The 55638-nt window shown below is 65.5% G+C and carries 55 protein-coding genes, 1 tRNA gene and 1 pseudogene (2 of these 57 running past the window's edge); 29 read left to right on the top strand and 28 right to left on the bottom strand.

The features are described 5' to 3' along the window. Both MUG98_RS06585 and MUG98_RS06580 read left to right on the top strand, forming a co-directional pair. On the top strand, positions 1-296 hold the 3' portion of the coding sequence (locus tag MUG98_RS06585) for an Htur_1727 family rSAM-partnered candidate RiPP (protein WP_265111345.1). 52 nt of this gene lie to the left of the window's left edge; the window shows 296 of its 348 coding nt (coding positions 53-348); its start codon lies beyond the left edge, outside the window; the stop codon is at positions 294-296. Then, entirely contained in the window at positions 293-1510 is a 1218-nt protein-coding gene (locus MUG98_RS06580) for a TIGR04347 family pseudo-SAM/SPASM protein (RefSeq protein WP_265111344.1), read from the top strand. Before MUG98_RS06585 ends, MUG98_RS06580 begins: the two co-directional genes overlap by 4 nt. A gap of 100 nt (positions 1511-1610) precedes the next feature. Here MUG98_RS06580 and MUG98_RS06575 read toward each other — a convergent pair whose 3' ends face one another. The 4 genes from MUG98_RS06575 to MUG98_RS06560 all read right to left on the bottom strand — a co-directional run bounded on the left by MUG98_RS06575 (position 1611) and on the right by MUG98_RS06560 (position 4170). After that, complete coding sequence (locus tag MUG98_RS06575) at positions 1611-2408, bottom strand: DUF2182 domain-containing protein (protein ID WP_265111343.1); 798 nt, start codon at positions 2406-2408, stop codon at positions 1611-1613. Positions 2409-2440: 32 nt separating this feature from the next. Continuing rightward, positions 2441-2977 carry a DUF1326 domain-containing protein gene (locus MUG98_RS06570; protein ID WP_345779795.1) on the bottom strand — a complete coding sequence of 179 codons (537 nt, stop codon included), beginning with the start codon at positions 2975-2977 and terminating at the stop codon, positions 2441-2443. Between the two features lie 416 nt (positions 2978-3393). Next, positions 3394-3699, bottom strand: coding sequence for a CGCGG family putative rSAM-modified RiPP protein (locus tag MUG98_RS06565; RefSeq protein ID WP_265111341.1), 306 nt, complete (start codon positions 3697-3699; stop codon positions 3394-3396). A gap of 66 nt (positions 3700-3765) precedes the next feature. Beyond that, complete coding sequence (locus tag MUG98_RS06560; protein ID WP_265111340.1) at positions 3766-4170, bottom strand: MoaD/ThiS family protein; 405 nt, start codon at positions 4168-4170, stop codon at positions 3766-3768. Between the two features lie 88 nt (positions 4171-4258). Here MUG98_RS06560 and MUG98_RS06555 point away from each other — a divergent pair, with 88 nt between their 5' ends. After that, entirely contained in the window at positions 4259-5641 is a 1383-nt protein-coding gene (locus MUG98_RS06555) for a hypothetical protein (protein ID WP_265111339.1), read from the top strand. 39 nt (positions 5642-5680) lie between these two features. Here the strand turns inward: MUG98_RS06555 and MUG98_RS06550 are convergent, their stop codons facing one another. Further along, entirely contained in the window at positions 5681-6280 is a 600-nt protein-coding gene (locus MUG98_RS06550; RefSeq protein ID WP_265111338.1) for a DUF8159 domain-containing protein, read from the bottom strand. Between the two features lie 94 nt (positions 6281-6374). Between MUG98_RS06550 and MUG98_RS06545 the strand changes: the two genes are divergently transcribed. Next, the gene (locus MUG98_RS06545; RefSeq protein WP_265111337.1) at positions 6375-7637 is read left to right on the top strand and encodes a cation:proton antiporter; all 1263 of its coding nucleotides are present in this window, start codon (positions 6375-6377) and stop codon (positions 7635-7637) included. Between the two features lie 18 nt (positions 7638-7655). On the opposite strand, the gene MUG98_RS06540 is transcribed toward MUG98_RS06545, so the two are convergent. After that, positions 7656-8861 carry a hypothetical protein gene (locus MUG98_RS06540; RefSeq protein ID WP_265111336.1) on the bottom strand — a complete coding sequence of 402 codons (1206 nt, stop codon included), beginning with the start codon at positions 8859-8861 and terminating at the stop codon, positions 7656-7658. A 6-nt stretch (positions 8862-8867) separates the two neighbouring features. After that, positions 8868-9476, bottom strand: coding sequence for a DUF7998 family protein (locus tag MUG98_RS06535; protein ID WP_265111335.1), 609 nt, complete (start codon positions 9474-9476; stop codon positions 8868-8870). Positions 9477-9595: 119 nt separating this feature from the next. Between MUG98_RS06535 and MUG98_RS06530 the strand changes: the two genes are divergently transcribed. Beyond that, entirely contained in the window at positions 9596-9874 is a 279-nt protein-coding gene (locus MUG98_RS06530; protein ID WP_265111334.1) for a hypothetical protein, read from the top strand. Positions 9875-9950: 76 nt separating this feature from the next. On the opposite strand, the gene MUG98_RS06525 is transcribed toward MUG98_RS06530, so the two are convergent. Continuing rightward, the gene (locus MUG98_RS06525) at positions 9951-10571 is read right to left on the bottom strand and encodes a universal stress protein (protein ID WP_265111333.1); all 621 of its coding nucleotides are present in this window, start codon (positions 10569-10571) and stop codon (positions 9951-9953) included. Between the two features lie 210 nt (positions 10572-10781). Between MUG98_RS06525 and MUG98_RS06520 the strand changes: the two genes are divergently transcribed. Continuing rightward, positions 10782-12362: a long-chain-fatty-acid--CoA ligase gene (locus MUG98_RS06520; RefSeq protein WP_265111332.1), complete on the top strand. Its 1581-nt coding sequence runs from the start codon at positions 10782-10784 to the stop codon at positions 12360-12362. Further along, the gene (locus MUG98_RS06515) at positions 12362-13162 is read left to right on the top strand and encodes an enoyl-CoA hydratase-related protein (protein WP_265111331.1); all 801 of its coding nucleotides are present in this window, start codon (positions 12362-12364) and stop codon (positions 13160-13162) included. The genes MUG98_RS06520 and MUG98_RS06515 overlap by 1 nt, the downstream gene beginning before the upstream one ends. A 74-nt stretch (positions 13163-13236) precedes the next feature. On the opposite strand, the gene MUG98_RS06510 is transcribed toward MUG98_RS06515, so the two are convergent. Both MUG98_RS06510 and MUG98_RS06505 read right to left on the bottom strand, forming a co-directional pair. Next, positions 13237-13683, bottom strand: a complete 447-nt coding sequence (locus tag MUG98_RS06510; protein ID WP_265111330.1) for a dCTP deaminase/dUTPase family protein — start codon at positions 13681-13683, stop codon at positions 13237-13239. A 55-nt stretch (positions 13684-13738) separates the two neighbouring features. Then, positions 13739-15220 carry an amidase gene (locus MUG98_RS06505; protein WP_265111329.1) on the bottom strand — a complete coding sequence of 494 codons (1482 nt, stop codon included), beginning with the start codon at positions 15218-15220 and terminating at the stop codon, positions 13739-13741. Positions 15221-15296: 76 nt separating this feature from the next. Here MUG98_RS06505 and MUG98_RS06500 point away from each other — a divergent pair, with 76 nt between their 5' ends. Next, entirely contained in the window at positions 15297-15965 is a 669-nt protein-coding gene (locus MUG98_RS06500) for an O-methyltransferase (RefSeq protein ID WP_265111328.1), read from the top strand. Between the two features lie 24 nt (positions 15966-15989). On the opposite strand, the gene MUG98_RS06495 is transcribed toward MUG98_RS06500, so the two are convergent. Continuing rightward, positions 15990-16442, bottom strand: coding sequence for a hypothetical protein (locus MUG98_RS06495; protein ID WP_265111327.1), 453 nt, complete (start codon positions 16440-16442; stop codon positions 15990-15992). A gap of 58 nt (positions 16443-16500) precedes the next feature. Beyond that, on the bottom strand, positions 16501-16941 hold the full coding sequence (locus tag MUG98_RS06490; protein ID WP_265111326.1) for a DUF1467 domain-containing protein: 441 nt from the start codon (positions 16939-16941) through the stop codon (positions 16501-16503). Between the two features lie 140 nt (positions 16942-17081). On the opposite strand from MUG98_RS06490, the gene MUG98_RS06485 reads away from it, so the two are divergent. Then, entirely contained in the window at positions 17082-17600 is a 519-nt protein-coding gene (locus MUG98_RS06485) for a hypothetical protein (protein WP_265111325.1), read from the top strand. 15 nt (positions 17601-17615) lie between these two features. Here MUG98_RS06485 and MUG98_RS06480 read toward each other — a convergent pair whose 3' ends face one another. Next, complete coding sequence (locus MUG98_RS06480) at positions 17616-18431, bottom strand: mechanosensitive ion channel family protein (protein ID WP_265111324.1); 816 nt, start codon at positions 18429-18431, stop codon at positions 17616-17618. Positions 18432-18974: 543 nt separating this feature from the next. Then, the gene (locus MUG98_RS06475; protein WP_265111323.1) at positions 18975-19766 is read right to left on the bottom strand and encodes a creatininase family protein; all 792 of its coding nucleotides are present in this window, start codon (positions 19764-19766) and stop codon (positions 18975-18977) included. Positions 19767-19906: 140 nt separating this feature from the next. Between MUG98_RS06475 and MUG98_RS06470 the strand changes: the two genes are divergently transcribed. The 5 genes from MUG98_RS06470 (at position 19907) to MUG98_RS06450 (ending at position 24704) form a co-directional block, all read left to right on the top strand. Next, entirely contained in the window at positions 19907-20335 is a 429-nt protein-coding gene (locus MUG98_RS06470) for a CopG family ribbon-helix-helix protein (RefSeq protein ID WP_265111322.1), read from the top strand. Positions 20336-20421: 86 nt separating this feature from the next. Continuing rightward, positions 20422-20799 carry a cupin domain-containing protein gene (locus MUG98_RS06465; RefSeq protein WP_265111321.1) on the top strand — a complete coding sequence of 126 codons (378 nt, stop codon included), beginning with the start codon at positions 20422-20424 and terminating at the stop codon, positions 20797-20799. Between the two features lie 108 nt (positions 20800-20907). Then, positions 20908-21321: a hypothetical protein gene (locus MUG98_RS06460; protein WP_265112423.1), complete on the top strand. Its 414-nt coding sequence runs from the start codon at positions 20908-20910 to the stop codon at positions 21319-21321. An 87-nt stretch (positions 21322-21408) separates the two neighbouring features. Further along, positions 21409-22560: an acyl-CoA dehydrogenase family protein gene (locus MUG98_RS06455; protein ID WP_265111320.1), complete on the top strand. Its 1152-nt coding sequence runs from the start codon at positions 21409-21411 to the stop codon at positions 22558-22560. Positions 22561-22760: 200 nt separating this feature from the next. Further along, the gene (locus tag MUG98_RS06450; protein ID WP_265111319.1) at positions 22761-24704 is read left to right on the top strand and encodes a hybrid sensor histidine kinase/response regulator; all 1944 of its coding nucleotides are present in this window, start codon (positions 22761-22763) and stop codon (positions 24702-24704) included. A 69-nt stretch (positions 24705-24773) separates the two neighbouring features. Here MUG98_RS06450 and MUG98_RS06445 read toward each other — a convergent pair whose 3' ends face one another. Then, entirely contained in the window at positions 24774-26756 is a 1983-nt protein-coding gene (locus tag MUG98_RS06445; RefSeq protein ID WP_265111318.1) for a 3-hydroxyacyl-CoA dehydrogenase/enoyl-CoA hydratase family protein, read from the bottom strand. A gap of 115 nt (positions 26757-26871) precedes the next feature. Between MUG98_RS06445 and MUG98_RS06440 the strand changes: the two genes are divergently transcribed. After that, positions 26872-28023, top strand: a complete 1152-nt coding sequence (locus tag MUG98_RS06440; RefSeq protein ID WP_265111317.1) for an acyl-CoA dehydrogenase family protein — start codon at positions 26872-26874, stop codon at positions 28021-28023. Between the two features lie 360 nt (positions 28024-28383). On the opposite strand, the gene MUG98_RS06435 is transcribed toward MUG98_RS06440, so the two are convergent. Further along, the gene (locus MUG98_RS06435) at positions 28384-28842 is read right to left on the bottom strand and encodes a hypothetical protein (protein ID WP_265111316.1); all 459 of its coding nucleotides are present in this window, start codon (positions 28840-28842) and stop codon (positions 28384-28386) included. 61 nt (positions 28843-28903) lie between these two features. Between MUG98_RS06435 and MUG98_RS06430 the strand changes: the two genes are divergently transcribed. Both MUG98_RS06430 and MUG98_RS06425 read left to right on the top strand, forming a co-directional pair. Continuing rightward, the gene (locus tag MUG98_RS06430; protein WP_265111315.1) at positions 28904-29650 is read left to right on the top strand and encodes a helix-turn-helix domain-containing protein; all 747 of its coding nucleotides are present in this window, start codon (positions 28904-28906) and stop codon (positions 29648-29650) included. 76 nt (positions 29651-29726) lie between these two features. After that, positions 29727-32276 (top strand): heavy metal translocating P-type ATPase, encoded by a 2550-nt coding sequence (locus tag MUG98_RS06425; RefSeq protein WP_265111314.1) that lies wholly within the window; start codon positions 29727-29729, stop codon positions 32274-32276. A gap of 15 nt (positions 32277-32291) precedes the next feature. Here the strand turns inward: MUG98_RS06425 and MUG98_RS06420 are convergent. Beyond that, a pseudogene (locus MUG98_RS06420) lies at positions 32292-32618 on the bottom strand (metal-dependent hydrolase); the annotation flags it as partial. Between the two features lie 325 nt (positions 32619-32943). On the opposite strand from MUG98_RS06420, the gene MUG98_RS06410 reads away from it, so the two are divergent. Further along, positions 32944-34809: an L-aspartate oxidase gene (locus MUG98_RS06410; protein WP_265111313.1), complete on the top strand. Its 1866-nt coding sequence runs from the start codon at positions 32944-32946 to the stop codon at positions 34807-34809. Positions 34810-34859: 50 nt separating this feature from the next. On the opposite strand, the gene MUG98_RS06405 is transcribed toward MUG98_RS06410, so the two are convergent. Then, a complete protein-coding gene (locus MUG98_RS06405) occupies positions 34860-35474 on the bottom strand; it encodes a DNA-3-methyladenine glycosylase family protein (protein ID WP_265111312.1) in 615 nt (204 codons plus the stop codon). Positions 35475-35775: 301 nt separating this feature from the next. On the opposite strand from MUG98_RS06405, the gene MUG98_RS06400 reads away from it, so the two are divergent. Further along, positions 35776-37056 (top strand): hypothetical protein, encoded by a 1281-nt coding sequence (locus tag MUG98_RS06400; RefSeq protein WP_265111311.1) that lies wholly within the window; start codon positions 35776-35778, stop codon positions 37054-37056. 72 nt (positions 37057-37128) lie between these two features. Here the strand turns inward: MUG98_RS06400 and MUG98_RS25405 are convergent, their stop codons facing one another. The 6 genes from MUG98_RS25405 to MUG98_RS06365 all read right to left on the bottom strand — a co-directional run bounded on the left by MUG98_RS25405 (position 37129) and on the right by MUG98_RS06365 (position 44606). Further along, positions 37129-37551 (bottom strand): catalase-related domain-containing protein, encoded by a 423-nt coding sequence (locus MUG98_RS25405; RefSeq protein ID WP_425601079.1) that lies wholly within the window; start codon positions 37549-37551, stop codon positions 37129-37131. A gap of 301 nt (positions 37552-37852) precedes the next feature. Continuing rightward, complete coding sequence (gene katG, locus MUG98_RS06385) at positions 37853-39991, bottom strand: catalase/peroxidase HPI (protein ID WP_265111310.1); 2139 nt, start codon at positions 39989-39991, stop codon at positions 37853-37855. Positions 39992-40075: 84 nt separating this feature from the next. Then, positions 40076-40285 (bottom strand): catalase, encoded by a 210-nt coding sequence (locus tag MUG98_RS25240; RefSeq protein WP_320443128.1) that lies wholly within the window; start codon positions 40283-40285, stop codon positions 40076-40078. A 363-nt stretch (positions 40286-40648) separates the two neighbouring features. Next, on the bottom strand, positions 40649-41989 hold the full coding sequence (locus MUG98_RS06375) for a RimK family alpha-L-glutamate ligase (protein WP_265111309.1): 1341 nt from the start codon (positions 41987-41989) through the stop codon (positions 40649-40651). Positions 41990-42075: 86 nt separating this feature from the next. Further along, a complete protein-coding gene (locus MUG98_RS06370) occupies positions 42076-43545 on the bottom strand; it encodes an oligosaccharide flippase family protein (protein ID WP_265111308.1) in 1470 nt (489 codons plus the stop codon). A 305-nt stretch (positions 43546-43850) separates the two neighbouring features. Next, complete coding sequence (locus MUG98_RS06365) at positions 43851-44606, bottom strand: GNAT family N-acetyltransferase (RefSeq protein WP_265111307.1); 756 nt, start codon at positions 44604-44606, stop codon at positions 43851-43853. Positions 44607-44756: 150 nt separating this feature from the next. On the opposite strand from MUG98_RS06365, the gene MUG98_RS06360 reads away from it, so the two are divergent. The 5 genes from MUG98_RS06360 to MUG98_RS06340 all read left to right on the top strand — a co-directional run bounded on the left by MUG98_RS06360 (position 44757) and on the right by MUG98_RS06340 (position 49596). After that, positions 44757-45839, top strand: a complete 1083-nt coding sequence (locus tag MUG98_RS06360; RefSeq protein ID WP_265111306.1) for a succinylglutamate desuccinylase/aspartoacylase family protein — start codon at positions 44757-44759, stop codon at positions 45837-45839. Between the two features lie 247 nt (positions 45840-46086). Then, a complete protein-coding gene (sdhC, locus tag MUG98_RS06355) occupies positions 46087-46512 on the top strand; it encodes a succinate dehydrogenase, cytochrome b556 subunit (protein WP_265111305.1) in 426 nt (141 codons plus the stop codon). Then, positions 46512-46877, top strand: coding sequence for a succinate dehydrogenase/fumarate reductase transmembrane subunit (locus MUG98_RS06350; protein ID WP_265111304.1), 366 nt, complete (start codon positions 46512-46514; stop codon positions 46875-46877). The genes sdhC and MUG98_RS06350 overlap by 1 nt, the downstream gene beginning before the upstream one ends. Continuing rightward, positions 46874-47752 carry a succinate dehydrogenase/fumarate reductase iron-sulfur subunit gene (locus MUG98_RS06345; RefSeq protein WP_265111303.1) on the top strand — a complete coding sequence of 293 codons (879 nt, stop codon included), beginning with the start codon at positions 46874-46876 and terminating at the stop codon, positions 47750-47752. Before MUG98_RS06350 ends, MUG98_RS06345 begins: the two co-directional genes overlap by 4 nt. Positions 47753-47757: 5 nt before the next feature. Then, positions 47758-49596 (top strand): FAD-binding protein, encoded by a 1839-nt coding sequence (locus MUG98_RS06340; RefSeq protein WP_265111302.1) that lies wholly within the window; start codon positions 47758-47760, stop codon positions 49594-49596. A gap of 104 nt (positions 49597-49700) precedes the next feature. On the opposite strand, the gene MUG98_RS06335 is transcribed toward MUG98_RS06340, so the two are convergent. Then, positions 49701-49895, bottom strand: a complete 195-nt coding sequence (locus tag MUG98_RS06335; protein ID WP_265111301.1) for a XapX domain-containing protein — start codon at positions 49893-49895, stop codon at positions 49701-49703. A 151-nt stretch (positions 49896-50046) separates the two neighbouring features. On the opposite strand from MUG98_RS06335, the gene MUG98_RS06330 reads away from it, so the two are divergent. Then, a complete protein-coding gene (locus MUG98_RS06330; RefSeq protein WP_265111300.1) occupies positions 50047-50271 on the top strand; it encodes a helix-turn-helix domain-containing protein in 225 nt (74 codons plus the stop codon). A gap of 373 nt (positions 50272-50644) precedes the next feature. On the opposite strand, the gene MUG98_RS06325 is transcribed toward MUG98_RS06330, so the two are convergent. Continuing rightward, positions 50645-51460, bottom strand: coding sequence for an HD domain-containing protein (locus MUG98_RS06325; protein WP_265111299.1), 816 nt, complete (start codon positions 51458-51460; stop codon positions 50645-50647). A 46-nt stretch (positions 51461-51506) separates the two neighbouring features. Further along, the gene (locus MUG98_RS06320) at positions 51507-51983 is read right to left on the bottom strand and encodes a redoxin domain-containing protein (protein WP_265111298.1); all 477 of its coding nucleotides are present in this window, start codon (positions 51981-51983) and stop codon (positions 51507-51509) included. 616 nt (positions 51984-52599) lie between these two features. Here MUG98_RS06320 and tatA point away from each other — a divergent pair. From tatA to MUG98_RS06305, 3 genes are all read left to right on the top strand, one after another. Next, complete coding sequence (tatA, locus tag MUG98_RS06315; protein WP_265111297.1) at positions 52600-52902, top strand: twin-arginine translocase TatA/TatE family subunit; 303 nt, start codon at positions 52600-52602, stop codon at positions 52900-52902. 10 nt (positions 52903-52912) lie between these two features. Further along, a tRNA-Arg gene (locus MUG98_RS06310) sits at positions 52913-52985 on the top strand. Positions 52986-53297: 312 nt separating this feature from the next. Further along, the gene (locus tag MUG98_RS06305) at positions 53298-53642 is read left to right on the top strand and encodes a polysaccharide deacetylase family protein (protein ID WP_265111296.1); all 345 of its coding nucleotides are present in this window, start codon (positions 53298-53300) and stop codon (positions 53640-53642) included. A gap of 54 nt (positions 53643-53696) precedes the next feature. Here the strand turns inward: MUG98_RS06305 and MUG98_RS06300 are convergent, their stop codons facing one another. After that, positions 53697-54938 (bottom strand): acyl-CoA dehydrogenase family protein, encoded by a 1242-nt coding sequence (locus tag MUG98_RS06300; protein WP_265111295.1) that lies wholly within the window; start codon positions 54936-54938, stop codon positions 53697-53699. A gap of 306 nt (positions 54939-55244) precedes the next feature. Between MUG98_RS06300 and MUG98_RS06295 the strand changes: the two genes are divergently transcribed. Next, positions 55245-55638: the beginning of a phosphotransferase family protein gene (locus tag MUG98_RS06295; RefSeq protein ID WP_265111294.1), read on the top strand. The gene runs 695 nt beyond the window's last position; the window shows 394 of its 1089 coding nt (coding positions 1-394); the start codon lies at positions 55245-55247; its stop codon lies off the right edge, out of view.

The raw sequence follows: 55638 nt of genomic DNA, 5'->3' as shown, positions 1-55638 counted from the left end.
CGACCCGCCAGTGGGAAGTGTTCGTCCGCCAGGAGACGGGGAGTCCGATGCGACACGTCGGGAGCGTGGCTGCCGCGAGCGGGCCGGAGGCCCACGAACACGCCTCGCGGCTGTTCGGCTGGTACGCCGCCGACGTCTGGTGCTGTCCCGCGGACGCGGTCGAACGGTACTCGACGCGGGGACTCGCGTCCGATACCGACGATCGCGAGGACGCGGAATCGGAAGCGAACGTCGACGACGAGGAGCCGCGCGTCTACGAGGAAACCGAAGGCAGGCCACGGGTGAGCGACCCGTGATCTCGATCAGCAAACTCCTCTGTGATCTCGACGCCGAGGGCGACGGACTGCGATACGACGCGGCCGACGAGTCCTCGAAGCCCCAGATCACCGAGGAGAAACAGCGGCGGCCGGTGGTCGTCTGGAACACGACCCGGCAGTGTAACCTCTACTGCTCGCACTGTTACGCCGGGGCCGATCTCGAACCGGGAACCGGGGAGTTCTCGACGGCGGAAGCGAAGACCTTCCTCGAGCAACTCGCCGACTACGGAGCACCCGTGATCCTCTTCTCGGGGGGCGAACCGCTCGTCCGAGACGACCTGGTCGAACTCGTCGACTACGCGGCGGATCTCGGACTGCGGCCCGTCCTCTCCTCGAACGGGACGCTCCTGACCCGCGAGAAGGCGGCGGCGCTGCGAGACGCCGGCCTCCAGTACGCCGGCATCTCGGTCGACGGCCTCCCGGAGCGAAACGACGCGTTCCGCGGCGAGGAGGGCGCGTTCGACGCGGCCGTCCGGGGCATCGAGAACTGCCTCGACGCCGGCCTCAAGACCGGCCTCCGGTATACGATCACCGAGGCCAACGCGCCGGACCTGGAAGGCGTCGTCGACCTGCTCGTCGACGTCGGCCTCGATCGGTTCTGCTTCTACCACCTCGATTACGGCGGCCGGGGTGCCGACATCGCAGACGTCGACCTCTCGCCCGAGGAGAAGCGCGCCGCGGTCGAGCGCCTCTGCGAGATGACCGTGGAGTACCACGACCGCGGTGAGGAAATCGAGACCCTGCTGGTCGGCAACTACGCCGACGCCGCGTTCCTCGTCGAGTACGCCCGCGAGGAGTTCGGCGAGGCGAAAGCCCGGGCCGTCTACGACCACCTCGAGCGAAACGGCGGCGATCCGACCGGCGAGCGGGTCGCCGACGTCGATTACGAGGGTAACGTCCACCCAACCCAGTTCTGGCAGGGGTACAGTCTCGGCAACGTCCGCGATCGGCCCTTCGGCGAGATCTGGGAGGACGAATCGAACCCGCTCCTGCGCGCGCTTCGAAATCGGGAGGAACACCTGTCCGGGAAGTGCGCCGAGTGCCAGTACCGATCGATCTGTCGCGGCGGATCTCGACTCCGGGCGCTCGCCGAGACCGGCGACCTGTTCGCCCCGGATCCGCAGTGTTACCTCCGGGAAGACGAGATCCGTGGCGAGGAGACGGGGTCGATCGTCGGCGGGGCGGCCGACTGAGCGGATCGGCGATCCGTCCGGTTCCGTCGATCGGCTCCTCTGTAGGTGTGGTTCGTTGGCGATCGACTGCACAGTACTCGTCGGGCGTGATCGGCTGGTTCTAGACGAGCGTGAGTACCACGATGGTACTCCCGGTGACGCCAGCGAAAACGCCGATCGCACGTGCCAGTTGCTCACCCCACGCAACGGTCCGTTCGAGCGAGAGCACGACCGCGATGAGTGCCATCCAGACGACGTTCATCGAGCCCACGATCACCATGAACGCGAACAGCGCCCAACAGCATCCGACGCAGAACGCGCCGAACTCGCAACTCATCCGTACGGCACCACGAACGCCCGTTCGGTGGTGACTCATGAGGAACCCGAGGGGAGACCGGCAATACCGCAGACACCGGTGTTTGTACGGAGACAGTTGATATCCCGACAGGAGCACCAGCGCTCCGCCCATCAGGAGACCGCCGTGTGAATTCGCGAGGCTGACGATCGGGACCAGCGCATTGACGAGGAGCGGCACGACTCCCGTCGCCGTCCAGATGAGCGAGTACGTTCCGACGAACGCTCCGATCCGCGCTGCTTTGCCCGCGGTCGTCGTTCCCTCGAGCGTCGTAGAGTACAGCCTGAAGAGCGGGATCGACGACGGGTACATCATGGCGATCATCATCACGCCCCACATGACCAGGTACAGGCCGATACCCGTCAGTCCGTTCGAAAGCGCCATCGCCTCCGGTGCTCCCGGTTCGGACATTTGTATCTCCGCGTCCGCCGCTCCACCGGGCATCGGGAGCCAGCGACCGACGACCGCAGTCCACGCGAGCAGCGCGACGACGTAGGTGACGAGTGCGACGATCGGGGCGCGCCGGCGGGTAATCCGATCCCGGAACGAGTCTCGTGGCCCCATGACTGATCGATTCGAGTCCCGTCCCGTCGACGTCAGGCATTCGCCAGTTCGAAGTCACCGAGGTAAGCGTTGTTCCCCGAGACGTCCCACGTGAACTGATCGCCGTAGGAGACGGTCGCCGTCGTCGACTTGCCGGTCTGTACCTCGTGACTCTTCGTCAGCGGGTGGGGCGAGATCGTGCCGATTTCCTCGTTGAACCCGACCGCGCCGCTCGCGTCCATCTCGAGGACGTCTTCGATCTCGACGGAGAAGTCCGACCCGTCGCGCGAGAAACTGATCGGTACGGTCGCGACGTCGGCGGACCTGACGTGTGTGTCAGCGACGGGCGCCCAGATCCCGCCGGCGCGGCCGAAGTAAATGTCCTCGATGGCCTCGCGCTGGTCGTCGTCGGCCGTCTCGTCGACGAGTAACACCACGTCCCACTCCGTCTCGGCGTCGAACATGACCCCTTCCGCGGTCGAGATGAGCATACCGACGTCCACCCCACTCAGGTCGACGTCGCCGTAGCTTCCCTCCTCGATGTGCCACGCCAGCGAGACGTTACAAACGTCGTCGTCCGGCGGTTCCAGCCACACGCACTGGCACGCGACGTCGCAGTTGCAGGCTTCGACGTAGTCTCCCTTGATAGTCCATTCTTGTGGCATTGGTAGACAACCGTGGTATTCGACAACGTATAGCAGAATAAAGCTATCCGGTGGACCGCCTCACCGTGTGGAACCGTCGGATAGCCCCCGTTCGATCGAAGACGTATCGGTTCGGTATCGACGGGTTCGAGCATCGCGTTCCGATCACGGAACGGGAGAGTCAGTGCCTCGATCGGGATTATCGAGGAACCGTGGAAAGAGATACCTCTCTGTACTCACCACGCGGTTCTTCTCGGATAGCGGGGATGGTATCGATCGGCGAGATCCGTCCACCGCCTGTCGATGCCGCTGTGGAAACCGCCCCACCGCTTGCCCGGCCTCTCGCGACGCCGTCGATCGCTTCAGGCCGACTCGACGTGGACTCGCGTGACGTGGCCGCCACAGCCGCACCGATCGACGTACTCTACCTCGATCCCGTCGAACGTCGCCTCGAGTTCGTCCCACAGGTACGACTCGGGGTGGCCGTGGTCGCCGTGGGTGACGAGGTTGACGTGGTAGCCAGCCGCGGTGGCCGCGATCGCGTCCCTGGCCTGGTCGATTACGAGGTCGCGATCGTCGACGTGGCGGGGTTTCTCGAGGTTCGCGGACCACGAGGCGTCGTGCTCGCGCCGGGTCACGGGTTCGACGTCCGCGACGTCTTCGGTCATGGTCTGCCGTTTGGACTCGTCGAGGGTAAGGCCTGAGTCGAACCCGTTCGGTTCGCCACGCCCCGATCAGCAACAGAACATGAACGGGTAGATCAGCGCGATCCGATCGCCGTCCTCGAGTTCCGTCTCGAACCCCGCGTAGTGTTCGTTGAACCGGCCGTTGATGCAGACGCGGGCGTACGGGCGAGTCTGCTCCCCCTCGGGATTCTTCCGCCACGTGCCCGGCAGTTCGTCCGGGACGGGTGCCCAGCCGTGAGCGGTCGCCTCGGCCTCGGTTTCAGCGATGAGCATGTCCTCGACGTCGTACTCCGCGAAGAACGATTCGAGGAACTCCCGGAGGCGGTCACCCTCGAAGGTGTACTCGAGTTCGTGGGTACCGACGGCGTCGCGGACGTGGCCGGTACACCGGACGTCGACGGTCGTCGTCTGAGCCTGCTGTGCGCGCTGGTCGATCGACGATTCGGTCGTCATAGAGAACGATAGGACACCCACGGGCAAACAGTCCCTTCCGAACGTGTTCGGGTACAACTGGACGGACGGGGCGTCCGTACGATCGCACATGAACCGGATTCCTGGCGGACTGCGGACCGACCAGCAGCCGCCGATGGCGATCCCGCTGCGGCACTTCGTCCTCGCGCTGGCGTTTCTCGTCGCCGGGACCGTCGGCGGCACCGTGATGGCGGTTACGACGCTGCCGGGGCTGGCCGGCGTCGCGCGGATTCACACACTGCTGCTCGGCTGGATCGGCCTGACGATCATGGGGGCGATGACGCAGTTCGTCCCCGTCTGGTCCGGCGTGACGATCCACTCGCGACGGCTCGCGATCGCCCAGCTGTGGCTCGTCACCGGTGGGCTCGTCGGGTTTCTCGCTTGCCTGCTCGCGGGGGCGCTCGCGTGGCTCCCCCTCGTCGCCGCGGCGATCCTGGTGGGTCTCCTGCTGTTCGTCTACAACGTGGGCCGGACGCTGTGGGCGGCGCGGCCGCTGGATTTCACCGAACGGCACTTCGCGTTCGCGCTCGCCTGTTTCGCCGCCCTCGCGCCGCTCGGCTACCTCATGGCGGTCGACTTCACCGCGTCGGTGTTCGACGGAATCCTCCTGACGAGGGGCGACGTGCTCCTCGTCCACGCGACCCTCGCCCTCTACGGGGCCGTTCTCGCGACGATCGTCGGCGCGCTCGCACAGCTCGGCCAGATGTTCACGCAGGCCGAGTTCGACTCGGTAGACGAGCGACTCCTCGGACTCGAGCAAGTCCTCTTTCCGGCGGGGCTGATCCTGTTCGCCGCGAGCCGCGGCCTCGGCTGGGAGCCGGTCGCCCGGATCGGCGGGCTGGCACTGCTCGCCGGACTCGCCGCGTTCACCGTCGTCGTCGCTCGACTGCTCCTGCACTCGACGGTCGATCGGTCCCCGATGACGAAGCGATACTGGGTCGTCGTCGCTTCGCTCGTGGCGTGGATCGCGCTGGCGGTGCCGGCGTGGTGGCTCGATCCCGTGGCCTACGACGCGCTGTTCGGACATCCGGACGGGTTCCCGGTGCTCGTCGTCGGCGTCTTCGCGTTCGTCGTCGTCGGCTCGCTCTACCACATCGTCCCCTTCATCATCTGGATCGACCGCTACAGCGATCGGCTCGGCTTCGAGCAAGTCCCGATGATCGACGACCTGTACGACGATCGGCTCGAACGAGCCGACTTCCGGGTGACGCTGGTCGGTTTCGTCGGGCTGGCGGCAGGGCCGCTGTTCGACCTCCCGACGGCCGTCACGGTCGCCGGCAGTCTCCTCGCGACGGTGGGGTTCTGCCTGTTCGTCCTGAACGTGCTCCTGACGATCCACCGTCACGGACCGGACGGGATCGCGGGCGTCTTCGCGAGCGGGCTCGAGTCGGGCGAGGAATCCGCGGCGGCGGGGACGAGCGACCCCGACGTCGGCGTCTCGGCGGACGAGTAGTCGGCCCGCCGTATCGATCGGAGAGAGCGGCTCCCGGCGCTACTCGTCGGGCGAGACGTCGACCCTCGATTCGTACCGCTGTGACTCGATCGTCGTCACGACCAGTTCGCCGTACTCGGCGGCCGTCAGTTCGCCGTCGTTGTACCGCTCCGCCCACGGGGTCTCGACCGTCACCGAGCCGTACGACGCCGGCGCGTCGTCGAGGATCGTCGCCCCGAGTGCGACGGCGTCGTAGCCGGCGTCGACCAGCGCCGCGTAACCGCCCGCGATCAGGGCGACGTCGTGGAGGGTCCCTTCGCGGTAGCGATTCCCCTCGACGTACTCGATCGTCAGCACGTCCCGCTCGCGTTCGATCGACTCGACGACCAGATCGTACTCGTCGAGCGTCGACGCGAACCCGTCGGGATCGACGACGTCCGCGCTCGCGAGTTCCGGAATCGACTCCTCGAGCACGGCCGATCGCTCTTCGACGGGGAGGGCCGGCACGTACTCCGCGGTCGGCCACGTCCGGTTTTTCGGGAACTCCGTTCCCATCTCTTCGATGCAGCCGGCGGTTGCGGCGAGCGCGGCGACACCGCCCGCCCGCAGGAACCGCCACCGGGTCGTCCGGCCGGGGTCGTCCGATGGCGATCGGTCCATAGACGGGACTCGCCCCCGCGGGGCAAATGGATTCGTTCTGCAAACGCCGGCACCGAGCTAAAGGCGTAATTTATCGTATCGGCAACCGCTGCAAATGGCGATCGAGTTGTACGACGTCGGCCTGGTCGTGATCGGTGTCACGCTATTCGGCGTCGCCGTCCTCCCGCGGTTCGTCTCCGACCGCGCGATTTCGATGCCGATCTTCTTCGTCGGTCTCGGCATGCTCGTGTTCGGGGCCCCGATCGGACTCCCGCCGCCGGATCCGTTAGAGCAGGGGACGACGACGGAGCACCTCGCGGAACTGGGCGTCATCGTCGCCCTGATGGGCGTCGGGCTGAAGATCGACCGCGTGCCCGCCCTGCGCGCGTGGGCGTCGACGTGGCGATTGCTCGCGATCACGATGCCGCTGTCGATCGTCGGGGCGGCGCTGCTGGGCTGGTGGAGCGGTCTCGTGATCCCGACCGCGATCCTGCTGGGCGCGTGTATCGCGCCGACCGACCCGGTGCTCGCGTCGGAAGTCCAGGTCCGCGGTCCGGGGATGGGCACCGAGGCGGAACCGCTGGAGGAGGCCGCCGGAAAGCAAGACGAGGTCCGGTTCGCGCTCACGTCCGAGGCGGGGTTGAACGACGGGCTGGCCTTCCCGTTTACGAACCTGGCGATCGCGGTCGCTCTCGTCGGCCTCGCGCCCGGCAACTGGCTCGGCGAGTGGCTCGTCGTCGACGTCGGCTACCGGATCGTCGTCGGCGTGATCTTCGGCGTCGTCCTCGGCTACCTGACCGCCCGCGCCGTCTTCGCGACGGAACCGGACACGCCCGTCGCGGAGTCGGTCCAGGGACTCGAGGCGGTCGCCGGAACCCTGCTCGTCTACGGGGCGACCGAACTCGCGGGGGGCTACGGGTTCATCGCGGTCTTCGTCGCGGCGCTCGTGGTCCGACACTACGAGCGCTCACACGAGTACAACCGATCGCTCCACGAAGTAAGCGAGTTCGCCGAACAGGTGATGATGGCCCTCATCATGCTGTTCTTCGGCGGCGCGATCGTCGGCGGGCTCCTCGAACCGCTCACGACGGAGGCGATCGTCGCGTCGATCGCGATCGTGTTCGTCGTCCGCCCCCTCGCAGGAGCGGCGGGGTTTCTCGGGTTCGATCGCGATCCCGCCGAACGTGCGACGATCGCCTTTTTCGGGGTGCGGGGGATCGGCTCGTTCTACTACCTCGCACACGGGCTGAACGAGGCCGCGTTCCCCGACGCCGACTTGCTGTGGGCCACCGTCGGAGCGGTCGTCCTCGTCTCGATCGTCGTCCACGGGATCACCGCCACGCCGGCGGTCCGCTGGCTCGAGACGCGGGCGGAGTAGCGCGTTTCTTCGGCCGGTTCATCCCGGTCGCTCGTGAAAGACCGTCCCGAGGACGGCGGCGTACAGGATCGCGCCGAGCACCGAGAGCCAGCGTCCGGCTCCGACCAGCGGCGGATTCGCTGCGAGCAGTCCGGCGATTTCGAGCGCCAGTCCGGCGACGAGCGCCGAGACGGACGCCCTCGCGGTCCGATCGTCGATGCCGGGGGCCGAGGCGATCGCTGGCGGGTAGAAGTGATAGGTAACGCCGACGATCGTCAGCCCGACGAACCCGCCGACTGCGAGCCGATAGTGGCCGTCGAACGCGGTTGCCGGGACGCTCGAGGCGGGTGCGAACGCGAAGACCAGCCCCAGCAGGGCGACGAGCGCGCCACAGCCGACGGCGGCGAGGATCGCCCGAGACCCGACGCGATTGCGATCGCTCTGTCGGTAGAGATCGGCGTACGCGACGGCGAAGCCGACCAGTGCGATCGCTTCGAGTCCGGCACCGGCGCGAAACAGCGTCCCGCCGCGAAAGTCGATCGCGAGCAACGCCGGAGCGAGTGCACCGGCGGGGAGCACGACCGCGACGAGCGCCGGCGGGGGATCGGCCACGAGCAACCGCGGCAACAGCCTGATCCCGATCGCGAACACGAGCAGGGCCGCCGTTCCGGCCGCGAGCAGGTGGGTCGTCGGCGGTCCAGTAGGGGGCAACGCCGCCGGGTTGATCCCGAGTTCGGCCGCCAGCGGGAGTCCCGAGCCGACCAGCAGGTACGCGAGCACGACCGGAACGACCGCGTTCGCGAATCGATCGATCCGCTGGCGGTGGACGTCGGTCGCCCCGGTCGCGGTCTCCCCGCCCGTCAGGTTGTCCCGGACGGTCCAGACCAGCGTCCCGACGAAGACGAGACAGCCGACGAACCAGCCCGTCGCGCCGATACCCGCGACGGATCGAGGACCGATCCCGGCTCCGGCCGCGAACGCGCCGATCGTTCCGACTATCGCCAGCGGGAGGTGGATCGCCGGCGCCCGAGGAATCGCGAGGGTTCGCCCGAAGTACGAGGGAATCAGCTGGTACCCCTTCCCGAAGACGACGTGAAAGACGAACCCGTAGAGGCCGAGCGCGACCGTCGCCGATCGGGGGACCCCGGCGAGCACGGCGACCTGCCAGGTGACGAAGAAGGCGACCCCGCTCGCGACGAACGCACGGGACCAACGGGCGGTCGTCGCCGAACTGCTCGTCCCCATGCGAGCCTAGAACGGAGAGGTTACGTTCCCGTCGTCCGATTCGAAACCGGTCCCGTCCGACGCGCCGGGGACGACGCCGGTCTCGCGAAACTCGGCTTCGAGGCGCTCCAGCGCCTCGTTGAGGCCCGCGGCCTGGTGGTGTGAGGGGTGGACGCGAACCCGAACCAGATCGTACTCGTGGCGATCGCGGAGACCGTTCCAGGCCCGGAACGCGCCTTTGACGAGCGCGTCGGCCTGCGGGCAGAACTCGGTCGTCGGCGTGAACTCCGCCCGCAACACGGCCGGGTCGTCCGCGTCTTCGGCGTACCGGAACCCGGCCTCGGGATGGCGTCGATCGAGGTTGAGTTTCGCGAGGTTGTAGCCGAAGGTCGCGTCATAGACGCCGCGATCCTCGAAGCACTCCCGCGTGAGGGCGTGGAAGGAGGCGTGTCTCGATCCCGCGAGGACGTCGTGGTCCGCCAGGAACGGACCGGGGTCGGGGACGTTTTCGGGAACGAAGGCATCCCAGTCGTCGAATCCCCGATCGGCTGCCGAGTCGGAGGAATCCGGTGCGCGTGAGAACGGGTTCATATTCGGACGAACGGACGGGACCGCCCAGTACCTCCTGCCGAACATGTACCCCAATCGCGTCGGCGAGCGACGATCGACCCGTCGCGGTCGATTCGCGGGTGGCCGAGAACGGGCGAAGACGTTCGGGAGTAGCTTTTGGACGCTATCCGCCCAACCCGCGGGCGATGGCGGCTGGTTCCACCACGAACGATCGCGACCGCGTCGCACTGTCCGCGCAGTGCATCCAGAGAGCCTGCGAGGTGGAGCGCCAGCAACGCGCCCGCGCGATCGAGCGCCTGGAATCGGCTGCTGGCGACGAACTCACCGACGAACAGCGAGCGATCGTCGCGGAACTGGCCCGATCGCTCACCATCCACCTGACACCAGTCGTCATCGAAACGCTCCGGCGAACCTGTGAGACCGAGAACCCACGAGTCTGTGCCTGCGACCGATCGGACGGCTGACCCGGCGAGCCACGCGGTCCGGGATCGGTCGCGTTTTCGTACTCCCGGATTCGACCGGCGACGCGCCGGCCAGGGCTCAGTCGCCCTCGCCCCGTTCGGCGATCCGCGCCTCGCCGCTGACGGCGTCGACGGCGACCTGGACCGGCCCGGACGCGGTCTCGAGGTTGACGATCCACGACCCGCTGGTTCGGTGTGGCTCCCCGACGATCGAGACGTCCGGGTAACCGGCCGATTCGGCCCGTTCGCGAGCGAGGCGGATCGCCTCGTCCACGTCCTCGATGCTGATTTCGTCGGTCAGTCTGACGGTGACGACCGGCACGTCGGCCATCCGGACGAGCCGTTCGGTGACGCTGCCGACGAGGACTCGATCGAGGCCGGTCCGTCCCTGCGTCCCCATGACGATCAGGTCGACGCCCTCCTCGTCCGCGTAGTCGAGAATCTCCTCGTGTGGCACCCCCCGGCGGACCGCCGTCGTCACGGGAAGTCCGCCGTCCCGGGCGTCGGCCTCGACGCGAGCGACGGCTCGCTGTGCCGCTCGCCTCGCCCCGTCGCTCTCGAGGGACCCGAGTGGCCCCTCCGGTACGACCGACAGCGCGTGCACCGTCGCGTCGAACCGATCGGCGATCGTCAGCCCGTGGGTGATCGCCCGGCGTGTCCCGTCGCTGCCATCCGTTGGGATGAGCACGTCGGTATACATCGTGTACAGGACGGTTAGAAGTACGCCCGTAAATATGCTCGACTCCGTTCGTGGTCGGCGCTGCGTGACTTCGGTCGTGGCTCGCGCCTCCGGACGAGAGTGGTCGTTTCGTCGATTCCGCAGCGGCGTTACCTTCGGTAAGGATTTCCGGGTGTGATATCGAACAATGTAAATCTTTTTTACGGTACACGGCAACGTGGCCCACGAGGCATGCCAAATCTTGTCACTAACGTCGCGGCAGCCGTCGAAGAGCACGGCGACAACCCGGCGATCGGCTTCCAGGGGGACGAAACCACCTACGAGGAGTTCTGGGCGCAGACGGGCGCGTTCGCCGCCGCACTCGAGGAACGCGGCCTCGGTCCGGACGACCGCGTCGCGATCTACCTGCCGAACGTCCCGCCGTTCGTGATCGCGTTCCACGGGACGCTGCGAGCGGGCGGGGTCGTCGTCCCGATGAACCCGCAGTACAAGGCCCGCGAGATCGGTCACCTGCTCGGTGACAGCGAGGCCAGGGTGGTCGTCGCGCTCGCGGACCTGGTCCCCTTCGTAAAGGAGGTACAGGACGACACGTCGGTCGAACACGTCGTCAGCGTGGGCGGCGACGCCGAGGGCGCGACGCCGTTCGAGGAGTTCCTCGCCCGCGGCGCACCCGAGATCGCCGATCGTGACGACGACGACGTCGCGGTCCAGCCCTACACCAGCGGGACGACCGGGCAGCCGAAGGGCGTCCAGTTGACCCACGAGAACCTCGCCTCGAACGCGGCGATGGCGGATCAGCTTATCCCCGACGGAATCCGCCCGGACGACAAACAGCTCGGGGTCCTGCCGCTCTTTCACATCTACGGGATGACCGTCGTGATGAATTCGACGCTGTTCAACGGCGGCACGTACTACGCGGTCCCCGAGTGGGACGCCCAGGAAGCCGTCTCGATCGTCGAAGACGAGGAGTTGACGCTGATGCACGGCGTCCCGGCGATGTACAACGACATCATCAACCAGCCCGACGCCGAGGCGTTCGACCTCTCCTCGCTGCGTCTCTGTGGCGTCGGCGGCTCCGGCATTCCCGTCGAAGTCCTGCGCCGGTTCGAGGAACTCTACGAGCCGACGATCTACGAGGGGTACGGCCTGACCGAGACGAGCCCGATCACCCACTTCAACAGCCCGATCGAGGGGCGTCGCGTGGGGAGCATCGGCAAGACCGTCCCCGGCGTCGACTCGAAAGTCGTCGACGAGAACTTCGAGGAGGTCGCACCCGTCGAGGAGGGACCGATCGACGAAGACGACGCAAATCTCGGCGAGATCACCGGCGAACTCGTCGTCTCCGGGCCGAACGTGATGAAAGGCTACTACGGCCTGCCCGAGGCCAACGAGGAGGCGTTCACCGAGGAAGACGACACGCGATGGTTCCACACGGGCGATCTGGGCTATCACGACGAGGACGGCTTCTTCTACGTCGTCGATCGCGAGAAGCACATGATCGTCACCGGCGGCTACAACGTCTACCCGCGGGAGGTCGAGGAACTCCTCTTCGAGCACGAAGCCGTCGCCGACGCCGCCGTGGTCGGGATTCCCGACGAGCGCCGCGGCGAGACCGTCAAGGCGTTCGTGGTACCGACCCCCGACGCTGACGTCACGTCCGAGGACATCAAGGAGTACTGCCTGACCAACCTCGCGGAGTACAAGCACCCGCGCGAGGTCGAGTTCGTCGAGGAACTCCCGCGGACGACGACCGGCAAGGTCCAGAAGTTCAAACTCCGCGACCGCGAAGAATCGCGCGCGGAGGCCGAATGATGGCACTCGGTGACGCGGTGCAACTCGAGATCGAGGACGACGGGGTCGCGACGATCACGCTCGACCAGCCCGATCGCCGGAACGCGCTCTCGGCGGCGATCGGCGCGGGCATCGTAGAGGCACTCGACGAGATCGAAGAGAGCGACGCTCGCTGCGTCGTCGTCGAGGGCTCCGGCGGTTCGTTCTCCGCCGGCGGCGACGTCGAGGCGATGATCGAGGGCATCCAGGGGGACGTGCCGATCGACGAACGGGTCCGTCACCTCGAACGGACGACCAACGAGACGATGGCGCGACTCGTCACGTTCCCGCTGCCGACGATCGCGCTCGTCGACGGCCCGGCGGTCGGCGCGGGTGCGAACCTCGCGCTGGCCTGCGACGTCCAGTTCGCGACCGAGGACGCCGCGTTCGGGTTCGTCTTCCGGCAGGTCGGTTTGAGCGTCGACGCCGGCACGTCCTACCTCCTCCCGCGGGTCGTCGGCGAGAACGTCGCCCAGGAACTGGTCCTGACGGGCGACATCGTCGGCGCGGACCGGGCCGAGGAACTCGGCCTCGTCAACCACGTCTACGGCGACGACGAGTTCGACGAGCGGGTCGACGAGTTCGTCGAAACGATCGTCTCCGGCCCGCCGGTGGCACTGCGGCAGACGAACCGCCTGATTCGTGAGGGTCTCGACAAGTCCATCGAGCAGGCCCTGATCGACGAGGCGACCGCACAGGGGATCGTCTTCGGGACCGACGATCACGAGGAGGGCGTCACCGCATTCTTCGAGGACCGCGATCCGGAGTTCGAAGGCCGGTAGGGCCGCGGGCCGTCGGCCAGCACGGGGCGACACGCAGCCGCCGACTCGGGCAGCGTCCCGAGACCTCCGATCGCTCAGTCGCTCCCGGTCCCGAACGGGACGAGCGTCGAGACGCGCGCGTTCTCCTTGAGGTCGAGTCCACCGCCGGGGACGGTCAGCGGGATCAGGGGGAGATGCGACGCGACCTGGACGGTGGGGTGGGTGCCACCCCGCGCGAGGAGTTCGTTCCGCGGCTGGAGGAGCAACGGCCGATCGGGGTCGGTGAGGAACTCGTTGTGCTGGAGGACGTACTGGCCCCCCTCGAGGGTCCACCAGCCGTAGTCGTCGTCGGGATCCCGGAGTTCGGTCGGGACCGGTTCGAGGTCGGCGTCCTCGAGTTCGTCGCCGCCGAAGTCGATCCGACCGGGTTCGACGACCTCGTAGATCGCGCTGACCGTCAGGTCGATCCCCCGTTCGTGGAGCTGTACCGGTTCGTACACCAGGTTGTCGACGATGTCGGCAAGCGGATTCTCGGCGGACATATCGGGTGAAATGACGATCCGGAACGGCAAAAAGGGTACCGTCGCGGGCGATCGGCTAGTCCGTCGATTCGACCGCACGCGCCACACGCAGCGCCGTCGATTCGTCGTGCCAGTCCGCGACGATCTGGATTCCGACCGGCTTCCCGCCCTCGGCGTCCGCGTCGCCGTCGACCACCGTACGCGGCACGGAGACGGCCGGCGATCCGGTCAGGTTGAACGGCGCGGTGTTCGCCATCGTTCGCAGCAATCCGTCCATTCCCTGCACCGCGCCGAATTCGGGTGCCGTCGTGGGCGTCGTCGGGGTGAGCAACGCGTCGACGTCCAGGAACTGCTCGCGAACCGTCGCCGTGAACCGTCGCCGGAAATCCGCGGCTGCGACGTAGTGGCGGCCCGCGAGCGCCTCGTTGAGCGTGCCGTTGTAGAGCAGTTGTTCGCAGACGTTCTCGCCGAACTCGCAGTCGTCGGTCGCGTCGGCGAGCGCCTCGCGGAGGGGCTTCGTCGTCCCCGTTCCGAGCCCGTACTGGACGCCGTCGCCGCCGACGAACGCGGCGAACTCGGCTCCGATGAGCGTACCCGCCGCCGCGCCGACGAGATCGTAGCCGTCGATCGAGACCCGATCGATCGTCGCGCCGGCCGACGACAGGTCGTCGAGAGTGACCTCGACCGCACGGCGAACGTCGTCGGTCGCCAGTGCCATCGACTCCTCGACGACGCCGAGCGTCAGGTCGTCGACGCCCGCGTCGAGCGCCGCCGGGAACGACGACCGGGTGTGGCCGGCCGGCGTCGCGTGGGTCGACGGATCCGCGATGTCCGGCCCCGCGATCGCGTCCATCACGTTCGCCGCGGTCTCGACGTCGGTCGCGAGCGGCCCGACGTGATCGAGCGACGGCGACAGGTCGACGACGCCGAACCGGGAGACGAGTCGGTGGGTCGGTTTGACGCCGACGACGCCACAGAACGAGGCGGGGATCCGGATCGACCCGGCGGTGTCGGTTCCGAGCGCGGCGTCGACCAGCCCGCCCGCGACCGCCGCGCCGCTGCCGCTCGAGGAGCCACCCGGCACGCAGCCGTCGGCGGCGGGGTTCTCGATCCGCCCGTGGGCGCAGGTCTCGCCCGTCGTGAAGTAGGCGAATTCGTCCATGTTCGTCGTCCCGACGATCGACGCCCCCGCTCCGCGAAGCCGTTCGACGACCGTCGCGCTGTACGGCGGCGCGTACGAGAAGCCGGGCGATCCACACGTGGTCTCGACGCCGGCGACGACCGTGTTCTCCTTGACCGCGACGGCGAGTCCGGCGAGCGGGCCGTCCGGCGCGGTCGGCGGGAGGTCGAACCGCTTCCGGAAGGCGTTGTATCGATCGTCCCCCGTCCGGACGTCGTCAGGTTCGTCACTGGCGGGCGGTTCCACTTCGAACGCCTCCGCAGTCGCGGCGAGGGTCCGGATAGTCTCGCGGTGTGCCTGCCGGTCGCCGTCGGCGATCGTGATCCCGTACCGATCGGCGACCCGCTCGATCGTCTCGTCGAGGAGATCGTCGTCCATGTCTCGCGGTTTCAGAGCAGGGCCCAAATACGTCGGCCTCCCGGAACTCTATGTAGCCCCCAGCCGACGGTTCCGTATGGTCGAAGTTCTCTCGCCAGCGATCACCCGGTTCGTTCGCGCAGTCGGTCCGGAGTCCGACGAGACGCTCCGCGAGATGGACGAGTACGCCGAACGGGAGGGGTTCCCCCACGTCGGCCCCGAGGTCGGCGCGTTCCTCCGGTTCGTCGCTCGACTGGCCGACGCGGACCGGATTTTCGAGTTCGGCTCCGGCTACGGCTACTCGGCGTACTGGTTCGCCGACGCGCTCCCCGACGACGGCGAGATCGTCCTCACGGAGGTCGACGAGGACGAACTCGACCTCGCCCGCGAGTACATGCGTCGGGGCGGATACCACGATCGCGCCCGGTACGAACTCGGCGACGCGATGGAGACGATCGACCGCTACGACGGTCCCTTCGAAGTCGTCCTGATCGACCACCAGAAACACCGCTACGCGGACGCCTTCGAGGTGGTCCGGTCGAAAGTGCCGGTCGGGGGCGTGGTCGTCGCGGACAACGCGATCACGGCCGGCCCGATCGAGTTCGAGAGACTGCTGGAACTGGCCGAGGGTGAGGAGCCAGACGACGTGAACGAACACACGCGGGGCATCGCGGACTATCTCGAGCGCGCGACCGGTGATCCGGCCTTCGAGACGATCGTGGTACCGCTCGGCGAGGGGATCGCAGTGAGTTATCGGATCCAGTGAGCAGCAACCGTCGGCGGTCAGGAATCAGTAGTCAGAGGGCGTCTCCCCGTCGAGAATCTGTTCTTCCGGCACGTCGGTGCCCGCACGGGAGCCGTACTCCCGGAAGCCGAGAAACGCCGTCGTCCCGCAGGCCGACAGCAACGTCGCCCACGTGACTGCAGCGATGGCGAGGACGATCGCGTCGGACGGCCCGTAGACGACCGCGCCGAGGGTTTCGAGACCGATGCCGTGGAGGCCGGCGATCGCGAGGAAGGCGAGCCAGTAGCCGAGCGCAGACAGCGCGAGCGTCCGTCGGGAGACCACGTCGGCGTACCTGGCGAGCGAGTAGACGCCGGCGATGGCGAGTGCGGTCGCGCCGAGCGTCGGCACGAGTGCGTCGACCGGACCGGTCGAGACGCCGGCAACGGCGAAACAGGCGAACGAAACGGCGAGCAGGAACCGATCCGAACGATGGGCTGCTGGAATCACGTCAGGCACCGTTTTGCTGGGAAGAGTGGGTGATCGTACAAATACCTGTTGGGCCGTTTCCTCTCCATCAGTCGTCGAGGACGCGTTCCTCAGGGGAGGGACGCCCCGGATGGATCCCGTACGTGGCGAAGCCGTAGAGGACCGTTATCGCCACGGCACAGCAGATCACGGCACCGGCGATCGACTCGAGTGCGAGCGTCGCGAGCGGCCCGGCGACCGCGTCGCCGACGGCCGCGGCCGATTCGCTCTCGGGAGCCGCCACCAGCCCGTACGGAAGGAAGGCGACGAACGCGAGGACCCACCAGCGTTTCGTCGCGAGACGGAGTCGATCGGGAGTGTAGTCGCGGGCAGCGTTCGTTACGCCAGCGATGCCGAGGGCGGTCAGCAGCAGCGCCGGGGCCAGACGATACGGCGAATCCAATCCGGCATTAATCGCGACGCCGAGGGCCACGGCGGCGACGGAACCGACGAGCAGCGGCGACCAGGGTGGCGAAAACGGGCGGGTCATGCCTGCTGACCGGTAGCGACTGGTTGTACAAAACTCTCGCGAACTGTCCGCGCCGAACCGCGTTATCGGGGATTGTCGCTCACGGTCGGTCGACAACAAAGGACGTATTACCGGTGCCGACGAGACGGACATGAACACGAATGTGGAACGCGATCCAGGAGAACGCGAGACGGACGCTGTTGGGTCTCCGCCGAGCGGCCCCGTCGAGAGGAGACGTCGCCTCCCGGGTTCCGGGTCGGGGCTGGCTGGCGGCCGCGAAGCGACGCTGGAAGCGACACGTCACGGAACGACCCGAACTGTATCAGGCGTACGTCTCCCTGCCGACCGACGGCGATCGATCGGGGTTCGGCGACGTCCACGACTGCGTAGAGGACCTGGAGTACGTTTTCGAGGGGCGCCTCGACGTGTACGCACGAACGAACGGGATCGCGGTCGTCAGCGATCGCGTCTCGGCCGACCAGTTCGACAGGGACGCCTTCGAACGCGTCGTAGAGCGGATCGAGGACTGTTACGCCGGGACCCGCACGGTAGCGCGACTCGAGAAGTGGCGGCCGGGCGGCGATCGCCTCGTCAAGTCGTTCGTGGTCGTCCCGGTCAAGCCGCTCTTTCCCGACGAGTCGTCCGAAAAAGCGCCGCGGGTTCGGTCGGCCGCGGAGTAACTCGTACTGCGCGGATCAGTCGTCGTCGCTCGGACCGGGGCCGGGTTCGGAGCCGGGTTCGCGGTCGGTGCTGCGCGTCTGGCTGCTGCGGGACCGCTCGTCCGCGTTCGATCGGCCGCCGGTAGACCCTTCTTCCGGAGTCATGTTCGACGTGCGCCCCATCCAGTTGTCGATGTTGTCGGCGACGTAGTCCTTGCCACCCCAGCCGAACGCGACGCCGGCGCCGATGGCGACGGCCGCGGCGAGTCCCCACGCGAGCGCTCGTGCGAAGACGTAGAGGATACCGACGTCGATTCCCATCGTGTCGAGACCGATGACGATCGCCGTGAAGTAAAGGAACATCCGGGCGCCGTTGGCGAACCAGCCGGCGTAGGCGGATTCCGTCGCCGCCTGCGTTCGCTCGATGACGTCACCGATGAAGTCGGCGACGACGAAGCCGAGGACGATGACGAGCAGGCCGGCGATGAACGACGGTAGGTACGAGACGGCCGTCGAGATCCACTCAGACAGCGTCGCGATCGCGAGGGCGTTCGCTGCCGCCAGGAACGCGAGCGCGTAGACGAACCACTTCGCGAGCGATCCGAACGCGCTGGAGACGGCCTGTTCGGTGCCGCCGAGTATGCGGCCCAGCGGCGTCTCGAGGACCATCCGATCGAGTTCGATACCGTCGGCGAGGCGTCGGACGACGCCCGCGGCGACGCGGCCGATGATCCATCCGACGAGGAGGATCACGAGCGCGCCGACGAGGCGTGGCAGGAACGTCACGAGTTCCGCGACGGGATCCTGAAGCCATTCGGGTACCTGCGCTTGTGCGGGATGTGGCTGTAGCATGTGCAACTGACGTTGTCGCGTGCCGGCCTTTGTAATTGAGTGCCTATCGATTTGTCGTGAAATCAATCAGTCGTCGCCGAAGACGACGCTGCTAATGAAGTGTCCGTTATCCCGAATTGTACGACGCACGGACCGTGACGGATCGATGGCGGAACTGACGTTTCAATCGACGAGACGTCGACTCGGAGATACGACGACCGTCGTGCCCGCTAGCGATAAATGACAATTGGTGCCGGCACCGCGCTCCGCCGGAAAGGTCCCGCTGTGACACCGGTCGGTTCGAGGATCGTCGCGCCACGGTATCTACCGAGTTTCATTCATGACCGATCGGCGATACGTCGGCCGCTCGTCGTCCGACACAGGGGTCGATCGGGGGTTCGGACCGGCTGTATTCGCAAATCCGGGTGTGAACCCGTTCTGGAGGGCCGAATCGCCGGAATCGGGTCGACGCGAGTGAACGGCGACCGGCAAGAATCCGATTCGAGTGATAGCTTCCGTAACGTCCGATTAGTGGAATTGCGCCTGCAGCTGCCGGGAGCGAGCCTATCCGTCGTCGTCAGACCGTGGTGGCACGTGCCGTTCGGGCAGCAGGTCGGCGATCGGCCGGTCGTCGAGCCACTCCAGTAGCGCGACGAACTGGTCCGTCGCGGCCTCGAACAGTCGTTCGCCGATCTCGGGCGTCGCGTCGGTCTGGTCCCCGAAGACGCCGTTCGGGCTGTTCTCGATCGAATCGTAGAACGTGCGCGCGCCGTGGACCAGTGCCGCGTCGTAGTCGAAGGTCGCGCCGCCGTCGCGAGCGTCCCCGAGTCGATCGCCCCGGACGAGTTCCTCGGCGATGTGCATGATCATGGCCGTCTCCTTCGGGCCGCCGTGGGGACCGGGCGTCTCGAAGACTTCCTCGATCAGGCCCGGGATCGACTCGTCCCACATCCACTCGATCGCGTACGCCGTCTCGTCCTCGTGTAACCGTCGGCCGACCTCCTGGAGGTGTGCGACGTTTCCCCCGTGGGCGTTGACGTAGACGATGCGATCGATCCCGTGGTAGGTGAGGTTCCGCGAGAAACTCTCCACGAAGTCGCGGAAGACCGGCGCGTCGACCCACATCGTGCCGTGGAACTGCCGGTGGTGCGAACTGACGCCGATTCGGAGCGGTGGGGTACAGCAGAAGCCGGTTCGATCGGTCGCTTCGCGCGCGAGCGCCTCGGCGATCAGGTGATCGGTGCCCTCGGGGAGGTGCGGGCCGTGCTGTTCGGTCGACCCGATCGGGACGACTGCGAGCGATTCGTCCGCGAAGTATTCGGATAGCTCGGGCCACGTCCGGTGTGGGAGGTACATAGGTATCGATGTCGCTGGATCCGCAAAACTTGGGTGGTCGTCCGCCACGTCGTGGCGGTCGTCGTGGACCGTGATCCGATCGCCGACTCTCGATCCGGAGGAATGATAATCCTTAATAGATCGCACCGATAGGTTATTATATGGCAGTCGTCAGCGTCTCGATGCCCGACGAACTTCTCGCGCGACTCGATCAGTTCGCCGACGAACACGGATACACCGGTCGAAGCGAGGTCGTCAGGGAGGCCTCGCGGAATCTGCTCGGCGAGTTCGAGGAGACGAGACTCGAGGATCGGGATCTGATGGGGATCGTCACCGTCCTCTTCGATTACGAGACCACGAGCGTCGAGGAACGGATGATGCACCTGCGTCACGAACACGAGACGCTCGTCGCGTCGAACTTCCACAGCCACGTCGGCGACCACTACTGCATGGAACTGTTCGTGCTCGAAGGCGAACTCGAGGACATCTCGACGTTCGTCGGGAAGATCAGGGCGACCAGGGACGCGTTGACCGTCGATTACTCCGTCACCCCGGTCGACGAATTCGACCCGATCGCCCAGGGGAACTAAGCCACCGCGATCGATGCGGTTCTCGCCGTCGATCGGGCCGTGAGCGACCAGTATAGTTTTACCGTTCTCCCGACGAAGGAATGGACATGTCCTACCGGAAGGTCAACTACGAGGAGGTCGATCAGGTCTCGAGCGCGATGCACTTTCTCAGCGACCCGCTGGAGACCGAACGCGTCGGGGTGACGGTGGCCCGCTGCGATCCCGGCTGGAAGAGCAAGCCACACGATCACACCGACAACGACCACGAGGAGGTCTACGTGCTGATCGAGGGCGAGGCGACGGTCGTCGTCGACGACGAACCCGTGGCGATGGAGACGGGTGACGCGCTGTGGCTTCCGCCCGAGTCCACCCGACAGATCCGTAACGGCGATCGGGAGAGCGCGTTCGTGCTCGTCAGCGCCCCCAGTATCGCGGACGAGGAGGGCGACGACGACGAGTGGCTCCTCTCGGGGTTCGCCGGCTGAGGGGTCTCCGGGACGGTTTAGTGACTCGGCGTCGTCGTCGCCGACAGGTGAGCCGCGATCTACTCGAAACACCACGCAGCAACCTCGCTCGTCGTCGCCGTGCTCGTCGTGTACGCCCTCCCACCGATTACCGTCGCTGGAACGCCCCTTCCGGCCCTCCTCGTCGTCGCCTACGGGACTGCCGTCGGCGTCCTCGTCGACCTCGATCACTTCCTCATCGCCCGGTTCAAAACGGGGACCTGGAACGCCGTCCGGTTCTGCCTCTCCAATCCTGCCGCCGTCGTCGCCGACCAGCGGCGGATCTTCGATCGGGGTGACGTCGGCGTCCTCTCGCGGTTGTTGAGTCACCTGGTGATCGCCGGACTCGTCGTCCCGGGACTCGCCGTCGCGAGCGTTCCACTCGCCGTCCTGACCGCGGTCGTCCTCTACGTTCACCTCGTTAGCGACCTCGCCTGGGACATCTGGCGGTTCGATCAGTACGCGGACGTATCGAGGGACGAACTCGTCCAGGAACTCCGGTGACCGACCCGGTTCGGACGGCGATCGGCACGGTGCGGCCTTGCAACGTTGCCCATCGACTATTTGACGCCCGACAATGAGTGACGTGACATGGAGTTGCTCGACGACAGTCTCGTCCCGGAGCATGCACGTGACGTCAAGGCCGAGGCCCGCGAGTTCGCACGCGAGCACATCGAACCCAACGCGCAGGAGTACTTCCAGGCGGGTGAGTACCCCCACGAGATCCTCGAGGCGGGCCAGGACGCGAATCTGGTCGCACAGGACATCCCCGAAGAGTGGGGTGGACGGGGGCTGGACTTGCCGCAGTTGCTCGCGCTCACCGAGGAGTTCTACCGGGCGGACGCCGGCATTGCCCTGACGCTCCAGCTCGCGAGTTTCGGCTGCGAGATCACCTACGAGTACGGCTCCGACGAGCAGTGCGAGGAGTACATCCGGCCGGTCGCCGAGGGCGAGCAACTCTCGGGGCTGGCCGTCTCGGAACCGGAGACGGGCAGCGACCTCGCGGGGATGCAGACCCGCGCGGAGAAAGAGGGTGACGAGTACGTGCTCAACGGCGAGAAGTACTGGATCGGCAACGGCGTCGAAGCGGACTGGGTGACGCTCTACGCGCGGACGGGCGACGACGAGGACAACCGGTACGGGAATCACTCGATGTTCATCGTCCCGACCGACACCGACGGCTACGAGGCCGAGCACATCCCGGAGAAGATGGCGATGCGCGCCTCGAAGCAGGCCCACATCACGCTCGACGATTGTCGGATCCCCGAGGAGAACCTGATCGGCCACGAGGGGGCCGGGTTCATGATGCTCGCGGATTTCTTCAACCACGGCCGCGTCGTCGTCTCCGGACACGGTCTCGGCCTCGCCGCGGCCGCGATCGAGGAGGCCTGGGAGTTCACCCACGATCGCGAGGAGTTCGGCCGGACGATAAACGAGTTCCAGGCGGTCCAGCACGGCCTCGCGGATATGCTCATCGAGTTCGAGAGCGCCCGGACGCTCACGTGGCGCGCCTGTGAAAAAGTCCGAAACCGTGAGAACGCGGGCTACTGGGCGGCGATGGCCAAGACCAAGGCGACCGAGACGGCCGTCGAGGTTTCCGAACAGGGGATGCAGTTCCACGGCGGCCGATCGATCCTCGACGAACGCCGCATCGCCCGCGTCTACCGGGACGCGCGGATCCCGGTCATCTACGAGGGGGCGAACGAGGTCCAGCGCAACCTCGTCTACGGGCAGGCCGCGTAAACGGATCGAGATCCTGACTGGCCGATCGGTTCGCGGAATCGCGAGCGGCCTCACGTCCCGATTCTGTGACGGTCCGCCGGAGCGATCGGTCCAGCCGGACGGTCCGGTCGAAAGAACAATCAGTTCGCCTATCATCCGTGCACGTAGACGAATCGACGACGTAGCGACGGAGGTGTCACGCGATCCCGGACCCAACCCACGTGAATCGGCCGCGCGTCCTCTGTGTGAGCAGCGACCGCTCGACGCGGGCCTCCATCACGTTAGCACTCACCGACACGCCGGTCAACGTCGTCATCGCCCAGGACGCGTCCGCGGCCGTCGACCGACTTCAAGAGGAGTCGATCGACGCGATCGTCGTCGACGCGCGGACCATCGGCGACCTCTCCGAACTCGTCGACGCGGTCGAGTCCACCGCGCCGGAGACGCCGACGTTCGTCCACTGGGGCGAAGCGGCCGACGAGTCCATCGACGTACTGGCGGAGGTGGTCGAGCGGGCCGACGAGAGCGATTCGACGGAGCGGCTGGCGGCCGCAGTGACCGAACGGATCGGGGGCCACTCCGGCGACCCAGCCAGTAAGACGTCTCGGGCAGGGCCGATCGCTGACACCGATGCGCCCGATCTCGAGACCCTCGTGGGTGCCGTGAGACGACGACTCGTCGACGTGACCTCGCCCGTGACCGTCGAACGGGTCCTTCGCGAAGAGTTCACCGACAGCGATCGGTTCACGTTCGCGTGGGTCGGCGAGTACGATCGGGGTGAACGGGAGATCGTCCCTTGGTTGACCGATCCCAGGGCGATGGAGTGGCCGATGCAACGGACGTTCAGTATCGGCGACGGTGACTACCCGCTCCTCGAACGGACGATGCACACCCGGGAGTTGCAGGTCCGCTCGGTCGTCGCCAGCAAGCGAGACGCCGTCCCGTTCGGTGACCACGCAGTCGAACGGGACGTCGACGCCGTCGCCGTCGCACCGCTCGCCTCGGACGGGGACTTTTACGGCGTGTTCGTCGTCTACGCGCCCGATCCGCTCTCGGAGCGCGAACGGGACGCGATCGCGTCGGTCGCCGACACCGCCTCACACGTGCTCGAGTCGATCGCGATTCGCGGTCGACTCGAGCAGCAGGAACAGTCGCTCCACCGGTACGAGCGCCTCGTGGAGACGGCGGGCGACGGGATGTACGTCCTCGACGACACGGGCCACTTCATGACGGTCAACGACGCGCTCGTCGAGATGACCGGCTACAGCCGCGAGGGACTGCTCGGCGAACACGTCTCGCTTCTCTTCGATCGGGACGCCGTCGAGGCCGGCGAGGAGACCATTCGGCGACTCCTCGACGGCCACGAGAGTTCGGCTGCACTCGAGATGCCGCTCGAGACGAAGACGGGATCGACGATCCCCTGTGAGGTCCAGATCGCCGTGCTCGAACGGGAGGGGACGTTCCTCGGGTCCGTCGGTGGCGTCCGGGACGTCACGGAGCGCAAACGCAGCGAACGGAAACTCCGCGAACAGAACGAGCGCCTCGACGCCTTCGCGCGGATCGTGAGCCACGACCTTCGGAACCCGCTCAGCGTCTCACAGGGGTATCTCGACCTGATGGAGGAATCAGGATCGCTCGACCACGTAGAGCACGTTCGCGACGGACTCGATCGGATGGAGTCGATCGTCGAAGACGTCCTCGCGATCGCACGGGACGGGGAGTGGGCGACGGACGTCGAACCCGTCGAACTCGAACGGATGGTCGTCGAGGCGTGGGACCACGTCACCACGGACGAGGCCACGCTTTCGATCGCGGAGACGATGGTCCTCGAAGCCGATCGATCGCGGTTCCTGCGGTTGCTCGAGAACTGTTTTCGCAATTCCATCGAACACGGTGGAAGCGACGTCACCGTCCGCGTCGGCCCGCTCGGTTCGGCTGCGGATCCGACGACCGACAATCGTGGCTTCTTCGTCGAAGACGATGGTAGCGGGCTCCCAGACGACCTTCAGGACCGACTCTTCGATCCGTCGGTGTCCTCGTCGCCGGAGGGGCTCGGCATCGGACTCTGGATCGTCAGGGAGGTCGCGACCGGACACGGCTGGTCGATCACGGCGACCGAGAGCGAGGATGGAGGGGCCCGGTTCGAGTTCGAACTCGACGGTTAGCGACGTTTCCGACCCGAGTTCCGGTGCCAGGACGGAAACGACTCCGTGCGGATCGATCGATCGGCGGTCCTACTTCCCTTCGAACTCGGGTTCGTCGTCGCCGAAGAATGCGTTGATACCCTCGTGGACGTCCTCGGAATTGACGACGTGTCCGAAGCCCATGGACTCGACTTCGAGTCCGGCCTCGTGGTTGTCCCAGCCCTTTTGCATCGCGCGCTTCGTGAAGCGCATCGCGAGCGGCGGGCCGCCCGCGAGCTTCGCGGCGTAGTCGTGTGCGGCCGACTCGAACTCGTCGGGTTCGACGACCTCGTTTACGAACCCGAAGTCCGCCATCTCCTCGGCGGGGAAGCGCTCCGCGGTGAAGATGATTTCCTTCGCACGCCCCATACCGACGATGCGCTGGAGGCGCTGCGTGCCACCCCACCCGGGGAGCAGACCGAGGTTGAACTCGGGCTGGCCGAACTCCGATCGCGAACTGGCGATCCGGACGTCCGCACACGTTGCGAGTTCCATGCCGCCGCCGAGGCAGTAGCCGTCGATGGCGGCCACGACCGGCATCTCGAGCTCCTCGAGGCGGCCGAACGTTTCCTGGCCGTACTTCGAGAGTTCGACCGCATCGAAGGGGTCGGCGCCACCGCCGGCGATGCTCATGAAGTCCGCGCCCGCGGAGAACGCCTTCGAACCGGCGCCCGTGAGGAGGAGTGCGCGAGCGCTGTCGTCGTCGTCGACGACGTCGATCGCGGCGTCGAGTTCCTCGATGAGCTCCAGGCTGATGGAGTTCATCTGCTGGGGGCGGCTGAGTTCGATCTGTGCGACCTTGTCGCCGGGGTAGGTCAGCTCGATCGTGTCGAAATCCGGCGTCCCGTCCCCTTCGTCAGCGTCGTCGTAGAACCCACCTTCTTCCGCGGCGGTGGCGAGGTAGTCGAAGGGTTCGTACCGCGGGTGGCCGGTTTCCTCGTAGGCGTCCTGGAGCGCTTCGGAGAGCGCGGCGACGCCGTATTCGTCGGCGAACTTCGCGGGCCCCTTCGGCCAGCGCCCGCCGAGCTTGACCGCGGTGTCGATCTCCTCGGGCGACGCGACGCCGTCGCCGACGAGGAAGGCGACTTCGTTCGCGAGCACGGCGAGCAGGCGCTCCTTGACGGTCTCGTTGAACAGGTCGTCGTCCATGGAGACGTCCGCGCCGTCACCGTCCTCGTAGTCGTAGAAGCCTTTGCCGGACTTCTGGCCGAACTCTTCGTTCTCGACTTTCACTTCCATCAGCGGGCACGGCTCGTAGCGCTCGCCCGCGACCTCGTTCATGTAGTCGAGGACGTGGTAGCCGACGTCGATGCCGACGTAGTCCGCGAGTTCGAAACTCCCCATCGGCATCCCGATATCGAATTTCGTCGTCGCGTCGACCTCCTCGATGGTGGCAACGTCGTCTTCGACGAGCCACGCGGCCTCGTTCATGAGGGGAACGAGGATGCGGTTCACGACGAACCCGGGGACGTCCTTCCGGACGCGCACCGGCGTCTTCCCGAAGTCCTCTGCGAGCGCCTCGATGACGTCGAGCGTCGCGTCCTCGGTGTGCTCGCCGGAGATGACCTCGACGAGGTCCATCCGGATCGGCGGGTTGAAAAAGTGCATCCCACAGAACGCCTCCGGACGATCCGTGAACTCGGAGAGCTCCGTGATGGAGAGCGAGGACGTGTTCGTCGTGAACACCGCATGGTCGGGGGCGTATTCCTCCACGTCCGTCCACGTGTCCCGCTTGATCTCCATCTTTTCCGGGACGGCTTCGATGACGACGTCCGCGTCCGCGACCGTCTCCTCGAGATCGACGAGCGGCGTCACGCGATCGAGCGCTTCCTCGGCGTCGCTCTCGGTGATCTGGTCGTTCTCCGCCAGCTTGCCGAGCGACCACTCGATCTGCTCGTAGCCGTTCTGGACGAACTCGTCTTTGATGTCACGCATGTTCACGTCGTACCCGGCTATGGCGGCGACTTCCGCGATGCCGTGGCCCATATTCCCCGCTCCGAGAACTGCGACGGTGTTGATATCTTCCAGTTCCATGGTCACGTATGCTATCGGCACCGGTTTCAACGTTTCCCTATTCGGCAAAGAAAACTGCAGTTCTGTTTACTCCGGGTTACAAAGGACTTTATCGGTGGGATGGTAACGAACGTCTATGGAATTCGGGCTCACCGAAGAACAACAGCAAATTCGGGACGAAGTGCAGCGATTCGCGGAGAACGAGATCGAACCCGTCGCCGAGGAGTACGACGAGGAAGAGAAGTACCCCCACGAGGTCATCGACAAGGCCGCCGAAATGGGCCTGACGGGCGCTTACATCCCGATGGAGTACGGCGGTGCCGGCTACTCCATCCTCGACACCGCGATCATCACGGAGGAACTGTTCTCCTACGATCCCGGGATCGGGTTGTCGATCGTCTCGACCTCCTTCGGCTGTGAAGCACTGCTCCGCTTCGGGACCGAAGACCAGAAGGAGCGCTTCCTCGAACCGGTCGCCAGGGGCGAGAAGATCTCCGGTGCCGCCATCTCCGAACCGGACACCGGATCCGACGTCTCCTCCGTCTCGACGCGCGCCGAGAAAGACGGCGACGAGTGGGTGATCAACGGCAACAAGATGTGGATCACCAACGGGACCGTCGGCGACTTCTTCGTCGTTCTCTGTAAGACCAACCCCGACGCCGAGGGCCGCTACAACGGCTTCAGCCAGATCATCGTCGAGTCCGATCGCGACGGGTTCTCGGCCGACAAGATCACCGGCAAACTCGGCATTCGGGCCTCCGACACCGCCGAACTCGTCTTCGACGACGTGCGCGTGCCAGAAGAGAACCTCGTCGGTACTCGCGACGCCGCGTTCATGCAGCAGATGCAGTTCTTCGACGAAACTCGTACTGCGGTCGCCGCGCAGGGCGTCGGGATCGCGAAGGGAGCGACCCGCGCCGCCCTAGAGTACGCCCAGGACCGCGAACAGTTCGGGCAGTCGATCAGCGAGTTCCAGGCCATCCAGCACAAACTCGCCGAGATGGCGACCGAGACCGAGGCGGCGCGCAACCTGACCTACAAGTCCGCCTGGAACGTCGATCAGGAGAACGACATCACCAAGCTCGCCTCGATGGCCAAGGAGTACGCCTCCCGCGTCGCCGTCGACGTCGCCAACGAGGCCGTCCAGATCCACGGCGGCGCCGGCTACGTCAACGACTTCCCGGTCGAACGGTTCTACCGCGACGCCAAGATCACCCAGATCTACGAGGGTACGAGCGAGATCCAGAAGAACGTCATCGCCCGCGAACTGCTCGGGAAAGGTTTCTAGAGACCAACTTCTGTTCTGCGTGCGGTCGCCTACGGCGACCGCACTCGGCAAAATCCTCAACAGAGCGCGAAGCGCTCTTTCGGACGGGAAGATTCCGCCGGGATCGCTTGCAGTCGGCGCTTTGCGCAGACGATCTCGCGGAACTACGCTCCGCTCAGCTTCGATGAAAAGCCTCCTTCCTCCGTTCCGACCCGCCGAGCGGGCCTCCACATCGGACGTCGGCCCGCTCGCGCGCCCTGCGGGCTCGCTCGCGGTACAGTGTGAGTGAAACTACCTGCCCTCCCCCGGATCGCGTGCTCGACGCTTCCGCCGAGCACGCTCTCGACCATCAACAGCTAACTCGCTCTCGTTCGGGCTCCGTCATTCGTCACTGTCGGAATCCGTGTCCCCACCGTCGCTGTCCGAATCGGTATCGCCATCGTCGCTGTCCGAATCGGTATCGCCGTCATCTCGATCGGTGTCGGTGTCTCCATCGTCCCGATCGGTGTCTGTATCCCCGTTCCCGCCACTCGTCGGGGTCCGATCGGCGGCGGTCGCGTGCTCCCGAACGGCGGCCGATCGCTCCGGTTCGCCGGATTCCTTCCCGTTCGGCGACGTGGATTGCTTCTCGGGCACGAAACTGGGCTCGAAGACGTACAACACCATGGGTGGGAGGACGTACGAACCGATCGCGAGCACTGCGAACCACGGATCGACGAAGACGAGGATGCCGAAGATCGTCAGCGCCGCGGTCGCGGCGGTGTGGATCGCCGTACTCGTATAGCGACGATAGAACGACCAGAACTCGCGGAGTGGGGCCGCGACTGTCGGGGCGACCATCGGGAGGATCTACGCCGCCTATCGAGAAACCCTTTGTCACGTGAGGCCCTACGGAGAACCAATGAGAGAATTCGTCTTCGCCCTCGAATACGAATCGGGGACGAACCCGGTCGCCGACGTGCTCGCGGAGTATCCCGACACGTCGGTCCGATCGCTGTCGTGCCACGTCACGAGCGACAGCCTCTGGCGGGTCGACCACGCGACCGGATCCGCGGAGGCCCTCGAAGCGCTCGAGCGCGCCTACGAGAACGCCGACTACTGCGCGGACTGTCTCGTGAAAGACGATTGCGGTGCGGACTGCGAGACGCAGGTGCTCGATCGCTCGAACGGGACGCTGGTCGTCTACACCTACTGGGACCGGACGGATGTCTGCACCTCGGTTCCCCACGTCGCGCTGGAGTACCTCGGCGAGGGACTGCTGTTCGAGACCTACCGCGAGGGACGGCGCTACCGCTGGCGGATCGTCCTCGCGAGCGACGCGCCGGTCCACGACTTCTTCGACGCGCTCGGCGAGGAAGTCGGCGAGTGTACGGGGATGGAGGTGCTTCGCCTGACCGAACTCGATCCCGACCGCAGGAGCGTCGATCCCGGCGAGGCGCTTCCCGCCGAACAACGAGCGGCGCTCCAGGCCGCCGTCGAATACGGGTACTACGAGACGCCCCGCCGGATCGAACTCTCGGACCTCGCGAATCGGCTGGACGTTCCCCGATCGACGCTCTCCTATCGGCTTCGACGCGCCGAGGCCGCCCTCGCGACGGCGTTCGTCGACGCGGACGAGTCGATCGAGACGCTTGCGGCGACGCTCTGAGCGGATCCGTGTCGAACGCCCGGAGTTGGCGCACGCCAAATAATCTGTATAGGGACCCGGCCGCTAGTATCGGGTGATGAGCGAGTCCACCCCAGAGCCCTCCAGGTCGGCGGACTCGAGTCGAACCCTCGAGTTGCGCGTGCCGGAGATGGACTGTCCGTCCTGTGCGGGTAAAGTGACGAACAGCGTCGAGCGACTCGATGGAATCGAGGGACTCGATCCGCAAGTGACGAGCGGTCGCCTCGTCGTCGAGTACGACTCCACCCTCGCGAGCGAGCGCGAGATCCGCGAGCGCGTTCGCGCCGCCGGCTACGAGGTCGTCGACGCCGCGTCGGAACTGTCGGTCGCGGTCCCCGGGATGGACTGTCCGTCCTGTGCGACCAAGGTCGAAAACGCCCTCGAATCGACCGACGGCGTCGACGAGATAGAGACCAGGCCTGCGTCGGGACGGGTCACCGTCTCCGTGACCGGCGAGACGGACGCCGACGCGGTCGTCGATGCGATCGGTGCCGCCGGCTACGACGCGGAGCCGATCGGCGGCGACCGGGACCGGATCGGAAGCGGGGAGTCGATTTTGCGGAGTCGACGGGCCGTCACGACGGGCGTCGGTGCCGTCCTCGTCACCGCGGGACTGGTGTTCGAGTTCCTGCTGCCGGCCGCCGATCCGGCACTGTTCTCGGTGATCGGCCGAACCTATCACCTCTCTGCACTGCTGTACATCGCGGCCGCGGCCGTCGCCGGGGTGGCGATCCTGCGGAACGGCTACTACTCGGCGCGAAACCGGAGCCTCGACATCGACCTCCTGATGGCGACCGGCATCATCGCGTCGGTGGCGGCCCACCATCCCTTCGAGGGGGCCACGCTCGCGGTCCTGTTCAGTACCGCCGAGTTGCTCGAGCGGTTCTCGATGGACCGTGCACGCGACTCGCTGCGGGAACTGATGGACCTCTCGCCGGACACGGCGACCGTCAAAGGCGAGGACGGGACCGAGGAGACGGTTCCCGCGGACGCGCTCGATCCCGGCGACGTCGTCGTGGTCCGACCGGGCGAGAAGATCCCCGCGGACGGCGTCGTGCGCGAGGGTGAGAGCGCGATCGACCAGTCCCCGATCACGGGGGAGAGCGTCCCCGCCGACAAGACCGTGGGCGACGAGGTCTATGCCGGGACGATTCCCGAGTCGGGGTATCTCGAGGTCGAGGTGACCAGCGAAGCCGAGGACTCGACGATCGCGCGGATCGTCCGCATGGTCGAGGACGCCGAGCGAGAGAAGACCGAGCGCGAGCAGTTCGTCGATCGGTTCGCCAGCGTCTACACGCCGATCGTCGTGTCACTCGCCGTCGCCGTGGCCGTACTGCCGCCGCTGCTCGCGGGGTGGTCGTGGAACACGTGGTTCCTCCGGGGTCTCACGCTGCTCGTCATCGCCTGTCCCTGCGCGTTCGTCATCTCCACGCCCGTCAGCGTGGTCTCGGGGATCACGAGTGCCGCCCGCAACGGAGTGCTGATCAAGGGTGGCCGCCACCTCGAGGCGGTCGACGAGAGCGACGTCCTCGCGATGGACAAGACGGGGACGCTGACCGAGGGCGACCTCTCGGTGACCGACGTCATCCCGCTCGAAGGGGCCGACGAGGAAGCAGTCCTTCGGCGAGCGAGTGCCGTCGAACGGCGCAGCGAACACCCGATCGGCCAGTCGATCGTCAGCTACGCCGAGGAACGTGACGTCGGTATGGACGACCCGGACGTCTCGAACTTCGAGTCGTTGACGGGGAAGGGCGTTCGCGCGGAGGTCGACGGGACCACCCACTACGTCGGCAAGCCGGACCTGTTCGACGGACTGGCTGATCTCGAACACGCGCACGCGACCACCGACGGCGGGGTATCCCTCGCGGAACTGGGCTACGACGGACAGTCCCAGTGCGATCGGGAGGGCTGTCTGGACGTCCTCGCCGAGGTCGTCCCCGACCTCGAATCGGAGGGCAAGACCGTCGTGATCGTCGGCACCGAGGACGGCCCGATCGGGGTCGTCGGCGTGGCAGATCGCGTCCGCCCCGAGGCGAAGTGGGCCGTCTCCCGACTGCAGGAGCAGGGGGTCCGCGTGGTGATGCTCACCGGCGACAACGAGGGGACCGCCCGCGCGATCGCGAACGAAGTGGGAATCGACGAGTACCACGCCGAGTTGCTCCCGGACGAGAAACTCGAGTGGATCGATCGACTCGAGGACGAGGATGCGAACGACGACAGCGACCACGGCCGCGTCGCGATGGTCGGCGACGGGATCAACGACGCGCCCGCGCTCGCGACCGCGAGCGTCGGTATCGCGATGGGGGCGGCCGGAACCGACACGGCGCTCGAGACGGCCGACGTCGCCCTGATGGCCGACGATCTCACCCGGCTTCCCTACCTCTACGAACTCTCGGGGGAAGCAAACGACGTCATTCGGCAGAACATCTGGGCGAGTCTGGCCGTCAAGGCCGTACTCGCGGCCGGCGTGCCGTTCGGACTCGTCACGGTGATCCACGCGGTCGTCATCGGCGACATGGGGATGAGCCTCGGCGTGACGGGCAACGCGATGCGTCTCGCGAACGTGGAGCCCGAGACGCCCGACGCGGACCTCGAACCCGACGCCTGACGCACCGACTCGTTTTCAGGGGATCGCCGATCGGAGTCGATCGATCCCCGGGCGGCCGTCGACCCACCAGAGCCCGACGCCGCAGACGGAGACGACGACCTCGAGCCACAGCGCCGTCGCCTCGACGCCCGAGTCCGGGGCCGTCCCCAGCGACTTCACGCCGCTGTAGGGCGGCATCGGCGTCACGGGCCACAAGAGGATGCCGAGTTCATCGGCGTCGCCCGCGAGCAGGTGCCACGGGACGTCCGTCGCGAGGTGTGCGCCGTAGCCGATCGCGACGGCGACGGCCAGTCGCTCCCGGTCGGCCCGCCGAGCGAGTAGCCAGCCGACGGCGACGATCGGTCTATCCCGTTGTCGGGTACGCTCTGCTACGCCGCATACGCGCGGCGGGTCCGCGGCGAGCCACCCGCTCCCGCACCCGCACTGGTCGCCGTCTTCGGGGCGGCGTCCCTGACCAGATCGATCGACCGCTGTACCAGGCAGGCGTCACGCCCGTCGGTCGAACGATCGGCCACTCGCTGCTGGTCACCGTCCCGGTGGTTGCGTTCACCCGCTACTACCGTCTGGATGGTGTATTCTGGCCTCAAGTCGGGACAGCAGCCCCAACGAGACGGAGCTGCGTCGTTTGGGAGGCTGCCTATACCCGTTCGGCCCCGACGTTACTTCGATGACAAGAAACCCGCCAACCGACCGGCGAGCATCGACGAGGGACCACGCCAGCGGTGTCGAGGGTCGACTCGATGCCGCGGACGGGACCGACACGGTGGTCGACGATCGGTGCCCGGAGTACGACGTCGTCACGACCCCCGTGCTCGTCGTCGGGGCCGGCGCGGCGGGGGCGCGAGTCGCGATCGAACTCGCGGAATCGGGGATCGAGTCACTCGTGATCGGCAAACGCGACCACGGCGACGCGCACACGACGTGGGCGGCCGGCGGGATCAACGCCGCGCTCGGGTCGCTCGATCCCGACGACGACTGGGCGATCCACGCGGCGGACACGCTGAACGAGGGCCACCATCTCAACGATCCCGAGGCCGTCGAACTGACTGCGAAGGGGATGCCCGATCGGATCCGCGAACTCGACGAGTGGGGGATGCCGTTCGATCGGACCGACGACGGGACGATCAATCAGCGGTACTTCGGCGCACAGTCGTACCGGCGGACCTGTTTCGTCGGCGATCGGACCGGTGAAGCCGTGCTCGAAACGCTGATCGATCGTGCACGGGAACTCGAGGTCCCGTACCGCGACAACGTGATGATCACGCGACTACTCTCGGATGGCACCCGGATCGACGGCGCGGTCGGTTTCGACATGGAAACCGGCCAGGGGATGCTGTTCCGGACGAACCACGTCGTGCTCGCGGCGGGCGGGTTTTCGGCCCTCTACCACCGCCACTCCTCGCGCGACGACGAGAACAACGGCGACGGACAGGCGCTCGCCCTCGAGGCGGGTGCCCGGCTCGCGGATCTCGAGTTCGTCCAGTTCCACCCGACGGGGATGGTCGGCGACCGGTACGGCGAGGAGTGGGACGGCCGACTCGTGACCGAGGCGGTCCGCGGCGAGGGCGGCCGGCTGTACAACGCGGACGGTGAGCGGTTCATGGAACGGTACTCTCCGGACCAGATGGAACTCGACGCCAGGGACGTGGTCGCGCGAGCGATCGCCCAGGAGATCCGCGAGGGGCGCGGGACCGAAACCGGCGGGGTCTACCTCGACATCTCCCACCGCGATTCCGAGTACGTCCGCGATCGGCTGCCGGCGATGGTCGAACGTTTCGATTCCCTCGGCGTCGACATCACCGAGGAACCGATGGAGGTCGCACCCACGGCCCACTACACGATGGGCGGCGTCGGAATCGACTTCCGAACCGGCGAGACCGGGGTCGAGGGACTGTACGCCGTCGGCGAGACGGTCGCGGGCGTCCACGGGGCGAACCGGCTCGGCGGCAACTCGCTGGCCGAGACCGTCGCGATCGGGAAGCACGTCGGCGACCACGTCGCAAGCGAGGTCACCGACGGAGACGACGAGCCGGAACTCACCGGCGGCCATCGAGCGCTCGCGGAACGCGAGTTCCGCGCACTCGATGACCTCGCGGCGTCGGACGGAACCATCACTCCGCGGGAACTCCTCGACGACCTCGGCGACGCCCTGTGGGAGACCGCCGGCATCCTGCGCGACGCCGAGGGACTCCGGAACGGCCTCGACGAACTGGCCGACATCCGTGCTCGAACGGCCGATCTCCGCGTCGACGGCGATCGGACGAGTCGATCGTTCGAGTACGCCGTCGACCTCTCGTTCAGCCTCACCGTCGCCGAGGCGATGCTCCGGGCCGCGCTCGAGCGACGCGAGTCCCGCGGGGCACACTACCGTACCGACTTTCCGGAGACGAATCCGTCGTGGCGGGTCAACATCCTCGTCTCGATCGACGACGGAGAGCTCTCGACGTCCCACCGGGGCGTCGGCGAACCGTCGGCGGCGGTCCGCGAAGCACTCGAGGAGGGCTACGAACTCGACTATCACCACCTCGAGTGAGCGGTTACGTCGGGGACACCCGGCAGGTCCGTCGGGTAGCGCCGACGTCGTTACTGGCCCTCGTACTCGGCCCAGATGTATCGCGACGCGAGACTGCGGTGCGGTCGCCACGGCTCGGCGATCTCCCGCAGTTCCGCGCGTGTCAACTCCTCGCCCTCGTTGTACAGGTGTTCGATCCCGCGGCGAATCGCGAGATCGCCAAGCGGGAGCACGTTGGGCCGCTGGAGCACGAACATCAGGTACATCCGGGCGGTCCACGCGCCGACGCCTTTGATCTGGGTGAGTTCGGCGATCACCTCGTCGTTCGTGTGATCGGCGAGTCCCTCGCGCGTGAGGTCGCGCTCCTGGAACGTGCGAGCCGCGTTGCGGACGTAATCGACTTTCGTCCGGGAGAGTCCAGCGTCCAGTAACTCGTCTCGGGGGGCTGCGAGGACCGTTTCGGGCGTCACCACGCCCCCGAGGACGTCGAAGACCCGCTTTCGCACCGCTGCGGCGCTGGCCGTCGACAACTGCTGGTTGATGATCGACACGCAGAGGCGCTCGTACTCGTTTTCGACCGGTTCGAGCGGATGGGGGTCGCGACGATCGATCACGGCCGCCATCACGGGATCTGCCCGGAGGGCGGCTTCCGGATCGTCTCGAACGGCGGGATCTGGATCGGCCATCGTGGCAGTGACTAGGTTCGACCCATCAAAAGGACGTTGTTTGTCGACGATCGAGTGCTCCCGATCGCGATCGGTTCGACTCGAGCGTAGCGGCCAGCATAATAGGTGATTACAGTCTCCGGAAACCCCGAGAGAACCTCCCGAACCGACCGGACAATCCGAAATTCCGTCCCCGAGTATGCTGGCCGTAACAGGTGCCAAAAAATACGATGCTACCACCACGGAGTGGCCCTATTACCTGATGATCGGATCTATTGCAGGCCCCAGACTGAAGGCCGGATATCGTGCAGGAATTAACGAGATGGCAAACGATACACCGCCGACCGACGCGGACGCAACGAACCAGCGACGAATGACCACCGACCCCGAGCGGATCAGAGAGTGGGCCGAGGAGCGCGACGCCGTCCCCGTCTCCGTTCGCGACGACGAAGGCCACGGGCACTCGTTCGCCCACCGGGACGAACTCGGAGCGGACCACGAGGAGTACACCTGGGACGAGTTCGTCGAGACGTTCGAGGACGAAGATCTGGTGTTCGTCTACCGCGAAGAAGAGACAGCAGGCGAAGGTGAGGGACTGGGCTTCTTCGAACTCGTCGAGCGCGACCGGGCGCTCGAGCGGGCCGACCTCGGGCGGGACGAATTCGAGGACTCGCTGCGGCGGGGCGAGACCGTGACGACCGAAATCGTCGAGACGCAGGTCGTCGAGACGGAAGTCGTCGAACGGGACACGATCGAGAGCGAAGTGGTCGAGTCGGACGTCGTCGAACGGGATATCGTCGACTCAGAACTGCTGAGCCGGGACGTCGTCGAGACCGAGTTCCTGGACGACGAGACGATCCAGGTGATCGTCGACGAGACCCGTCTCGACACGATCGAGGAAATCGAACGCTACACCGTCGAGAGTCGCGTGATCGACGTCGACGTCGAACAACACGACGAACTCGAGAGCGACACGATCGAGACGAACATCGAACTCGAGAGCGTCCAGCGATCGATCCTCGAGAGCGACGTCGTCCGCTCGGACGTCACGCCGGACGAGGTCCTCGAACAGGAGGTCATCCGGAGCAACCGCACCGAAGGCGACGCCGTCCAGAGCGAACTCATCGAGCGCCGAACGCTCGAGGAGGAACTCGCCGAGGAACGTCGGCTGCGGTTCGTCCTCGAAGAGGACGAGTTGATCACGTCCGAGGTGATCGGAAGCGATCTGCTCGAGGGCGAGATCATCGACGTCGAAGAGTACACGGCTACGGAGACGATGGCCGGCGGGGGCGCCGAATCGGAGATGGCTACGGCCGAATCGGAAGCGATGGCCGACACCGAACCCGGAACCCCCGCCGGCGATGCGGCGATCGAACTCTCGAAGGACGATCAGGGGAAAGACGTGGTCGACGAACGAGGCGAGACTGTCGGGATCGTCGCAGAGGTTGAAGGCCAGACGGCGTACATCGATCCCCAGCCCGGATTGACCGATCGGCTCAAGGCGCGACTGGACTGGGGCGGCCACGGCGACGACGACTATCCGATCGAAGCGGCACAGATAGAAGAGGTCACGGGCGACGAGATCGTCATCCGGGGCGACTGAACGCCTATCGCTTCCCAACGCGGGGAGCACGAGTGCGAGACGATTCGAACGACGGGACTCGAGACGACCCCGTTACTCGAGCAGATCGGCGACGACGCCGGCGTCCGGGATCTCGTCCTCGACGACGAGCAGGTCGTCGTCAACGACGGTCTCGATGTCGAGGCCGAGGCTCTCGGCGATCCGGTGACCGGTCTCGGGGTCAGCCTCGTAGAAGTGCTCGACCTGTCGGGCCTGAATCGTCTCGTCGGAGACGCCCGTCATGTCGCCGACGAGCCGATCGCGCTCCTCGGCCGACATCACGTCGCGGATGAGGTTTCCAGGTCGCTTGTAGTTGTCAATGCGCTCCTGGGCGGCGTACCGGTCGGAGTCCCGGAGATCGACAGCGGCGACTTTATTCTCGGCGTCTTTCGGCCGGTTGACCGGGATGTCCTCGAAGTTGACGCCGAAGCGGTAGCGGCGGGCGTCGTCGTAGGACGGGATGCGACCCTGGAGCATCTCGTCGGGGCTGTGGCCGATGCCGGGGACGACGTGGGCCGGCGGAACGCCGACTGCTCGACTTCTTCGAAGTAATTGAGAGCACGAACCTCCTGCCGAGGTCGTTCGAGACGGCTTCGTCGTCTCGTGATGACGAGAGACTGGAGGTCTCTCGAACCAATTCGGCCTGAGCGGGAATCCACGCTGAAAGACCACCGCTTTAGCGGTGGATGAGCTTACTTGCGAGACCGGACTGGGGACCGCGACTACACTCCATCGAGACGTCGGACGCGGCCACCGACCCGGAGGCTCTCGGCTGAAATCACTCGAGATCGAAGCGATCGAGATTCATCACCTTGTCCCACGCATCCACAAAGTCACGCACGAATTTCTCCTCTGCGTCGTCACACCCATAGACTTCCGCGATGGCTCGAAGCCGGGAGTGTGAACCGAAAATGAGGTCTACGCGGGTCCCTCTCCACTTGACCTCGCCCGTTTCACGATCGCGCCCCTCGTACACGTTTTCGGATTCCGAGGACGCTTCCCACTCCGTGGCCATGTCGAGCAGGTTCACGAAAAAGTCGTTGGTCAACGTCGCCGGCCGGTCGGTGAAGACTCCGAGGTCGGACTGCTCGTAGTTCGCGTCCAGCGCTCGCATGCCGCCGACCAGAACGGTCATCTCGGGCGCCGTCAGATTCAGCAGTTCCGCCTTGTCCACCAGCAACTCCTCCGCCGGTCGGTCGACACCGTCCGCGAGGTAGTTCCGGAACCCGTCTGCGTTCGGTTTGAGCGCGTCGAACGAGTCGACATCGGTCTGTTCCTGCGAGGCGTCTGTCCGTCCCGGTTCGAACGGCACTTCCACGTCGTACCCGGCATCCGCCGCCGCCTGCTCGACGGCTGCACAGCCGCCCAGCACGATCAGGTCGGCGAGCGAGACCCGCGTCCCATCGGACCGCGAGCTGTTGAATTCCTCCTGGATTCCCTCCAGGGTCTCCAGAACGGTCGCCAGCTGCTCGGGCTCGTTCACCTCCCAATTCTTCTGCGGTTCGAGACGAATGCGGGCCCCGTTCGCGCCCCCGCGCTTGTCGCTGTCGCGGTACGTCGATGCCGACGCCCAGGCAGTCTTGACCAGTTGGGAGACGGACAGTTCCGATTCGAGGATCTCCTCCTCGAGGGCGGCGATCTCCTTCTCCCCGATCAGATTGTGGTCGACGTCTGGGAGGGGGTCCTGCCACAGCATTTCCTCGTCGGGAACCTCCGGGCCGAGGAACCGAGACGGCGGCCCCATGTCGCGGTGGATCAGCTTGTACCACGCCTTCGCAAAGGCTTCTTGGAACTCGTCCGGGTTCTCCTGGAAGTGCTCTATAATCTCCCGATAGTCCGGATCCTTCTTCAGGGCGATGTCCGTCGTGAGCATCATGGGGGTGCGCTTCTTCGACGGATCGTGAGCGTCCGGTACGGTGTTATGTGCAGCCTCGTCCTTCGGCGCCCACTGCCACGCACCGCCGGGACCCTTCTCCGGCTCCCACTCGTAGTCGAGCAGGTTGTCGATGTAGCCCATGTCCCACTGGATTGGCGCATCGGTCCAGGGACCCTCTATGCCACTGGTGATCGTGTCGGGACCTTTGCCGGAGCCGTACTCGCTCTCCCAGCCGAGGCCCTGTTCCTCGATGGGAGCAGCCTCGGGCTCGGGGCCGAGGTTCTCGCCGGAGTCGGCACCGTGGACTTTCCCGAACGTGTGTCCGCCGGCGATGAGCGCGACCGTTTCCTCGTCGTTCATCGCCATCCGCCCGAACGACTCTCGAATGTTCTCCGCCGATGCGAGCGGAGCCGGCTCACCGCCCGGCCCCTCCGGATTCACGTAGATGAGCCCCATCACGGTGGCACCGAGCCCCTCCTGGAGTTCCCCGTCGTCGCTGAAGCGCTCGGACGCTTCCATCTCGTCCTCGGGCCCCCAGTCGACGGACTCGTCGGGCGCAAAGTCATCCTCGCGCCCGCCGGCGAAGCCGAACGTCTCGAATCCCATCGACTCCATGGCGACGTTTCCGGCCAGGACCAGCAGGTCGGCCCACGAGAGTTTGCGGCCGTACTTCTGTTTGACCGGCCAGAGCAGGCGGCGCGCCTTGTCGAGGTTCGCATTGTCGGGCCAACTGTTGAGGGGCGCAAAGCGTTGTCTACCGCCGGACGCGCCGCCGCGGCCATCGCTGGTGCGGTATGTGCCGGCGCTGTGCCACGCCATCCGAATGAAAAGCGGCCCGTAGTGGCCGTAGTCAGCCGGCCACCAGTCCTGCGACGTCGTCATCACCTCTTCAATGTCCGCCTTCACGGCTTCGAGGTCGAGTTTCTCGAACTCCTCGGCGTAGTCGAACTCCTCGCCCATCGGATCGACCTGGCGCGCGTTCTGGTCGAGGACCTTCAAGTTCAGCTGTTCCGGCCACCAATCTTGGTTGGACCTGTTCATCGTCAACCAATTGTTGCTTTCGCATGTTAAGAATGTCTAATTCGGTAAAGTAGTCTTGGCTGTAGCCCAAACAATCTATCGGGATTATGAATATTTGTCAGTGATAGATTCGCACGCTGTATTCGGCCGCTGTCGAAACCTTTCACGACTTGCGGGTTTCACCAAGGCCAGGTCGGTCTCTTTGCCCTCCTCCGAGAACATGTCCGCCATCGTGTACTCGATGATCTCGTCGTTTGTGACCGTGAACGTCCCGTACGCGCCGCCACCTTTCGCGTGGACGACTCGCTCCGGGATGCGTTCCCGGTTGAACTGGGCAATCTTCTCGAGGTAGTGTAGTCGTCCTCAGCGGCGGCCCCTCGGGACCGGTGCTGCGGGAGTTCTGGTCGTCGGGAACCGGTTCACCGGAGTTCGTGACCGGGGCCTCTCGATCGGTCTCAGCGTCCGTGGTCGGAGACTTCGGCTCACCGAGGTCGTATTTTGGATTGCCGTCGCTCATGGATAGTCTCTCCCGTGAACGGTGACGTGGAAAACAGGAATGTGATTGTATCGATCGCAAATGTAGTTTCCTGATTCGATCACTTCGATTTAGTAACGACAAACTACCGTTCGTTTCCGGGAAAATCCCGATCGGCTGCCGAGGTCCGATCCGCCGGGGTGTTACTCCTCTTCCTCGGGCGTGTCCGGTGCGTCCGCGTCGATCCGTCGACTGACGTCGACCTGGTAGTTCTCGAGGATGTCGCGGCCGAGCAAGACGGGGTAGTCCATGTGGCCGCGGTCCTCGACGCTCGCCGTGACCGTGTGCTGGTTGCCGCCGACGCCGACGACGACGTCGACGACCGGCCTGCTCTTTGCCGTCTTGCTGCTCCCGGACCTGATCCGGGTGATCGACTTGATCGGGCCGGCACCGATGTCGGCCGCGAGGCTGGTATCGATACTCGTCCGCGTCGCGCCGGTGTCCGACTTCGCGACGACAGTCTTCGAGCCGCTGGTCCCTGCGAGGACGACTTCCTCCGTATACCCGATTACCGACGGTTCCTGGTCGCCGATCGTCGACTCCGGTGGCCGTGCCGACGGCTGCGAATCGTCGAGGACGGTCGTCAGTTCCTCGACGCGCTCTGGATCGACCTCGCCGCCGGCGCGTTCGATCGCGAGTTTGGCGATGACGGGTGCGGGACTGATCCCGGTCGCCTGGTAGAGCCCCTTGAACCCCGCCGTCGGGTTCACCTCGAGGACGAACCACCCTTCGTCGCTCTCGACGAGGTCGACGCCCGCGTAGTCGAGTCCGACGGCGTCGGCGGCGCGACGCGCCATCTCGCGCGCCCCCTCCGGAAGATCGTCCGTCGCGTTTTCGACGGACCCGCCCAGGGCGACGTTCGTCCGCCAGTCGTTGTCCGGTGCGTACCGGTACATCGCGCCGACGATTTTGCCGTCCACCACGTAGACCCGGATGTCGCGGTGCCGTTCGTCGTCGCGATCGATGAGTTCCTGCAGGAACGCGTACCTGTTCCCGACTTTCGCGTTGACCGGGTCGTCGGGACCGATCTTCCAGGTCCCGCCGCCATGCGTGCCGATCGCCGTCTTGTAGACGGCTTCTTCGCCGTAGTTCTCTCGCGCCCTGTTGAGTCCCTCGGTGCTGAGCGAGAGGGTGACGTTCGGCGTCTGGACGTCGTTCGCCGCCAGCGCCGTCGCCGTCGAGAGCTTGTGGACCGCCGTCAGCACTGCTCCGGGCTCGTTGAGCATCGGGACCAGTCCGGAGAACGTGTTCACGAGTCCGAGTTCCTCACACGGCTGCTCGGTGTTCGACAGCAACATCCGGTTCGCGATCACGTCGACGGAGGGTTCGAGCACGACGCTCCCGTCCGTGACGCTGATCGTGGTGTTCTCGGCCCGGAGCCACTCGGTGTCGTGGCCGAGAGCCTCGACTGCGTTGAGTATCGCTTTCGTTTCCTTGCTGGTGTGAAGGCTCAATACCCCGACGGTAACCGGATCGGCGGCCATACGTAGTGGACGACGACTGTGCGGATAAGTATTAACACTCGATCGAAGGCCAGCACCGTATTCTGCGGCGATCGGTCAGTAATCCATCAGGTAACGACCGATCGGACCTCCTGGGGATCGACCAGGCCACTCGCGACGGCGAGGACCGCCCAGGTGAGCGCACCGACCCCGATCACGGCGACGAGCATCACCGGACTCGAAATCAGCGGGGTCACGAGCAGGACGGCGACCGCCATCACGCCGGTAATGACACAGATCAGTCCGATCCGGCGCGCGAGGCGTTCGAGGCGGAGGGAGAGTTCGCTGTGGACGATGTAGAGGTTCACCGCCACGTAGAACGAGTGGGTCACGACCGTCGCGGCGGCGGCCCCGACGACGCCGATCGTCGGGATGAGCACGAGGTTCAGCCCGAAGTTCGCGGTCGACGCCACCCCCTTCGCGATCGCCCGCGAGCGAGCGCGGCCGAGATAGTCCAGCCCGTCGCTCGTCAGGTTCGTGATCGCCATGAGGACGATAAAACCACAGAGGATCTGCAGGACCGGGACCGCGCCGCTGTAGTCCGGGCCGAAGACCATCGTGACGAAGGGATCGGCGACGATCGCGAGGCCGACCGCGGCGGGGATGTAGAACAGCATCGTCTGCTCGAGCGACGTCTCGTAGATGTCCCGTGCCTGATCGAGCTGGCCCGCCGCTTTCTGCTCGCCGAAGTTCGGCGAGATGGTGAAGCCGAGCGATTCCGCGGGTGCGAGCACGAAGTCGGTGATCTGTTTCCCGAGGGTGTAGAACGCGACCGCAACCGGCGAGAGGAAGAAGCCGACGAGGACGACGTCGATCCGTTTGTCGATGACGTTGGCGCTCCGCGTCGCCGTCAGCGGGACGCTGTACTCGAGCAGCCGCCGCGAGAGGCCAGCCTCGTACTCGGTAGCCGGCTCGTACTCGCGATAAAACTCGAGATAGAGGATCGTCATGCCGACTGCAGCCGCGATCGCGTAGCCCACGATGTAACCGAAAAACGCGCCGATTGCACCCAGCCCGAGCAGGACGAAGGCGACCGCGAAGACCAGTCGTCCGGCCCCGCTGATCGCCTTGATGGTCGCACTGTAGCCGAGGTGGTTGAACCCCTGGAACGCGATCTGCGTAAAGGTGCTAAACGAGAAGACGACGACGTAGAGCACCCCGGCCGCAAGAAACGGCGCGACCTCCGGATCGCGCAACAGGATCGCGATCCGTTCGTGGAAGACGAACAGCAGGGTCACCACGATCGAGATCACGACGAGTTTGAACGCGATCGTCGTTCGAATCAGGTGCGGCACCTGTCCCGGATCCGCCTCGCGATACTCCGAGATGTACCGCGCGGCGGACTTGCCCAGGCCGAGATCCGCGAACAGCTGGACGATCGCGAGGATGCCGATCGCCCAGTAGAGTGCACCGTAGCCGTCGGGCTCGAGCAGGTATCGCGCGAGGAGAAACATCAATAGTGCGCTCGAGAGCATGTAGACGGCTCGAGCGACGAGCGTTGCCTTGAATCCGTGAACGATGTGGTCCTGTCTACTCATTCGAATGGAACGTCACGACGGCGGTACTCGCGAACGACCGACAGGGGGAGTCGGTGGCAACCGTCGACCTGTTGGATCGATCGAGCGGGCAATTGTAATGCAGCCCGAACGAGCGTAATGCGGTCACAACAATCTCGATCGCGTCGGTATCGACGACGAACAGAGGGCGTAACGTTCACGTATTCCGGGCGACCCGATACCGGCCGGTACCGGGGTGGACGGGAGGAGAGTCAGCGACACCGGCTGATACCGGGGTGGACGGGAGGATGATCAGACGGTCGAAGAACGAACTGGCCCGCGTCCGGCTAGAGGTACGACGAGTCCCACCGGGTCGCCTTCCGCCGATTGCCACAGACGTTACACTCGATGCGACCCATGGTGTCCATCGCGTTGTCGAGCGAATCGCAGTGGCCGCAGAACCAGCCGTAGAGTTCCGACTGTGCGTCCGTCTCGTACGCGACGTAGAACGGTGACTTGGAGCCGCGGGCGGCTTCGCCGTAGCTGACGAAGATCGTCTCCCCGTCGAGTTCGAGTTCGTCGATCGCATTCCAGTCCTCGTCCCCTTCGATCTCGCCCTCGACGTAGACGTTCTCGGTGAACGTCTCGTCGCCGATCTCGACCTCGCGCTGGTCGGCCTGCTGGAAGCCGTGATCGGCGTAGAACTCGTTGCCGCCCTCGTTGTCCGCGAGGACGAACCCCTGGATCTGGTCGGCACCCCTCTCCAGCAGTTTTTCGCGGGTCCGGACCAGGAGCCGGACGCCCGTGCCACCCCCGCGGTTATCGGGATCGATGTGGAGCCACAGGATCTGGCCAGTGCCGTATCGCTGGCCGACCAGTTCGCTCTGGGAGAACCCGACGATCTCGCCGTCGCGCTCGACGACGAGAAAGAGCGCGTGCTCGTCCTCGAGCGCGTCGGTCAGGGCCTCGTCGCCGTACCACTGGTCGACGGCGTCCTCGATCGTCTCCTCGTCGAGAAAGTCCGTATACGTGGAATTGAGAGACTCGGAAGCGATCGACCGGATCGCGCCGACGTCGGCCTCGGTTGCCTCGCGTATTTCCATGCGCGACTATAACACGGCATCGTACTAAACGTATGCCCAGCGGGACACAGTCACCGCTACTCCGGATCGGAGCGACCGGTGCCGATTCGGGAGCAGTCGACTCGCCCATCGACCGGAAACGTTCTCAGTGCTGACGCCGGACTCTCCTGTATGAGCGACGCGGACGATCCGCCACTCGGCGGGAGCGACTCCGAACCCATGCACGGCGCGTTCACGTACAACGGGGGCCGGGTCGACCCCGGCGAATCGGCCAACATCCGCTACGGGATCAGCGAGACCTACCTCGGTGATCCCGTCCGAATCCCGGTCACGGTGATCAACGGCGAACACCCCGGTCCGACGGTGTTTCTCTCGGCGGCGGCCCACGGCGACGAACTCAACGGGATCGAGGTCGTCCGCGAAGTCGCCCACGACTGGGACCACTCGGACCTTCACGGCACCCTCGTCTGTATGCCAGTGATGAACGTCCCCGGATTTCTCGCCCAGGAGCGGTACCTGCCGATCTACGATCGGGACCTCAACCGATCGTTTCCCGGCCGCGAGGGATCGACGAGTGCCAGACGCATGGCCCACCGGATCTTCACGAACTTCATCGAGCCCTGTGATCTCGGCCTGGATTTCCACACGTCCACGCGCGGCCGGACCAACATGCTCCACGTCCGGGCGAACATGGACGATCCGACGGTCGAACGACTCGCCTACGCGTTCAGTTCCAACGTCGTCATCGCGGGTGAAGGGCCGTCCGGGACGCTTCGCCGCGAGGCGACGGCGGCCGACGTGCCGACGATCACCATCGAAATGGGCGAAGCCCACCGCTTCCAGCGGAGCCTGATCGATCGGGCGCTGACGGGGGTCGCGAGCGTCCTCGCCGAGTTCGGCCTCCACCCGGAGTCGTCGGTCCACTGGCCCGGCTGGCGAACGGTCATCGAAGCCGACGACGAGAAGACGTGGCTACGAGCGGACGCGGGCGGGATCGTGGACATGAAACGCGGCCGCGGCGCACTCGTCGAGGAAGGGGAGGCAATCTGTACGATCACGAACCCGTTCAAGGAGGAAGACGACATCGTCACCGTCAACGCGCCATTTACCGGACTGATCGTCGGCGTCCTCGAGAATCCGGTGGTCTATCCCGGCAACCCGCTCTGTCACCTCGTCGGCCTCTCGCCGGATACGCACACGGCACTCGAACGCGAGCGCACGGTCGAGCAGTCCCGCGAACAACTGCGGAGGTGAGAGCGTCGTCCCGTGAGCCGCTGCGACGCCGAGTGCGGTGTCGCGAGGTGCTCACCTGGCCGAACTCGCTGCGGCGCGGGGACGATCGGATGACTGGAAGATGACAGATGGCTATCTCTACCGAACGGGTTCGGTTGGCGAAACCAGAAAGTACTGATTTTCGAGTACCAACTGTCGAAGCGAACGGGAAAACGGCGCGACAAAAGTAACTTCTATACCCCCACGGTCAAACCCTCCACATGAGCGCATGAGTCAGTCTTACAATCGCGGTCTCATCGAGGACTTCGGTCGCTGGAAGGAGTTCTCGGCCGGGATGTGGGCGTGGATCTTCCACAAGTTTACCGGGTGGATCCTGATCGGCTACCTGTTTACCCACATCGCCGTCCTGAGTACCGCTATCACCGCAGCGGGAGATGCATCGGCGATTCAGGCGGAGACGGACATCTACACGACGACGATTCAGGGACTCGAAGAACTGTTCATCGTTCGGATCATGGAAGTCGGCCTGCTCGCGGTGGCCGTCTTCCACATCCTGAACGGGCTTCGCCTGTTGATGGTCGACCTCGGCATCGGCCTCGAGGCACAGGACAAGAGTTTCTACGCGTCGCTGGTGCTGACGGGCGTCATCACCGTCGCGAGCGTCCCGACCTTCATGGTGGAGGTGGGCTTCTGATGGCCGAGCGCTACTCCTCGTTCACGCCAGGCGGGACGGGATGGCTCCTCCAGCGGATCACGGCGGCGTTTCTGGTCGTCGCTCTCGCATTTCACTTCTTCCAGTTACACTTCGTCAACCACGCAGCAGACGTAACCTTTGCAGGAACGCAGGCCCGAATGGAGAACATCGGATACTTCCTGACGATAGTGTTGTTCCTGATCGCCGGGGCCTTCCACGGGGTCAACGGCGTCTACAACGCCCTCGTCAACCAGGGGCTCGAAGGTACCCAAAAGAAGGTGGTGCTGGCCGTGCTGGTCATCGCAGGCATCGCACTCGTCGTGCAAGGAATCTACGTCGCGATCGCTATGGCGGGATGGACATGAGCACGCAACAACCCGAACCCGAACCCGAGACGCAGGAAGCACCGGCAGATCCGGAGATGAAAGGCGCGGAGTCGCCGGTCGACGAGCGAGAGAAAGAAGGCGGCATGGTCGACCAGACGGCGGTCGACGACGCCGAACTCGAGGGGGAAACGGTACACATCAAAGTGTTCCGGTACGACCCCGAAGTCGAAGCGAAGCAGGAACCGCGCTTCGACGACTTCCACGTCCCCTTCGAGAAGGGGATGACCGTCCTCGACGCGGTCATCTACGCCCGCGACGAGTACGACTCGTCGCTGACGTTCCGCCACTCCTGTCGGCAGGCCGTCTGTGGCTCCGACGCCTTCTTCGTCAACGGCAAACAGCGACTGGGCTGTAAGACCCAGATCTCGGACCTCGAACAGCCGGTTCGCGTCGAACCGCTGCCACACCAGGAGGTCGTCAAGGACCTGGTCGTGGACATGGATCACTTCTACGACCAGATGCACGCCGTCGAACCGTACTTCCAGGACGAGGACACGCCCGACGCGAGCGACCTCGAAGAGCAACGCCAGTCCCGCGAGAACCGCGAGAAGGTCAAGATGTCGACGCGGTGTATCTGGTGTGCCGCGTGCATGTCCTCGTGTAACATCGCGGCCGGCGACAACGAGTATCTCGGTCCGGCGGCGATCAACAAGGCCTACCGGTTCGCGATGGACGAGCGCGAGAGCGAGGCGATCAAGGAGCACCGACTCCGCATTCTCGAGCAGGAACACGGCGTCTGGCGGTGCCAGACCCAGTTCTCCTGTACCGAGGTGTGCCCGAAAGACATCCCGCTGACCGAGCACATTCAGGAACTCAAGCGGGAAGCGGTCAAGAAGAACCTGAAATTCTGGTGACAACAATGTACGAACACGACGTTATCGTGGTCGGCGCCGGCGGTGCCGGCCTCCGGGCCGCGATCGCAGCGCACGAAGCGGGCGCCGACGTGGCGATCGTCTCGAAACTGCACCCCGTCCGCAGCCACACCGGCGCAGCGGAAGGCGGAATCAACGCGGCGCTCCAGGAGGGCGACGACTGGGAACTGCACGCCTACGACACCATGAAAGGGTCGGACTACCTGGGCGACGCCCCGGCAGTCGAGACCCTCGCACAGGACGCCCCCGAGGAGACGATTACCCTCGAACACTGGGGGATGCCGTTCTCCCGCGAGGACGACGGGCGCGTCTCCCAGCGACCGTTCGGTGGACTCTCCTACCCACGGACCACCTACGCCGGCGCGGAAACCGGCCACCACCTGCTGCACGTGATGTACGAGCAGGTCGTCAAACGCGGCATCCAGGTCTACGACGAGTGGTACGTGATGAACCTCGCGACGACCGACGAATCGGACCCGAACGATCGGGAGTGTCACGGCGTCGTCGCCTACGACGTCCAGTCCGGTCAGGTCGAGGGGTTCAAGGCGAACCAGGGGGTCGTCCTCGCGACCGGCGGTCCCGGACAGGCCTTCGATCACACCACCAACGCAGTCTCCTGTACCGGCGACGGGCACGCGATGGCCTACCGGGCCGGCGTGCCGCTCGAGGACATGGAGTTCATCCAGTTCCACCCGACGTCGCTCCCGTCCACGGGCGTCCTCATCTCCGAGGGGGTCCGCGGCGAGGGCGGCATCCTCTACAACGCCAAGGGCGAGCGGTTCATGTTCGAGCACGGCTACGCGAATAACTCCGGCGAACTCGCCTCGCGCGACGTCGTCGCCCGCGCCGAACTCACCGAAGTCAACGAGGGTCGGGGCGTCGACGACGAGTACGTTCACCTCGACATGCGCCACCTCGGGGAAGAGCGCATCATGGACCGCCTCGAGAACATCCTCCACCTCGCGGAGGACTTCGAGGGCGTCGACGGCCTCGTCGAACCGATGCCGGTCAAGCCCGGCCAGCACTACGCGATGGGCGGCATCGAGGTCGACGAGAACGGCCAGAGTTGCATCGACGGCCTCTACGCGGCCGGCGAGTGCGCCTGTGTCTCCGTCCACGGGGGCAACCGTCTCGGCGGGAACGCCCTGCCCGAACTGATCGTTTTCGGCAAGCGGGCCGGCCGTCACGCCGCCGGCGAGGATATCGGGACGGCCGAGATCAAGACGGGCTACGGCGACGACGTCGAAGACGAGACCGAAACCGAGTTCCCGGTGACGCCCGGAGCCGCGGGTATCGACACGGACGACGGCGTCGCTGCCGACGGGGGCGTCACTGCAGACGCCGAAGGCCTGCTCGACCGCGCCGTCGAACGGGAACGCGCCCGCGTCGATCGGCTCATGGACAAAGACACGGGCGTCCAGCACGCGGAGATCCGCCAGAAACTGCAGAACGCGATGACCGACTACGTCAACGTGTTCCGCACCGAAGACGGCATCCGGAAAGCGCTGAAGATCATCCGCGAGTGTCGCGAGGAGTACCAGGACGTCTACGTCGACGACCCCTCGCGGACGTTCAACACCGACCTCCAGATGACCTACGAGACGCGGAACCTGATCGACGTCGCCGAGACGATCGCGATCGGCGCGCTCGTGCGCAACGAGTTCCGCGGCGCCCACTGGCGCCAGGAGTACCAGGAACGCCGCGACGACGAGTGGCTCAAGCACACGCTCGTCTCGTGGACCGACGGCGAGCCGTCGGTCTTCTACCGCCCCGTCATCCTCGAGGGCCAGGAGAAGACGTACGAGCCGAAAGAGCGCAGTTACTGACGACGTTTCGGCCTCGATTTTCTCGCCGTTCGCCGTTCGCCGTTCGCCGTTCGCCGTTCGCCGTCGATCGCGATCGAGTCGTTCCGATCGTTCCCACGCTGCCGTTACGCGCCGATTACCTCGAGTAAATCGATCCCGATGTCGAAGTAGTCGATCAGCTTGTACCCGACGTAGATACCGATGATCCCCACGATACCGGGGAGTTCCGGCGGTGCCGGGATCGGGACGTTGAGAAAGCGAAACAGAACTCCGGTGAGCAAGCCGGTCAGGAGTGCGAGGAGAGTAACGTACGTCGACATCGTTTTCGTGTTCACTCGCAGTGTCGAGTACAAAAGCGCCTCGCCTGCCGGTTGTAGATGCGCTCGCACCGATCGCGAGCCGATCGTATCATCGGTCGGGACGATCGGTGCAGGCAGAAGGTATACCTGTCAGCGACGGAATCTCTCGGGTATGGGTTCGTCACCATCACGGGGGGCAGACGTCTCGGTCCCGTCGGATCTCGATTCCGCGCGCGGCAAACTGGTATACCTCTACGTGGCGCTCAACGACGGCGCAACGGCCGAGGAACTCGGCGACCACCTCGACCTCAGTCGCGGTGTCGTCCTCTCGATCACCGGGACCCTCCGCGACGCGGGTCACCTCGAGCGTACCGACGACGGGTTCGAGATCGCCTGAGCGGTCGAGTCGATCGACTGACGCCCGAAATCCCTCCCCCAACCTGTTGGCCGGGATCGAGATGCACCGCAGAGAGCGGTGCATCTCGCGACTCGGGGGAGGGCAGGCTAGTTCACAAAGGTGGTACCGCGAGCGAGTGCCACGAGCGAGCGGGCCGACGACCGACGCGGAAAACGCTGTGCGTTCGGAACGGAGAGAGGAGGTTTTCATCGAAGCTGAGCGGGATCGAAGATGCTGCGAGGTCGTCGGCGCAAAGCGCCGACTGCAAGCGATTCCGTCGGAATCGCCCCGTCCGAAAGAGCGCTTCGCGTTCTGTTGACAATTTCACCGAGTGCGGTCGCTTCGCGACCGCACGCAGAGTAAAAGTTCGTTTTTAGAGTTCGATCCGTTCGACGAGTTGCTCGCGGTTCTCGTTCGTGTTGACCGCGACGATCCGGATCTCGTCTTCGAGTCCGGAGCCGCGGAGTTTGGCCTTGAGCAGGTTGTCGACCTGGTAGACGCCCGCGGCGTTGGTCATGGCGATTTCGACCATCACGGGTCGCGTATCTCCCTCCTGGAGCGAGACGCGGCTGATCGCCTGACTCGAGAGGGTGTTGATGCCGCGGCCGCCGTGTTCGTAGGGGATTCGCGATCGGCCGCTCTCCATGTCGAGGGCGTCGGCGACGCGGATCACGCCGGCTTCGGTCGTCAGGGGATTCTCGGCCGTATGGTGACAGAGGATGGCGTGAAGCACTTCGGCTTTGATCCGGACCTGCTCGGCGACGTCGTAGAACTCGGGCAGGATGCGATCGAGAACGTCCGCCGCGAGCGGAATCGAGTAGTAGACGTGCTCGTCGCGGTGGACGACGTGGCCGATGTCGTGGAGCGTGGCGGCCAGCGCGATGATAACCGACTCGTCTTCCTCCGCGAGTCCCTGCTGACGCGCGCCGTTGAAGTCGACGTCACCGGCTTTCAGGAGGTCGTACAGACAGAGCGCGCGGTTGCGGACGATCTCGATGTGTTTCGAACCGTGGTCGTTGTATCGCATTCGATCGACGGCGTTGACGTTCTGGGCCTCGAGATAGGTCTGGATCTCCTCGTCCTCGGCGACGAACTCGAGGACGCGATGAAGTTTCTCGTCGGGGAAGTGATGGTCGCCGTCGGGAGAGTAGACGCGGCCGGCTGACTCGTCGTCGGCAGAATCGCTCATAGACGCACGTCGGCTGCCGGCTAAAAAAGCCCTGCGACGCCGGTGATTACGCCGCGTCGGCGGCTGCCTGCTCGATTTCGTCGTACTCCGGTTCGACGCCGGGATCGTCGCTGACCCACCCGTAGGTGATCTCGCCGTCGCCGTCGACGACGAACACCGATCGCTTGGCGACGCCGTAGACGCCGAGGTCGTCGAAGTCCATCTCGACGTCATAGTCGGCGACGAGTTCCTTGTTGTAGTCGCTGATGAGTCCGAACTCGAGGTCGTTCTGCTCGCGGAACTCGTTCAGCGTGAACGGGGAGTCGCGGCTGACGCCGTAGACCGTCGTGTCGAGGTCGTCGAACGCCGAGAGTCGATCCTGGAACGCACACATTTCGGCCGTACAGACGCTGGTGAAGGCCCCGGGGAAGAACGCCAGAACGATCGGTGCCTCGTCGAGGCGATCCGAGAGGGTGAACGACTCGATGTCGCCGGTTGCAAGCGGTGCGGTGAAGTCCGGTGCGTCGTCGCCAGTGGTTACCATCGTCGGTTCGTTGCGCATAAACTGGAAAGACAGTTTCGTTCGCGGAACAACACGCCCGGTGGAACCGTCGTTCGTGTCGTCGAGGATGCGGCGACGCCGGATCGGCTCCCGTCTCCGGCAAGGTAGCCGGAAGAAGGTGGTTATACCGACGATTTCAGGGCGGACACTGAAGGCGGTGTACCGGGTCATATCGATCAGGGCATGGGAGCCAACGGAAGTCATCGGCGACCGATCGAGTACGACGACCGGGACAGCTCCACCGCACACTGTGGCCACAAGAAACGATCGGCCACGGATCGACGACTGGGGTTGTGCTACGCGTGCCGCGAAACGCGGAGTACGAGCGACGAGGACTGGATCTGACCGATCGCTACGGCACCCGTCCGGCGACGGCGCCGAGGATCGAGTCGGTCGGAGTGTCTCGATCAGGGTCAGTGTACGGTGCCCGAACACCACCTGCAATCGGGGCGACAGGTCGCGATCGGCGGGGACGTCGCGTCAGGGAACCGCTCGCCGAGACGCCTTGTTATCAGGCTGAAAGGTGTTTGATTCGGGTATTGTCACCCTGCTCGCTCCAAAAAGGTTATAATTGCCAGTCGGTAAGCCACGCATAGAGATGGTAGCCGAAATTGCACCGCTGTTCATCCCCGGCGCACCCGGGGGACCGGAACTACTGATCATCCTTTTCATCGCCATCTTGCTGTTCGGGGCCAACAAGATCCCGAAACTGGCTCGCTCGACCGGCGAGGCGATGGGCGAATTCCAGAAGGGGCGTGAAAAGGTCGAAACGGAACTCGAAGAGATGCGGGAATCGGGATTCGAGGAAGACGACGAATTCGACGAAGACGACGAGGAATTCGTCGACACGGAACCGGTCACCCGCGAGGAGGAGGCCGAAACCGAGACCGAATCCAACTGACGCTTTTGCGGGGCGTGTGGCCTAGCGGATAGGGCAGGAGGTTCCTAACCTTCTGATCGCGGGTTCAAATCCCGTCACGCCCGTTTCCCGACGAACGACAGTGAGTCGTGTAAACGGAAATTGTCGGATTTGAATCGGGGAGTGAACCGAGGCGGAACGACCGTGGTTCGAATCCCGCCACGCCCGTTCTACGAGGAGCGGACGCGACGAGCGAGGGCCCGTCGATTCGAAACAGACCGAGGTTCTGCGAGCGTCACAAGTAGGTTCTCGGGCGTAGTTCGAACCCCGCGTCGCCCCTTTCCGCCCAACGGTCCCGTTACAACACCAGTCCGAGGAACCGATCGCTGTAACAGACGCATTACGAATCCGTTTCTCGGTGGCGATCGCATAGCCGGATGACACGGCGCAGGTACGTCGCAGTGGCGGCAGCGGTCTCGACCGGTGGCTGTCTGGGGACTGGCGGCGATACGAGCGGGAACGGGACCGCCCACGGGCACGTCACTGATCCACACCGGATTCCGCGCGTCGTCGATCCCGACGTCGAGACGGTCCGCGACGCGATCGATCTGACGGCGGACCGTGGCGGAATCACCTCGTTCGTCTTCCACGAACTCGACGACTCGGAAACCGTGCTCGCTGACCTCGTCGATCACCTCACGGAGCGCGAAGCCGATGGAGCGGTCTCGATCGTCACGCCCGCAGACCTGGCCGAGGAGTGCTGCTATCGACCGGATCAGTGATCGTCCGTCGATCGGTCCGTTCCGAAAACGGGCCGCGTCGTCCGCGCCGATCCGTCAGTGACCGTCGCCGGACCGTCTGGTGGGCTGGCCGAACCGGGTCACGGGCTCGAGTTCGGCCTCGTCGACGTCGTCGAAGGCGTGGCGTGCGATGACGCGCCGGTGGACCTCGTCGGCCCCGTCGACGATTCGGAACTGCCGGACCGACTCGTAGAAGTCCGACAGCGGGAGGTCTTTGCCGATGCCGTTGGCCCCACAGCACTGGACGGCGAGGTCGATCGCATCCTGGGTGACGTTGGCGGTGAAGACTTTGCACATGGAGACGGGCACCCGTGCTTCCTCGCCGGCGCTGATGCGATCGGCCGCGTCGCGGATCGCCGTCCGGGCGACGTGGAGGCGCGTCTCGGCGTCGGCGATCCGGTGGCGCATCGCCTGCTTGTCCGAGAGCGTCGAGTCGAACCCCTCGCGTTCGCTCATGTAGGCTTTCGCGATGTCGAGCGATCGCTGGGCCATCCCGGAAAAACGCATGCAGTGGGTCAGTCGCGCGGGACCGAGCCGTTCCTGGGCGTGGACGAAGCCCCGATCGAGTTCGCCGAGCAGGTGCTCCTCGGGGACGCGAACGTCGTCGTAGACGATTTCGGCGTGGGACTCGCTCCGAGAGCCGCCGCCCATATGTGGGACGTTGCGGACGATATCGACGCCGTCGGCGTCCGCGGGCACGATGAAGATCGAGCACCCCTCGTAGGGGTGAGCGTCCTCGTTGGTCCGGGCGAGGACGAAGAGGACGTCGGCTTCGACGCCCTGCGTGGTCCACCACTTGTGACCGTCGATGACCCAGTCGTCGCCGTCCTTCTCGGCGGTGGTCCGGATCATCTTCGGGTCCGACCCCGCGCCCTGCATCGGTTCGGTCATCGAGAAGCCGGACTTGATGTCTCCCGCGACGAGGGGTTCCAGGTACTGTTCTTTCTGAAGGTCGTTCCCGGCCAGTTCGAGCAGGTGCATGTTCCCCTCGTCGGGGGCGTCGACGCGCATCGCGGTCGCTCCGAGGAGGCTCCGGCCCGCCTCCTCGAAGACCGGCAGTGCGTCGCGGAAGTCGACCCCCATGCCGCCGTGCGCTTCGGAAATCTGTGGGGCGTAGACGTCGTACTCGCGGGCCGCCTCCCGGAGTTTGGTCACCGTGCCGCTCGAGACTGCCATCCCGCCCGGTCGCTCTCGCTCCATCGGGAGGACTACCTCTTCCATCAGGTCGTGTGCACGCTGGGCGAGTTCCTGGGCCTGCTCCGAGTCATCGTATCGCATATGTGTTCCTCGTTCGGATCCTCGATAGGTATATCTGCCGTTCCCACGTGGTAAGATCTGGACCGAATATATTTATCTATGGTTCCGATAATTGGCTTTTATCTTACGATGTTAACTCAATTGTAGGAATCGTGACTGCTGGAAACGGGATCGGTCGTAGACCTGTCGCCACGACCGACGGGTCCGTCGGGCGGTCGATCTCGATACCGGCGACGGGTTCCCGAAGTTCTTAACGTCGCATGCGTGGAAGTGCGGAACAGTGAGTTGTACCATGGTGACGGTCGACGGGATTCCGGGGGTGAGCGGATGAGCGACGAAGCGTACCTCGACCGACTCGTCGACGAAGACCGGTTACGGTCGTACCTCGCCGACGCGCTGGGTCCGGCCGATCGACTCGAGATCGAACGGGTGGACGAGGGACACTCGAACGAGACGCTGTTCGTGACGTGGGGCGAGCAGGACCTAGTCGTCAGGCGCCCGCCACCGGGGAAGACCGCGGACACGGCCCACGACGTGCTGCGCGAACACCGCGTCGTCTCCTCGTTACAGGAAACCGACGTACCGGTCCCGGAAACGGTACTCGCGAGCGACGACCACGAGGTGATCGGCAGCGACTTCTACGTGATGGGGCGACTGAACGGGGACGTGATCCGCACCGAAGAATCGGACTGGCTCGCGACCCGGGACGCCCGCGGGCGGG

Origin of the sequence: Halosolutus halophilus, from assembly GCF_022869805.1 — an archaeon.
In the GTDB taxonomy this organism is placed as follows: Archaea; Halobacteriota; Halobacteria; order Halobacteriales; family Natrialbaceae; genus Halosolutus; species Halosolutus halophilus.
This window is presented reverse-complemented; position numbering and strand designations above follow the sequence as displayed.

Excerpts from the sequence above, each read along its gene's own strand:
- sdhC (WP_265111305.1), top strand. The coding sequence starts at position 46,087 with ATGAGTCAGTCTTACAATCGCGGTCTCATCGAGGACTTCGGTCGCTGG.
- MUG98_RS06370 (WP_265111308.1), bottom strand. The coding sequence starts at position 43,545 with ATGAGTAGACAGGACCACATCGTTCACGGATTCAAGGCAACGCTCGTC.
- MUG98_RS06500 (WP_265111328.1), top strand. The coding sequence starts at position 15,297 with ATGGTCGAAGTTCTCTCGCCAGCGATCACCCGGTTCGTTCGCGCAGTC.
- MUG98_RS06345 (WP_265111303.1), top strand. The coding sequence starts at position 46,874 with ATGAGCACGCAACAACCCGAACCCGAACCCGAGACGCAGGAAGCACCG.
- MUG98_RS06455 (WP_265111320.1), top strand. The coding sequence starts at position 21,409 with ATGGAGTTGCTCGACGACAGTCTCGTCCCGGAGCATGCACGTGACGTC.
- MUG98_RS06320 (WP_265111298.1), bottom strand. The coding sequence starts at position 51,983 with ATGGTAACCACTGGCGACGACGCACCGGACTTCACCGCACCGCTTGCA.
- MUG98_RS06565 (WP_265111341.1), bottom strand. The coding sequence starts at position 3,699 with ATGACCGAAGACGTCGCGGACGTCGAACCCGTGACCCGGCGCGAGCAC.
- MUG98_RS06405 (WP_265111312.1), bottom strand. The coding sequence starts at position 35,474 with ATGGCCGATCCAGATCCCGCCGTTCGAGACGATCCGGAAGCCGCCCTC.
- MUG98_RS06365 (WP_265111307.1), bottom strand. The coding sequence starts at position 44,606 with ATGGAAATACGCGAGGCAACCGAGGCCGACGTCGGCGCGATCCGGTCG.
- MUG98_RS06535 (WP_265111335.1), bottom strand. The coding sequence starts at position 9,476 with ATGTTCGGCAGGAGGTACTGGGCGGTCCCGTCCGTTCGTCCGAATATG.
- tatA (WP_265111297.1), top strand. The coding sequence starts at position 52,600 with ATGGTAGCCGAAATTGCACCGCTGTTCATCCCCGGCGCACCCGGGGGA.
- MUG98_RS06560 (WP_265111340.1), bottom strand. The coding sequence starts at position 4,170 with ATGACGACCGAATCGTCGATCGACCAGCGCGCACAGCAGGCTCAGACG.
- MUG98_RS06330 (WP_265111300.1), top strand. The coding sequence starts at position 50,047 with ATGGGTTCGTCACCATCACGGGGGGCAGACGTCTCGGTCCCGTCGGAT.
- MUG98_RS06430 (WP_265111315.1), top strand. The coding sequence starts at position 28,904 with ATGAGAGAATTCGTCTTCGCCCTCGAATACGAATCGGGGACGAACCCG.
- MUG98_RS06375 (WP_265111309.1), bottom strand. The coding sequence starts at position 41,989 with ATGGCCGCCGATCCGGTTACCGTCGGGGTATTGAGCCTTCACACCAGC.
- MUG98_RS06340 (WP_265111302.1), top strand. The coding sequence starts at position 47,758 with ATGTACGAACACGACGTTATCGTGGTCGGCGCCGGCGGTGCCGGCCTC.
- MUG98_RS06360 (WP_265111306.1), top strand. The coding sequence starts at position 44,757 with ATGAGCGACGCGGACGATCCGCCACTCGGCGGGAGCGACTCCGAACCC.
- MUG98_RS06470 (WP_265111322.1), top strand. The coding sequence starts at position 19,907 with ATGGCAGTCGTCAGCGTCTCGATGCCCGACGAACTTCTCGCGCGACTC.
- MUG98_RS06465 (WP_265111321.1), top strand. The coding sequence starts at position 20,422 with ATGTCCTACCGGAAGGTCAACTACGAGGAGGTCGATCAGGTCTCGAGC.
- MUG98_RS06480 (WP_265111324.1), bottom strand. The coding sequence starts at position 18,431 with ATGCTACAGCCACATCCCGCACAAGCGCAGGTACCCGAATGGCTTCAG.
- MUG98_RS06445 (WP_265111318.1), bottom strand. The coding sequence starts at position 26,756 with ATGGAACTGGAAGATATCAACACCGTCGCAGTTCTCGGAGCGGGGAAT.
- MUG98_RS06300 (WP_265111295.1), bottom strand. The coding sequence starts at position 54,938 with ATGCGATACGATGACTCGGAGCAGGCCCAGGAACTCGCCCAGCGTGCA.
- MUG98_RS06510 (WP_265111330.1), bottom strand. The coding sequence starts at position 13,683 with ATGTCCGCCGAGAATCCGCTTGCCGACATCGTCGACAACCTGGTGTAC.
- MUG98_RS06400 (WP_265111311.1), top strand. The coding sequence starts at position 35,776 with ATGGCAAACGATACACCGCCGACCGACGCGGACGCAACGAACCAGCGA.
- MUG98_RS06440 (WP_265111317.1), top strand. The coding sequence starts at position 26,872 with ATGGAATTCGGGCTCACCGAAGAACAACAGCAAATTCGGGACGAAGTG.
- MUG98_RS06525 (WP_265111333.1), bottom strand. The coding sequence starts at position 10,571 with ATGTATACCGACGTGCTCATCCCAACGGATGGCAGCGACGGGACACGC.
- MUG98_RS06575 (WP_265111343.1), bottom strand. The coding sequence starts at position 2,408 with ATGGGGCCACGAGACTCGTTCCGGGATCGGATTACCCGCCGGCGCGCC.
- MUG98_RS06335 (WP_265111301.1), bottom strand. The coding sequence starts at position 49,895 with ATGTCGACGTACGTTACTCTCCTCGCACTCCTGACCGGCTTGCTCACC.
- MUG98_RS06475 (WP_265111323.1), bottom strand. The coding sequence starts at position 19,766 with ATGTACCTCCCACACCGGACGTGGCCCGAGCTATCCGAATACTTCGCG.
- MUG98_RS06435 (WP_265111316.1), bottom strand. The coding sequence starts at position 28,842 with ATGGTCGCCCCGACAGTCGCGGCCCCACTCCGCGAGTTCTGGTCGTTC.
- MUG98_RS06350 (WP_265111304.1), top strand. The coding sequence starts at position 46,512 with ATGGCCGAGCGCTACTCCTCGTTCACGCCAGGCGGGACGGGATGGCTC.
- MUG98_RS06540 (WP_265111336.1), bottom strand. The coding sequence starts at position 8,861 with ATGGGGACGAGCAGTTCGGCGACGACCGCCCGTTGGTCCCGTGCGTTC.
- MUG98_RS06550 (WP_265111338.1), bottom strand. The coding sequence starts at position 6,280 with ATGGACCGATCGCCATCGGACGACCCCGGCCGGACGACCCGGTGGCGG.
- MUG98_RS06505 (WP_265111329.1), bottom strand. The coding sequence starts at position 15,220 with ATGGACGACGATCTCCTCGACGAGACGATCGAGCGGGTCGCCGATCGG.
- katG (WP_265111310.1), bottom strand. The coding sequence starts at position 39,991 with ATGAACAGGTCCAACCAAGATTGGTGGCCGGAACAGCTGAACTTGAAG.
- MUG98_RS06325 (WP_265111299.1), bottom strand. The coding sequence starts at position 51,460 with ATGAGCGATTCTGCCGACGACGAGTCAGCCGGCCGCGTCTACTCTCCC.
- MUG98_RS06490 (WP_265111326.1), bottom strand. The coding sequence starts at position 16,941 with ATGACCCGCCCGTTTTCGCCACCCTGGTCGCCGCTGCTCGTCGGTTCC.
- MUG98_RS06410 (WP_265111313.1), top strand. The coding sequence starts at position 32,944 with ATGACAAGAAACCCGCCAACCGACCGGCGAGCATCGACGAGGGACCAC.
- MUG98_RS06520 (WP_265111332.1), top strand. The coding sequence starts at position 10,782 with ATGCCAAATCTTGTCACTAACGTCGCGGCAGCCGTCGAAGAGCACGGC.
- MUG98_RS06515 (WP_265111331.1), top strand. The coding sequence starts at position 12,362 with ATGGCACTCGGTGACGCGGTGCAACTCGAGATCGAGGACGACGGGGTC.
- MUG98_RS06485 (WP_265111325.1), top strand. The coding sequence starts at position 17,082 with ATGTGGAACGCGATCCAGGAGAACGCGAGACGGACGCTGTTGGGTCTC.
- MUG98_RS25405 (WP_425601079.1), bottom strand. The coding sequence starts at position 37,551 with ATGCTCCAGGGTCGCATCCCGTCCTACGACGACGCCCGCCGCTACCGC.
- MUG98_RS06425 (WP_265111314.1), top strand. The coding sequence starts at position 29,727 with ATGAGCGAGTCCACCCCAGAGCCCTCCAGGTCGGCGGACTCGAGTCGA.
- MUG98_RS06555 (WP_265111339.1), top strand. The coding sequence starts at position 4,259 with ATGAACCGGATTCCTGGCGGACTGCGGACCGACCAGCAGCCGCCGATG.
- MUG98_RS06305 (WP_265111296.1), top strand. The coding sequence starts at position 53,298 with ATGACACGGCGCAGGTACGTCGCAGTGGCGGCAGCGGTCTCGACCGGT.
- MUG98_RS06530 (WP_265111334.1), top strand. The coding sequence starts at position 9,596 with ATGGCGGCTGGTTCCACCACGAACGATCGCGACCGCGTCGCACTGTCC.
- MUG98_RS06545 (WP_265111337.1), top strand. The coding sequence starts at position 6,375 with ATGGCGATCGAGTTGTACGACGTCGGCCTGGTCGTGATCGGTGTCACG.